The 57,393-nt window shown below is 66.6% G+C and carries 47 protein-coding genes and 1 tRNA gene (2 of these 48 cut by a window edge); 27 read left to right on the top strand and 21 right to left on the bottom strand.

All coding sequences use genetic code 11. The features are described 5' to 3' along the window. The 6 genes from holA to ACZK1G_RS16240 all read left to right on the top strand — a co-directional run. Positions 1-866, top strand: partial view of a DNA polymerase III subunit delta gene (gene holA / locus ACZK1G_RS16265; protein ID WP_049447154.1) — the 3' portion only. It extends 172 nt beyond the left edge of the window; 866 of the gene's 1,038 nt are visible here — the last part of the coding sequence; its start codon lies beyond the left edge, outside the window; the stop codon is at positions 864-866. A gap of 3 nt (positions 867-869) precedes the next feature. Then, positions 870-1,535, top strand: coding sequence for a nicotinate-nucleotide adenylyltransferase (gene nadD / locus ACZK1G_RS16260; RefSeq protein WP_014647945.1), 666 nt, complete (start codon positions 870-872; stop codon positions 1,533-1,535). A gap of 58 nt (positions 1,536-1,593) precedes the next feature. Continuing rightward, complete coding sequence (rsfS, locus tag ACZK1G_RS16255) at positions 1,594-2,004, top strand: ribosome silencing factor (protein WP_005418109.1); 411 nt, start codon at positions 1,594-1,596, stop codon at positions 2,002-2,004. 66 nt (positions 2,005-2,070) lie between these two features. Beyond that, entirely contained in the window at positions 2,071-2,541 is a 471-nt protein-coding gene (gene rlmH / locus ACZK1G_RS16250; protein WP_014038029.1) for a 23S rRNA (pseudouridine(1915)-N(3))-methyltransferase RlmH, read from the top strand. Positions 2,542-2,563: 22 nt separating this feature from the next. Next, positions 2,564-2,640: transfer RNA gene (locus tag ACZK1G_RS16245), tRNA-Asn, on the top strand. Positions 2,641-2,806: 166 nt separating this feature from the next. Further along, a complete protein-coding gene (locus tag ACZK1G_RS16240; protein ID WP_152682165.1) occupies positions 2,807-3,484 on the top strand; it encodes a hypothetical protein in 678 nt (225 codons plus the stop codon). 94 nt (positions 3,485-3,578) lie between these two features. Here ACZK1G_RS16240 and arcD read toward each other — a convergent pair whose 3' ends face one another. The 4 genes from arcD to ACZK1G_RS16220 all read right to left on the bottom strand — a co-directional run bounded on the left by arcD (position 3,579) and on the right by ACZK1G_RS16220 (position 9,748). Beyond that, the gene (gene arcD / locus ACZK1G_RS16235) at positions 3,579-5,000 is read right to left on the bottom strand and encodes an arginine-ornithine antiporter (RefSeq protein ID WP_049447156.1); all 1,422 of its coding nucleotides are present in this window, start codon (positions 4,998-5,000) and stop codon (positions 3,579-3,581) included. A gap of 150 nt (positions 5,001-5,150) precedes the next feature. Then, positions 5,151-7,946 carry a TonB-dependent receptor gene (locus ACZK1G_RS16230; protein WP_014038027.1) on the bottom strand — a complete coding sequence of 932 codons (2,796 nt, stop codon included), beginning with the start codon at positions 7,944-7,946 and terminating at the stop codon, positions 5,151-5,153. A gap of 197 nt (positions 7,947-8,143) precedes the next feature. After that, entirely contained in the window at positions 8,144-8,794 is a 651-nt protein-coding gene (locus tag ACZK1G_RS16225) for an energy transducer TonB (protein ID WP_101765887.1), read from the bottom strand. A 216-nt stretch (positions 8,795-9,010) separates the two neighbouring features. Further along, the gene (locus tag ACZK1G_RS16220; protein ID WP_101765886.1) at positions 9,011-9,748 is read right to left on the bottom strand and encodes an SIMPL domain-containing protein; all 738 of its coding nucleotides are present in this window, start codon (positions 9,746-9,748) and stop codon (positions 9,011-9,013) included. Between the two features lie 130 nt (positions 9,749-9,878). Between ACZK1G_RS16220 and ACZK1G_RS16215 the strand changes: the two genes are divergently transcribed. From ACZK1G_RS16215 to tldD, 4 genes are read left to right on the top strand one after another with little or no spacing between them, the layout of a single operon-like run. Then, positions 9,879-10,487, top strand: a complete 609-nt coding sequence (locus ACZK1G_RS16215) for a Maf family nucleotide pyrophosphatase (RefSeq protein ID WP_101765885.1) — start codon at positions 9,879-9,881, stop codon at positions 10,485-10,487. Beyond that, positions 10,480-11,967 carry a ribonuclease G gene (gene rng, locus ACZK1G_RS16210; RefSeq protein WP_005418079.1) on the top strand — a complete coding sequence of 496 codons (1,488 nt, stop codon included), beginning with the start codon at positions 10,480-10,482 and terminating at the stop codon, positions 11,965-11,967. The genes ACZK1G_RS16215 and rng overlap by 8 nt, the downstream gene beginning before the upstream one ends. Positions 11,968-11,997: 30 nt before the next feature. Continuing rightward, positions 11,998-15,855 carry a YhdP family protein gene (locus tag ACZK1G_RS16205; protein ID WP_101765884.1) on the top strand — a complete coding sequence of 1,286 codons (3,858 nt, stop codon included), beginning with the start codon at positions 11,998-12,000 and terminating at the stop codon, positions 15,853-15,855. A 58-nt stretch (positions 15,856-15,913) separates the two neighbouring features. Beyond that, entirely contained in the window at positions 15,914-17,359 is a 1,446-nt protein-coding gene (tldD, locus tag ACZK1G_RS16200) for a metalloprotease TldD (protein WP_049447167.1), read from the top strand. Between the two features lie 41 nt (positions 17,360-17,400). Here tldD and yjgA read toward each other — a convergent pair whose 3' ends face one another. Next, entirely contained in the window at positions 17,401-17,988 is a 588-nt protein-coding gene (yjgA, locus tag ACZK1G_RS16195) for a ribosome biogenesis factor YjgA (protein ID WP_014038020.1), read from the bottom strand. A 68-nt stretch (positions 17,989-18,056) separates the two neighbouring features. Between yjgA and pmbA the strand changes: the two genes are divergently transcribed. Next, a complete protein-coding gene (gene pmbA / locus ACZK1G_RS16190; RefSeq protein WP_049447169.1) occupies positions 18,057-19,424 on the top strand; it encodes a metalloprotease PmbA in 1,368 nt (455 codons plus the stop codon). Positions 19,425-19,511: 87 nt separating this feature from the next. Continuing rightward, the gene (locus tag ACZK1G_RS16185) at positions 19,512-19,883 is read left to right on the top strand and encodes a DUF4870 domain-containing protein (RefSeq protein ID WP_014038018.1); all 372 of its coding nucleotides are present in this window, start codon (positions 19,512-19,514) and stop codon (positions 19,881-19,883) included. A gap of 87 nt (positions 19,884-19,970) precedes the next feature. On the opposite strand, the gene ACZK1G_RS16180 is transcribed toward ACZK1G_RS16185, so the two are convergent. The 5 genes from ACZK1G_RS16180 to ACZK1G_RS16160 form a co-directional block, all read right to left on the bottom strand. Next, positions 19,971-20,849, bottom strand: coding sequence for a polyprenyl synthetase family protein (locus tag ACZK1G_RS16180; protein ID WP_049447171.1), 879 nt, complete (start codon positions 20,847-20,849; stop codon positions 19,971-19,973). Next, entirely contained in the window at positions 20,839-21,099 is a 261-nt protein-coding gene (locus ACZK1G_RS16175) for an exodeoxyribonuclease VII small subunit (protein ID WP_101765882.1), read from the bottom strand. Before ACZK1G_RS16175 ends, ACZK1G_RS16180 begins: the two co-directional genes overlap by 11 nt. 36 nt (positions 21,100-21,135) lie before the next feature. After that, a complete protein-coding gene (gene tilS / locus ACZK1G_RS16170; protein ID WP_197622172.1) occupies positions 21,136-22,422 on the bottom strand; it encodes a tRNA lysidine(34) synthetase TilS in 1,287 nt (428 codons plus the stop codon). Between the two features lie 524 nt (positions 22,423-22,946). Continuing rightward, a complete protein-coding gene (locus tag ACZK1G_RS16165) occupies positions 22,947-23,492 on the bottom strand; it encodes a WG repeat-containing protein (RefSeq protein WP_101765878.1) in 546 nt (181 codons plus the stop codon). After that, the gene (locus tag ACZK1G_RS16160; RefSeq protein WP_101765877.1) at positions 23,489-25,195 is read right to left on the bottom strand and encodes an alkaline phosphatase; all 1,707 of its coding nucleotides are present in this window, start codon (positions 25,193-25,195) and stop codon (positions 23,489-23,491) included. The genes ACZK1G_RS16165 and ACZK1G_RS16160 overlap by 4 nt, the downstream gene beginning before the upstream one ends. A gap of 154 nt (positions 25,196-25,349) precedes the next feature. Here ACZK1G_RS16160 and ACZK1G_RS16155 point away from each other — a divergent pair, with 154 nt between their 5' ends. After that, positions 25,350-26,684, top strand: a complete 1,335-nt coding sequence (locus ACZK1G_RS16155) for a dicarboxylate/amino acid:cation symporter (RefSeq protein ID WP_101765876.1) — start codon at positions 25,350-25,352, stop codon at positions 26,682-26,684. A gap of 289 nt (positions 26,685-26,973) precedes the next feature. Here the strand turns inward: ACZK1G_RS16155 and ACZK1G_RS16150 are convergent, their stop codons facing one another. Continuing rightward, positions 26,974-27,747, bottom strand: a complete 774-nt coding sequence (locus tag ACZK1G_RS16150) for a C40 family peptidase (RefSeq protein WP_005414115.1) — start codon at positions 27,745-27,747, stop codon at positions 26,974-26,976. Positions 27,748-27,878: 131 nt separating this feature from the next. Next, on the bottom strand, positions 27,879-28,418 hold the full coding sequence (locus tag ACZK1G_RS16145; protein WP_049445709.1) for a C40 family peptidase: 540 nt from the start codon (positions 28,416-28,418) through the stop codon (positions 27,879-27,881). A 111-nt stretch (positions 28,419-28,529) separates the two neighbouring features. On the opposite strand from ACZK1G_RS16145, the gene ACZK1G_RS16140 reads away from it, so the two are divergent. From ACZK1G_RS16140 to ACZK1G_RS16110, 7 genes are all read left to right on the top strand, one after another. Next, positions 28,530-29,012, top strand: coding sequence for an FKBP-type peptidyl-prolyl cis-trans isomerase (locus ACZK1G_RS16140; protein ID WP_014647924.1), 483 nt, complete (start codon positions 28,530-28,532; stop codon positions 29,010-29,012). Between the two features lie 99 nt (positions 29,013-29,111). Continuing rightward, on the top strand, positions 29,112-30,356 hold the full coding sequence (locus ACZK1G_RS16135) for a DUF418 domain-containing protein (RefSeq protein WP_101765875.1): 1,245 nt from the start codon (positions 29,112-29,114) through the stop codon (positions 30,354-30,356). A gap of 3 nt (positions 30,357-30,359) precedes the next feature. Continuing rightward, positions 30,360-31,610: an NAD(P)/FAD-dependent oxidoreductase gene (locus ACZK1G_RS16130; RefSeq protein ID WP_049445618.1), complete on the top strand. Its 1,251-nt coding sequence runs from the start codon at positions 30,360-30,362 to the stop codon at positions 31,608-31,610. Next, complete coding sequence (gene gorA / locus ACZK1G_RS16125; RefSeq protein WP_075677046.1) at positions 31,607-32,965, top strand: glutathione-disulfide reductase; 1,359 nt, start codon at positions 31,607-31,609, stop codon at positions 32,963-32,965. Before ACZK1G_RS16130 ends, gorA begins: the two co-directional genes overlap by 4 nt. Positions 32,966-33,149: 184 nt before the next feature. Then, positions 33,150-34,070 (top strand): DMT family transporter, encoded by a 921-nt coding sequence (locus ACZK1G_RS16120; protein ID WP_075677048.1) that lies wholly within the window; start codon positions 33,150-33,152, stop codon positions 34,068-34,070. Continuing rightward, a complete protein-coding gene (locus ACZK1G_RS16115) occupies positions 33,977-34,405 on the top strand; it encodes an MGMT family protein (RefSeq protein ID WP_424143700.1) in 429 nt (142 codons plus the stop codon). The genes ACZK1G_RS16120 and ACZK1G_RS16115 overlap by 94 nt, the downstream gene beginning before the upstream one ends. A 93-nt stretch (positions 34,406-34,498) precedes the next feature. Then, the gene (locus ACZK1G_RS16110; RefSeq protein ID WP_005410509.1) at positions 34,499-35,173 is read left to right on the top strand and encodes a rhomboid family intramembrane serine protease; all 675 of its coding nucleotides are present in this window, start codon (positions 34,499-34,501) and stop codon (positions 35,171-35,173) included. Positions 35,174-35,222: 49 nt separating this feature from the next. On the opposite strand, the gene ACZK1G_RS16105 is transcribed toward ACZK1G_RS16110, so the two are convergent. The 4 genes from ACZK1G_RS16105 to ACZK1G_RS16090 all read right to left on the bottom strand — a co-directional run bounded on the left by ACZK1G_RS16105 (position 35,223) and on the right by ACZK1G_RS16090 (position 41,835). Further along, positions 35,223-36,806: a phytoene desaturase family protein gene (locus ACZK1G_RS16105; protein WP_101766432.1), complete on the bottom strand. Its 1,584-nt coding sequence runs from the start codon at positions 36,804-36,806 to the stop codon at positions 35,223-35,225. A gap of 75 nt (positions 36,807-36,881) precedes the next feature. After that, positions 36,882-37,376 carry a VOC family protein gene (locus ACZK1G_RS16100; protein WP_101765874.1) on the bottom strand — a complete coding sequence of 165 codons (495 nt, stop codon included), beginning with the start codon at positions 37,374-37,376 and terminating at the stop codon, positions 36,882-36,884. Positions 37,377-37,500: 124 nt separating this feature from the next. Further along, positions 37,501-39,510 (bottom strand): M13 family metallopeptidase, encoded by a 2,010-nt coding sequence (locus ACZK1G_RS16095; protein WP_101765873.1) that lies wholly within the window; start codon positions 39,508-39,510, stop codon positions 37,501-37,503. Positions 39,511-39,732: 222 nt separating this feature from the next. Further along, positions 39,733-41,835: a M13 family metallopeptidase gene (locus tag ACZK1G_RS16090; RefSeq protein WP_049445607.1), complete on the bottom strand. Its 2,103-nt coding sequence runs from the start codon at positions 41,833-41,835 to the stop codon at positions 39,733-39,735. 560 nt (positions 41,836-42,395) lie between these two features. Here ACZK1G_RS16090 and ACZK1G_RS16085 point away from each other — a divergent pair. Beyond that, positions 42,396-45,512, top strand: a complete 3,117-nt coding sequence (locus ACZK1G_RS16085) for a TonB-dependent receptor domain-containing protein (RefSeq protein ID WP_049445606.1) — start codon at positions 42,396-42,398, stop codon at positions 45,510-45,512. 118 nt (positions 45,513-45,630) lie between these two features. Here the strand turns inward: ACZK1G_RS16085 and ACZK1G_RS16080 are convergent, their stop codons facing one another. Both ACZK1G_RS16080 and ACZK1G_RS16075 read right to left on the bottom strand, forming a co-directional pair. Further along, a complete protein-coding gene (locus ACZK1G_RS16080) occupies positions 45,631-48,438 on the bottom strand; it encodes a TonB-dependent receptor domain-containing protein (protein WP_049445604.1) in 2,808 nt (935 codons plus the stop codon). Between the two features lie 411 nt (positions 48,439-48,849). Further along, the gene (locus ACZK1G_RS16075) at positions 48,850-51,639 is read right to left on the bottom strand and encodes a TonB-dependent receptor plug domain-containing protein (RefSeq protein WP_049445602.1); all 2,790 of its coding nucleotides are present in this window, start codon (positions 51,637-51,639) and stop codon (positions 48,850-48,852) included. A gap of 213 nt (positions 51,640-51,852) precedes the next feature. Between ACZK1G_RS16075 and apbC the strand changes: the two genes are divergently transcribed. Next, on the top strand, positions 51,853-52,707 hold the full coding sequence (gene apbC, locus ACZK1G_RS16070; RefSeq protein WP_042359268.1) for an iron-sulfur cluster carrier protein ApbC: 855 nt from the start codon (positions 51,853-51,855) through the stop codon (positions 52,705-52,707). Between the two features lie 78 nt (positions 52,708-52,785). After that, positions 52,786-53,358 (top strand): dCTP deaminase, encoded by a 573-nt coding sequence (gene dcd / locus ACZK1G_RS16065; protein WP_014037995.1) that lies wholly within the window; start codon positions 52,786-52,788, stop codon positions 53,356-53,358. A gap of 65 nt (positions 53,359-53,423) precedes the next feature. On the opposite strand, the gene ACZK1G_RS16060 is transcribed toward dcd, so the two are convergent. From ACZK1G_RS16060 to ACZK1G_RS16050, 3 genes are read right to left on the bottom strand one after another with little or no spacing between them, the layout of a single operon-like run. Beyond that, positions 53,424-53,591: a LiaI-LiaF-like domain-containing protein gene (locus ACZK1G_RS16060; protein WP_005418011.1), complete on the bottom strand. Its 168-nt coding sequence runs from the start codon at positions 53,589-53,591 to the stop codon at positions 53,424-53,426. A 15-nt stretch (positions 53,592-53,606) separates the two neighbouring features. Next, positions 53,607-54,029 (bottom strand): HIT domain-containing protein, encoded by a 423-nt coding sequence (locus ACZK1G_RS16055; protein WP_014037994.1) that lies wholly within the window; start codon positions 54,027-54,029, stop codon positions 53,607-53,609. After that, on the bottom strand, positions 54,026-54,697 hold the full coding sequence (locus tag ACZK1G_RS16050; protein ID WP_049445708.1) for a dienelactone hydrolase family protein: 672 nt from the start codon (positions 54,695-54,697) through the stop codon (positions 54,026-54,028). The genes ACZK1G_RS16055 and ACZK1G_RS16050 overlap by 4 nt, the downstream gene beginning before the upstream one ends. Before the next feature lie 365 nt (positions 54,698-55,062). Here ACZK1G_RS16050 and ACZK1G_RS16045 point away from each other — a divergent pair, with 365 nt between their 5' ends. The 4 genes from ACZK1G_RS16045 to ACZK1G_RS16030 form a co-directional block, all read left to right on the top strand. Next, the gene (locus tag ACZK1G_RS16045) at positions 55,063-55,521 is read left to right on the top strand and encodes a hypothetical protein (protein ID WP_014037992.1); all 459 of its coding nucleotides are present in this window, start codon (positions 55,063-55,065) and stop codon (positions 55,519-55,521) included. Beyond that, the gene (locus ACZK1G_RS16040; RefSeq protein ID WP_014037991.1) at positions 55,521-55,865 is read left to right on the top strand and encodes a hypothetical protein; all 345 of its coding nucleotides are present in this window, start codon (positions 55,521-55,523) and stop codon (positions 55,863-55,865) included. Before ACZK1G_RS16045 ends, ACZK1G_RS16040 begins: the two co-directional genes overlap by 1 nt. Positions 55,866-55,945: 80 nt before the next feature. After that, a complete protein-coding gene (locus tag ACZK1G_RS16035) occupies positions 55,946-56,188 on the top strand; it encodes a phage tail assembly protein T (protein ID WP_233490795.1) in 243 nt (80 codons plus the stop codon). Between the two features lie 34 nt (positions 56,189-56,222). Next, on the top strand, positions 56,223-57,393 hold the start of the coding sequence (locus ACZK1G_RS16030) for a phage tail tape measure protein (RefSeq protein WP_233490794.1). Its footprint extends 1,205 nt past the window's final position; the window shows 1,171 of its 2,376 coding nt (coding positions 1-1,171); its start codon is at positions 56,223-56,225; its stop codon lies off the right edge, out of view.

Here is a 57,393-nt window from a genome sequence, read left to right as displayed (position 1 = left end):
GAGATTTCGACTGGAACCAGCTCGACGCCAGCTTCAATGCGCCCAGCCTGTTCAGCGCCCGCCGCCTGGTCGAGGTGCGCCTGCCCAGCGGCAAGCCCGGCAAGGACGGCGCCGAGGTGATCAGCCAGTTCTGCGCCAATCCGGCGCCGGACGTGGTGCTGATGATCACCGCCAATGAATGGAGCAAGGCCCATCAGGGCAAGTGGGCCGAGGCGGTCAGCCGCATCGGCGTGCTGTCGGTGGCCTGGGCGATCAAGCCGCACGAACTGCCGGACTGGATCGAGCGCCGCCTGCGCGGCAAGGGCCTGCGTGCCGACCCGGCCGCCGTGCAGCGCCTGGCCGAGCGGGTGGAGGGCAACCTGCTGGCCGCCGCCCAGGAAATCGACAAGCTGGCGCTGTTGGCCGATGGCCAGCCGCTGGATGTGGAGCGGATGGAATCGCTGGTGGCTGATGCTGCCCGCTACGACGTGTTCCGGCTGGTGGAGGCGACGTTCTCCGGCCAGCCGCCAGCCGTGCTGCGCATGCTGGCTGGCCTGCGCGGTGAAGGCGAGGCAGTGGCCGCACTGATGCCGATCGTGATCCGTGAACTGCTGGCCGGTGCCGGCCTGGCCCGGGTGCAGGCCCGTGGCGGCAACCTGGCCGCCGAAATGAAATCGCGTGGTATCTGGGAATCGCGGCAGGCGCCCTACAAGCGCGCGCTGCAGCGGCACCCGGAAGGCAAGCGCTGGGAACGCTTCGTGGCCGAAGCCGGTCTGGTCGACCGCATCGCCAAGGGGCGGGCCGACGGCGATGCTTGGCTGGCGCTGGAGCGCCTGCTGGTGGCCGTGGCCGAACCGCGTGCCGTGCGCCTGCTGGCGCGGGCCTGAGCGATGAGCCTGCGGATCTATTACGGGGGCACCTTCGATCCGGTGCACCTGGGGCACCTGGCAATCGCGCGGGCCGCCCGGGACGAACTGCAGGTGGCCGTGCGCATGTTGCCGGCAGGCGATCCGCCGCACCGTGCGGTGCCCGGCGCCACCGCCGAGCAGCGCTGCACCATGTTGTCGCTGGCCATCGGCGACGAGCCGGGCCTGCTGCTGGACCGCCGTGAACTGGACCGTGCCACGCGCTATCCCGGTCGTCCGTCCTACACCGTCGATACCCTGCGCGAGCTGCGTGGCGAGCTGGGCCCGAGCCGGCCGCTGGCCTGGCTGGTGGGCGCCGACAGCCTGCTGGGCCTGTCCGGCTGGCACGAATGGGAGGCCCTGTTCGGGCTGGCCCACTTCGTGGTGGCCGAACGGCCGGGCAGTCCGCTGCAGGCGTCGATCGACGGCGAACTGGGGCGTGCCCTGCAGGGGCGCTGGGCCGACAATGAGCAGGCCCTGTTCGCCAGCCCAGCCGGGCGCATCCTGCGCCTGCACCACCCGCTGCGCGAGGAGTCGGCCAGCGCCGTGCGCTCGCAGATCGCCGCCGGTGGCCCCTGGCGCGCCCTGCTGCCGCCGGCCGTCGCGGACTACGTCGCTGCACACGGGCTGTACCGCCCGGCCACAGCGTGAATGGCGCGGCCGCGCCATCCCCGTATAATCGCCCCCACGTTTATCGAGTCGATCCACTTTGAGCAACCAGACCCAGCCCCAGACCATCAAGGTCGATCTGCCCAGCCCGCCGCCGTCCGTGCCGGAACTGCTGGCCAGCGTCCGCCAAGCCACCGAAGACCTGAAGGCCAAGGACCTGGTCGAGATCGACGTGCGCGGCCGGTCCAGCGTTGCCGACTACATGATCGTCGTTTCGGGCACCTCGACCCGCCACGTCAAGTCGATCGCCGATGAAGTCGTGCGCTTCGCCAAGAACATCGACGTGATGCCGCTGGGTGTTGAAGGCGAGCGCGAAGCCGAGTGGGTGCTGGTCGACCTGGGCGACGTGATCGTTCACGTGATGCTGCCGCGCGTGCGTGAGTTCTACGCCCTCGAGCGCCTGTGGACCGTTGGCGACCAGCCGCCGTCCAGCGACGACGAAGTGGCCTGAGCCGCACGTTGATGCATCCCTTCGACGGCGCCGATGGCGCCGTCGACGTTTTGGAGGACCGTGTAGATGAAAGCCCGCCTGATCGCCACCGGTGAACGCGCACCCAGCTGGGTCGCGCAGGGCTTCGCCGAGTACCAGAAGCGGCTGTCGCACTGGCTGCCGTTCGAGCTGGTGGAAATCGAGCCCGGCCTGCGCGGCAAGGGGCGTGATCCGCGCCGCGCCACTGAAGATGAAGGCAGGCGGGTCATCTCTGCGCTGCCGAAGAACGCCTATGTGGTGGCACTGGATGTGCCGGGGCGGCAGCTGAGTTCCGAACAGCTGGCACAGCGGCTGGAGCATTGGCGCGGGCAGGGCCGCGACCTGGCGTTCCTGATTGGTGGCCCGGAAGGGCATTCGCCGGAGGTGTCCGCGCTGGCCGATGAGAAGTGGTCGATCGGACCGCTGACGCTGCCGCACATGCTGGTGCGCCTGGTGGTGGCCGAGCAGTTGTATCGGGCCGCCGCAATGATTGCCAATCACCCCTACCATCGCGCGTGAAGAGTGGTTATACTAGTCGTCTGCCCGAATAGCTCAGCCGGTTAGAGCACTTGACTGTTAATCAGGGGGTCGTTGGTTCGAGTCCAACTTCGGGCGCCACCTTGAAGAGACCTGCATCGCAAGATGCAGGTCTTTTTTTTGCGTTGCGCATCGTCAGCGCGTAATGGCGTCTGCGGGGCCAGCGGACCACGCTCCCCGACCGTTGAATGTTCAAAGGGCGCCTTGAATGATGGGAAGATGAGGTCTGGTCGCAAAGAGGCGCTGAATGAGTACCGTCCGCGAAGACTTTGAAAGAAGCTTTTGGATGCTTGTCGAAGACAGTCTGCTTTTGATTGAAGCCTCAGAGCTGAACCCGGGTACGGAGCTTGCAAATTCGCTTGCACGCGCAGCTCTTTTGAATACTTTGGTACTCCCAGAGGTGGTCGCCAATTGCTGTATAGACGACCTCCGTCTGGAGAGCTCCGTATACAAGGAGGTTGATCGTCTGTCGGTCATCGCCAAGTTCGATTTCTACCTGAGAACGAAGTTTCGGAACAAGTCCATCTCTCGTGGCGATAGGCACGTGCAGTCTATTGGCGAATTGAAGAAGCTAAGAGATGACTACGTGCATCCAAAATCAAGACGAGTGCGGTGGATCGGAGATCCTGATGGCGAGCAAACAGCTGAGCGTCCACTAACACCGATTCTGGGTATCGCGAAGAATCCTAGAGACTGGTGGCATGAGGACGCGGTACTCGCAATGCGTGCCACCCACGGTTTCCTTGCCCACTTCTTTAAGGAGCGCTGCCGTTACAGCCGAGTTGCGGTGGCAAGCATTGTTGCTTGTGAGTGTGAGTCTCCAGTGAGGGGGGACTACTACGTGCCCTACTTGCCTCGCCGATTGAAATCAAACCTTGAACATTGGGAAATCAATCTGGATTACGTAAAACACGGCTGGCTCTAGCGACCAAGATGAAAAAGCACTGATGTGTGGGCTTGCCTAGCCTTCAGCTCTACATGGCCAGACGCCAGGGTGATGAGTCGAGCACGGCTCGGCTCTACAGTGCCAGCTCACCTCTGCAGAACGCCACCAGCGTGGCGATCGCCACCGCCAGGATCGCGCCGAACAGGACCCACTCCCAGCGCGTGAACACCTGCTCGCCGCGCTGGCGCCGGGTCAATGCGAACAACACCACGCCGGGCACGTACAGCAGTACCGACAGCAGCAGGTTGTCCAGGCCGCCGGCATACACCAGCCACAGCGCATAGGCGCTGGCCAGCAGTGCGACCACGAAATCGCGCCAGCGCACGCCTGGTTCCCCGGCATAGGCCTGCCCACGCCAGGCCAGTTGCACGCCGAACGCGGTGGACAGGAAGTAGGGCACCAGGCTCATCGACGCGGCCAGCAACACCAACCCGGTGTAGCTGCCCGAATTGACCAGCACCAGCAGCAGGAACAGCTGGATCAGGCCGTTGCTCAGCCAGAGCGCATTGGCCGGCACGCCGCGCGCATTCTCGCGGCCGAGGAAGGCCGGCATGGTGCCGTCGCCGGCCGCGGCGTACAGCACTTCGGCGCACAGCAGCACCCACGCCAGCAGTGCACCGAGTACTGAAATGATCGAACCGATGATGATCACCGTTGCGCCCCATTCGCCGACGATGGCGCGCAGCACATAGGCCATCGACGGATTGGGCAGCCCGGCCAGTTCGGCCTGCGACAGCACGCCCATCGACAGCAGGCTGACCAGTACCAGCAGCAGCCAGACCCCCAGGAAACCGATCACCGTGGCACGGCCGACGTCGGCACGGCGCGCGGCACGCCGCGAATAGATGCTTGCGCCTTCAATGCCGATGAACACCCACACGGTCACCAGCATCATGCCGCGCAGCTGCTGGCCGAGGTCGCCGAGTGCGGGCCTGCCGAGGAAATCGGCACGGAACACGTCCATGCGGAACGCGCCTGCCGCCAGGATCAGGAACAGCGCGATCGGCAGCAGCTTGGCCACGGTCACCAGGCCGTTGACGATGGCGGCCGTGCGCAGGCCGCGCAGCACCAGCAGGTGCACGGTCCACAGCAGCAGTGATGAAGCGGCCACGGCGGCGGGTGTATTGCCTTCACCGAAGACCGGCATGAAGTGGCCGAGGCCACTGAAGATCAGCACGAAGAAGCTGGCGTTGCCGAGCACCGACGCCACCCAGTAGCCCCACGCCGCAGAGAAGCCGATGTAGTTGCCGAAGCCTTCGCGCGCATAGGCGTAGATGCCGGTATCGAGGTCGGGGCGACGATTGGCCAGGGCCTGGAACACGAAGGCCAGCATCAGCATGCCGGCGCCACTGACCGCCCAGCCGATCAACGCGGCGGCCGGGCCGGCGCTGCGCGCGACGTTCTGCGGCAGTGAAAAGATGCCGGCGCCGACCATCGAGCCGACTACCAGTGCAGTCAACGCGGGCAGGCCCAGCCGTTGCGATGTCGCGGCCATGGAGTTCCCCTGCGGCGCGGATGCCGCGAGCACACGGTAGCCATGTACTCGTGAACATGTCCGCAAGAGGCGTGCAGGAACCGGCCCGCATGAAAACGACGAAGGCCCGGGCAACGGCCCGGGCCTTCGAGGGTGACGCTGCAACCGGTATTACTTGAACGTGTACTTGAAGCCGACGGTGTAGTAACGACCCAGCGCACCGGAGAAGTGCATCGGGTTGTAGTTCACCGCACCGTAGGTGGTCGGGTCGAGCGGGGCGATGCGGTCGAACACGTTGGCCACCGAGGCATTGAGTTCGAACGAATCGTTGATGCTCCAGCGACCGGACAGGTCCATCGTGGTGAACGAGGAGATCTTCGTCACCGGCGTGCCGTCAGCGTAGAAGGCCAGGTAGCTGCCACCACGGCTGTCGATGTTGTCCATCTTGCTGATGTAGTTGACGATGCCGCTGACGCTCCACGGGCCCTGCTTCCAGGTGGTGCCGAAGTTGACCTTGTCCTTCGGCGTACCGATGCAGTTGGTGACGTCGCAGTTGCCGTGGGTACCCACGTAATCAACCGTGTCGCCGCCTTCGGTGCGCTCGAACTTCAGGATGTGGCTCCACTGCAGGTCCAGTTCCAGCTGGCCCGGGCCGATCTCGAAGGTCTGGCGGATATCGGTATCGATACCACGGACGCGCGAGGAGCTGGCATTCACGTAGCCGGTGTTGACCGCGAGGATGGTGCCGCTGTTGGCCACGCCATTGAGATTGTTGCTGTCGCGCAGCACGTTGCCGGCGAGGATCGCCGCCGCCGTGCTGCCCTGCACGATCTCGTTGGTGCGCTTGATCTGCCAGGCATCGACGGTCATCGAGGTGGTCGAAGTCGGCTGCAGCACGATGCCGACCGAGTAGCTCTTGGACTCTTCCGGCTTCAGCAGCTTGTTCGGCTTGGTGATGATCGCCACCGAATTGGCGCCACATTCGCTGGCCGCGCCGCCGCTGATCTGGCAACGCACCGGGTCGACCGCAGTGGAGAAGGCGGCCAGGCCACCGTCACCGTTCTCGGCCGGGTTCGGCGCGCGGAAACCTTCGGCGTAGCTGGCGCGCAGGGCGATCCAGTCGGCCGGGGTCCACTTCACGCCCAGCTTCGGCGTGGCCTTGCCTTCACCGCTTTCGTACTTGTCATAGCGCACAGCGCCGGACAGTTCCAGCTGTTCCAGCACCGGTGCCGACAGTTCGACGTAGCCGGCATACACGTTCTGGGTGCCGTCATAGGCCGAGTAGCCCAGGCCGATGATGTCGCCCTGGTCGGTGTAGGTCTGCGGGGTCAGGCTGTTGCTGGTCTTGCGCCACTCGGTACCGATCGCCAGGCCCAGCGGGCCACCCTTCAGGTCCGCCAGGCTGCGCGAGACGGTGAAGTCGAACATGTCAAGGCTGGACTTGGCGCGGGCACTGATCGTGGGCGAGATGTAGTCGTACAGGGCCTGCGAGTTCTTGCCCGCATCGTCACCGATGCGCCACACGCCACCGGCGCAGTTGGCATTGCCCAGCGCACAGCGAACGGCGCTGTAGCGCAGGAAGCCTGTGCGCTTGTTGGTCAGGTCGGTGCCCGAGTGCAGGTAGGCGGTGTCGTAGGTCCAGTCACCCCAGTTGCCCTTGACGCCGACCAGGAAGCGGTTGAACTCATTGGTGTTGTCGGTGACGCGCGGGCCGACATCCCAGGCGGAGTAGCGCACGCGGCGCGCGGTGCCGGGGGTCGGGTTGTCCGGGTGGTTCGGGCCGAGCACGGTCGCGCCGTCGCCGCTGTTGGCGTTGACCGGGCCGCCCGGGTAGCCCCAGCCGCCCGACACGCCGGACGGGGTGTTGCTGAAGATGGTTTCCTTCTTCGAGTAGCCGATCTCGGTGTAGATCTCGCCGCCTTCGCCGAAGGCGAAGCTGGCGCGGCCGAACACGTTGACGTACTTCTCTTCCGGAATCAGGTCGCGGTACTGCTGCGCCGGATCGAACAGGCAGCCGTCAGCGGCAATGCTGGCCGGGGTCTGTCCACCGATGGTGGTCAGGCCGGCACAACCCGGCAGCGGAACCAGGTGCCCGGTGGCGTCGAGGTAGGAGCCGTTCGGGCCAGAGCCGCCGGAGGTGCCGCCACGGGTGTAGGCACCGCCGAGGAACTGGGCGGTCTTGTCGTAGCCCCACGGGCGGGTGTCACCGGTTCCGATCCACTTGCGGTTCTTGCGGTCGCTGATCTTGATCGCGTCGGTCTTGCCGACGTCCAGGCTGAAGAACGCGTTCCAGCCATCGGTGGCCAGGTCGCCGGTACCGGCGGTCAGGGTCGCCTTCCTGGCGTCGCCATCGCTGTCACCGGACAGGCCGTAGGAGCCACGCAGGATGGCGCCCTGGAAGTCGCTGCGCAGGATGATGTTGACCACGCCGGCGATGGCATCGGAGCCGTAGATCGCCGAGGCGCCGTCCTTCAGCACTTCCACGCGCTCGACGGCATCGAGCGGAATGGTGCTGAGGTCGGTGAAGACCTTCTGGCCGTCATCGGCCAGGCCGTAGGTGGCCATGCGGCGGCCGTTCAACAGCACCAGCGTCGAGCCGGCGCCCAGGCCGCGCAGCGAGATGCCGGCGCCACCGCCGGCGAAACCGTTGCCGAAGGTCTTGGGAATCGAGCCAGCGCCATCGGCGGTGATGGTCTGCAGGTACTCGGCCAGCGAGGTCTTGCCGGTGCGGTCGATTTCCTGGCGGGTCACCACCTGCACCGGCGACGGTGTCTCGGTGTTGGTGCGCGGGATGTTGGAGCCGGTGACCGTGATGCGGTCGAGGTTGGTGGCCTTTTCCTGCGCGAAGGCGGAGGAGGAAGCGACGGCGCCGGCCAGCAGCAGGGCGCCGCCGGTGAGGATGTGGGTGATGGACGATGCCAGGGTGCTGCGGCGGCGGCTGGCGGGCCGTTGGATCGGGTGTTTCACAGCTTCTCTCCTAACTGGAAAACCGTAGCGTTGAGGGCTGTCGCCGGATCGATACCGGGACGCGCCAATCTAGGTTTCCAGCAGGTGACGAAGTCGTGAATTTTTGCTTAATCGGTAACGCTTGGTCCTCGACTGTCCGCATTCCCTACGGCTGAGGCAGGGGCCGGCCCGGCGCAAGGCCGGGCCGGTGGGGTCGCTCAGTCCGGCAGCGAGAACTGCACCGGCACCATGCCGATGGCCGGAACCGCCACGCCGTCACGCTGGGCAGGCTCGAAGCGCCAGTGCTTGAGCACCTGCTGGCGGGCGGCCTGGTCCAGGTTGCGCGAGCCGCTGCTGCGCTCGACGCTGACGGCGACCGGCTGGCCACGGGTGTCCACTTCCACCCGCAACAGCACCGTGCCCTGTTCGTGGTTGCGCAGGGACTGGATCGGGTAGGTCGGCGGCGGGGCGCTGCGGTACTGCAGCTGGGCGCCAGCCAATGGGGTGGAGGTGTCGATGCTGGGCGCCAGCTGCGGCGGGGCCGGTTCGGCGGCCGGCAACGCGATGCCCTGCGTCTCTTCCACGGTCGCGGTGGGGGCGGGCAGTGGCGGTACCACCGGCTGCGTCCGCGGTTTAGGCACCACCTGGACGATCTCTTTCGGCGGGACCGGAACCGGCGGTGTCGGCGGCGGCGGGATCTTCTCGATCAGCCGGATCGGGGTCTTGTCACGCGGGGCCTGCACGGCCTGGTAGGTCGCAGGGATGAGCAACAACAGGAAGGCCAGCAGATGCAGGGCGATCGCCGCACTCCAGGCGGCTACGCGGGCGGGGTCGAAGTGCGGGGATGCAACGGGATACGTACGAACCATGATCCACCTCCATGCCAGTGACGAAGTCCTCAACGCACCAGGGCCCGTGGCGGGGTTGCCGCACGCGGCTGGCAGTCCATCAGTAGCGCGGCATGGCGGCCACTGCCTAGAGGCAGGGGCATGATCGTTGGGCTGGCCTTCAGCCAGCGCCGGCACCGCGCATGAAAAAGGCGGGCCCCCTGCGGGACCCGCCTGTGCCGGCCGTGGTGGACGCGATCAGCGGCCCAGTTCGAACACCACGTCCAGGTTGACCGAGACGGTCGATTCACCCGGTGCGACCGGGGTGGCCTTGTCCATCGCCGCACCGGCGGCCATGGTGCGCATCATCGGCATCGGGCGGAAACCGCCGTTGCTGTTCTCGGAAATGCTGACGATGCGGCGCACCTGCAGGCCCAGCGACTTGGCATAGGTCTGGGCACGGGCCTGGGCCTTCTTCAGGGCAGCCAGGCGGGCTTCGTCATAGACCGGTTCCGGCTGGTCGATCTCGAAGCTGGGGCCGTTGATCTGGTTGGCGCCCTGCGCGGCCAGCGCATCGAGTACCTTGCCGAGCTTGGCGATGTCGCGGACCTTCAGGCTGACCGTATTGCTGGCCTGGTAGCCGGTGATCTTCGGTGCTTCATTGTCGGCATAGCGGTACTGCGGGTTGAGGCTGACGCCACTGGTCTGCACGTCGCGTTCGGCGATGCCGGCGGCCTTGATCGCGGCCAGCACCTTGTCCATCTGCTGGGCGTTCTGGCGCATGGCGCTGTTGCCGTCGGCGGCCTGGGTGACCACGCCGGCCGACAGGGTGGCGACGTCCGGCACGCGGGTCGCCTCGGCGTTGGCCGAAATGTTCAGCAGGGTGCCTTCGGCCGCGGCGGCGATCGACGGCGACGACGGAGCGGCATGGGCGGTCATCGAGGTTCCAAGGGCAAGGGACAGGGCAAGCAGCAGCGGGGTGGCGGTCAGGCGCATGGGATCTCCTTGTTGTGGCAGTGAGGGTGGTGTCGTAGCGATGAACGCGCTGTGAGCCTGTTCGGGGTTGTACGCGTTCCGTAACGGGTTGCCGACGATTCAGGTGGCGGCCTCAGGTTATGCTGTGCCGATGCTCTATCTTGCTTCCCGCTCCCCCCGACGCAACCAGCTGCTGGCCCGACTCGGACGCCCCTTCCAGGCCCTTGACCTGGAGGTCGTCGAGCAGCGCGCGGCGACTGAAAGTGCCGAGCAGTACGTGTGCCGGGTCGCCGCCGACAAGGCGCGCGCCGGCCTGGCCCAGGTGCTGGCCGACGACCCGCAGGCACGCGTGCTCGGGTCGGACACCGAGGTGGTGCTGGAGGGCGAGGTCTTCGGCAAGCCGGCCGATGCCGCCGACGCGCGGGCGATGCTGGCGCGACTGGCCGGGCGCACCCACCAGGTGATGACCGCGGTGGTGGTGGTCGATGCCACCGGCCTGGACAGCGAGCTGGTCATATCCGAGGTGACCTTCGCCCCGATCGACGCCACCGACATCGCTGCCTATGTCGCCACCGGCGAGCCGCTGGACAAGGCCGGTGCCTACGCCATCCAGGGCGGGGCCGAACGCTGGATCGAACACCTTTCCGGCAGCTACTCCGGCGTCATGGGGTTGCCGCTGCTGCACACCGATCGTCTGCTGGCGCGCTGCGGCGTGCCGGCCCCCACTGCCGATGCCGCCAGGGAGGCTGCCGATGTCTGAGGAAATCCTGGTCAATGTGACCCCGCGCGAGACCCGGGTTGCGGTGATCGAAAATGGCATGCTGCAGGAACTGCACATCGAGCGCGGTTGGCGCCGTGGCGTGGTCGGCAACATCTACAAGGGCAAGGTACAGCGGGTCATGCCCGGCATGCAGGCCGCCTTCGTCGAAGTCGGCCTGGAGCGCGCCGCATTCCTGCACGCCAACGACGTGGTGCGCCCGGCACCGGTGGCCAGCGCCGACACCGAGAACACCACCCTGCCGCCGCCGGCCAGCGTGCCGATCGTCGAGCTGCTGCGTGACGGCCAGGACATCGTGGTGCAGGTGGTGAAGGACCCGATCGGCACCAAGGGCGCACGCCTGACCACGCAGATCAGCATTCCCTCGCGCTACATGGTGCTGCTGCCGCAGTCGAAGGTGGTGGGCGTGTCGGCGCGCATCGAGGACGAAACCGAGCGCGCCCGCCTGAAGGCGCTGGTGACTGAATTGTCGGCGCAGCATGGTGGCTACGGTTACATCGTGCGCACCAACGCCGAAGGCCAGCCGGCCGAGGCCATCGCCGAGGACATCGCCTACCTGTCGCGCGTATGGAACGTGGTCGAACGCCGCGGCCGCGAAGCGCCGTCGTGCAGCATCATCTATGAAGACCTGAGCCTGCCGCTGCGGTCGGTGCGCGACCTGATCCGCAAGGACGTGGACAAGGTGAAGGTGGACTCGAAGGAGACCTTCGGCCAGCTGCAGGCCTTCGTCGCCAAGTACATGCCGGTGCTGGCCGAGAAGCTGGAGCTGTATTCCGGTGACCGCCCGATCTTCGACATGTTCGGCGTGGAGGACGAGATCGGCCGCGCGCTGGACAAGCAGGTGCCGCTGAAATCCGGTGGCTACCTGGTGATCGACCAGACCGAGGCGATGACCACCATCGACGTCAACACCGGTTCGTTCCTCGGCCAGCGCAACCTGGAAGAAACGGTGTTCCGCACCAACCTGGAAGCGGCGCAGGCGGTGGCGCGGCAGCTGCGGCTGCGCAACCTGGGCGGCATCATCATCATCGACTTCATCGACATGGATGATGCAGAGCATCGCCGCCAGGTGCTGCGCACGCTGGAGAAGGCGCTGGCCCGCGACCATGCCAAGACCACGGTCTATGATTTTTCGCCGCTGGGCCTGGTGGAGATGACCCGCAAGCGCACGGTGGAAAGCCTGGAACGCCAGCTGTCGGAGACCTGCCCGCAGTGCAGCGGCCGCGGCAGCATCAAGACCACCGAGACGGTGACCTACGAGATCTTCCGCGAGATCACCCGTGCCGTGCGCCAGTTCGATGCCGCGCGCCTGCTGGTGATCGCATCGACCAAGGTGGTCGCGCGCATCACCGATGAGGAATCCTCGGCGGTGGCCGAGCTGGAAGAGTTCCTCGGCAAGAGCATCCGCTTCCAGGCGGACGAGCAGTACCTGCAGGAGCAATTCGATGTCGTTCTGCTCTGATCCTCGCCGGCTGCAGGCCGGCGGTGGCCGATGAGCGCGCCGCCGCGCCTGCGACTGCGAAGGATCCGCCGTCATTTCATTGCCGCCTGTGCGGTGGGCCTGGTCGGGCTTGCACTGTTGGTGGGCACGCTCAGCCAGCTGCTGCCGCTGGCTGAGCGACATCCCGACAGGATTGCCGCCTGGCTGAGTGAGCGTGCCGGCCAACCGGTGCGTTTCGACCAGCTGCAGACAGCCTGGACCCGTCGTGGCCCGCTGCTGCAGCTGAAGGGCCTGCGCATCGGCACCGGGCAGGGCCTGGCGATCGGCGAGGCCGAGGTGCTGGTATCGATGTACAGCGGGCTGCTGCCCGGGCGCTCGCTGACCGAGCTGCGCCTGCGTGGCCTGGCGCTGGACCTGCAGCAGGGCGAGGACGGACGCTGGACGGTGCGGGGGCTACCGCAGTCCGACAACGGCGGTGATCCGCTGGATGCATTGCGCCGGCTGGGCGAGCTGCAGGTGATCGGGGGCCGCCTGGGCGTGCACGCGCCAGCGCTGGGCATCGACACCACGCTGCCGCGCATCGACCTGCGCATGCGGGTCAATGGCGATCGCCTGCGCGTGGGTGTACGCGCCTGGGCGCAGGCCGAAGCGCTGCCGCTGACCGCGGTACTGGACGTGGACCGCATGCGCGGCAACGGCCAGGCCTGGCTGGGTGCCGACCCGGTCGATTTCCATGCCTGGTCGCCCTTGCTGGCGGCCGGCGGTGTGCGCCTGCGCGAGGGCAAGGGCGAGCTCAACCTGTGGCTGACCCTGCGTGATTTCGCGCCGGTGGCGTTGACCACCGATTCGGACCTGCGGGACGTGCGTATCGACGGCGCCCCGATGCCCGGCGTGGCGGCACCCCAGCTGCAGCTGCAACGGTTGCAGGCCCGCCTGCGCTGGCAGCGCCAGGCCGATGGCTGGGCGCTGCTGGTGCCGCGCCTGCGCCTGAAGACCGAAGACGGCGAACAGCAGCTCGATGGCCTGCAGCTCCAGGTCGGCCAGCAGCTGCGGGTGAACGCCGGTGCGGTGCAGGCCGGAACCGCGCTGCGCGGACTGGCCCTGAGCAGTCTCCTTGAGCCGGGGCTGCGGCACTGGCTGTTCCTGTCCAAGCCACAGTTGGACATTCGCGAGCTGCAGCTGGCAGGCAAACGCGATGGCCCGTTGTGGGCACAGGGCGAGCTGCAGTCGCTGGGCTTTGCCAGCGTCGGCGATTCCCCGGGCCTGCGCGGCCTGGGCGGGCGTTTCGAAGGCGATGCCGATGGCTTCAGCCTGCAGCTGCTGCCGCAACGCCAGCTGCAGTTCGATTGGCCGACCGGCTTCGGCGTGCGCCATGACCTGCACCTGGCCGGACAGATCGTGGGCTGGCGCGACGAGGGTGGCGGTTGGCGGATCGGAACGCCGGCCATGCGCGTGGAAGGCACCGACTACGCGGCCGACGTGCGTGGCGGGGTCTGGTTCCAGGGCGATGGCACGCGGCCGTGGCTGCAGCTGGCCGCGAAGCTGGACGACGTGCCGATGACGGCGGCCAAGCGCTTCTGGATCCACTCCAAGATGAGCAAGGGCGCCACCGACTGGCTGGACATGGCGCTGGCCGGCGGCCAGGTACGCGGCGGCGTCGGCCTGGTCACCGGTGACCTGGACGACTGGCCGTTCGACAACAACGATGGCCGCTTCGAGGCGACCGGCCACATCACCAATGGCGACATCCGGTTCCAGCACGACTGGCCGCTGATGAGCCAGGTCGATGCCGATATCGCCTTCATCGGCCCTGGCTTCGACATGCGTGGACGGGGCGACCTGGCGGGCGTGGCGGTGCAGAAGTTCGAAGCCGGCATTCCGGACTTCGGCCACCAGCCGCTGTACGTGCGCGCCGATGCGCTGAGCGAGGCCGGCAAGCTGCTGGCGATGCTGCGCCAGAGCCCGTTGCACAAGGACTACGGCGACACCCTGGACAACCTGGTCGCCAGCGGTCCGGCGCATGTGACCTTCGACCTGCTGCAGCCGCTGCACCTGGATGAAGGCGAGGGCCACCTGCAGGGCACGGTCGACCTGGCCGGCGTGAAGCTGGTCGACAAGCGCTTCCAGCTGACCTTCGACAACATGCATGGGCAGGCGCGCTACAGCAACGGCGGCTTCGGCGCCGAGGACCTGGCGGTGCGCCACCTCGGCCAGGACGGCCGCCTGAGCCTGCGTGCCGGCGGCTACGTGCACGACAGCACGCGGGCCTTCGAGTCGCAGCTGACGGCCCATCTTGATGCCGGCGTACTGATCGACCGTGCACCGGAAATGGCCTGGCTCAAGCCTTACATCTCCGGCAATTCGGCGTGGACCATCGCGGTCAACCTGCCCAAGGTGGCCCCCGGCGCGCCGGCGCCGCCGAGCGAGCTGCGATTGAGTTCGGACCTGGTCGGCACCCGGCTGGACCTGCCGGCGCCGCTGGACAAGCCGGCCTCCGAGCCGCTGGCGACCACGGTGGCCGCGCAGCTGCCGATGGGGGCCGGCCGCATCGATGTGGCCTTCGGCCAGCGCCTGGCCCTGGCCGCACGCAGCCACAACAACCAGACCGGTGTGCAGGTCACCCTGGGCAGCGATCATGTCGACCGTGAGCCGCCACCGAACGGACTGTCGGTCAATGGCCGCAGCCCGACCCTGGATGCGCTGGAGTGGATCAGCCTGGCGCGCGGCGGCGGTGACGACGATGCCATGCCGCTGCGTGCGGTGGATGTGCAGGTCGGCCAGCTGAAGCTGATCGGCGGGGTGTTCGAGCAGACCCGGCTGCAGCTGCATCCGGGCCCGCAGGCACTGGATGTGCGCCTGGACGGCCCGTCGCTGGCCGGGCGCCTGACCGTCCCCAATGCCGAGGGTGGCACGATCAGTGGCCAGCTTGACCGCGTGCACTGGCAGTCACTGCCGGCGGCACCGGGTGCGCCGGCCGCACCGGCGCGGGTGCAGGCCGGTGCCAATGACATGGATCCGGCCAAGCTGCCGCCGTTCGCGCTGGACATTGCCGACCTGAAGTTCGGCAAGGTGGTGCTGGGCCAGGCGGTACTGCGCACGCGACCGCTGGCCAATGGCCTGAACGTGGACGAGCTGCGTTTCCGTGCGCCGGACCAGGAGATCGACATCAGCGGCCGCTGGCTGGGCCGTACCGGTGGTGCCCGTACCGAGCTGACCGCGCGGGTGCGCAGCGAAGACCTGGGCGGGTTGATGCAGAACCTCGATTACGGTGGCCAGCTGCGTGGCGGTTCCGGCCAGGCGCAGCTGCAGGCCTCGTGGAGCGGTGGTCCGTCGGACTTCCAGCTGGGCAACCTGCAGGGCAGCCTCGACCTGCACGCGCGCAATGGCCAGCTGCTGGAGCTGGATCCGGGCGCCGGCCGCGTGCTGGGCCTGCTCAGCGTCGCGCAGCTGCCGCGGCGGCTGATGTTCGACTTCCGCGACTTCTTCTCCAAGGGCTTCGCGTTCAACCAGATCGACGGCAGCATGCAGTTCGGCCAGGGCATGGCGCGCACCGACAAGGTGCTGATCGAAGGCCCCGCGGCCAACATCACCATCCGTGGCCAGGCCGACCTGCGCAACCAGCAGTTCGACCAGACCATCGACGTCAACCCGCGCGCGGGCAACCTGCTGACCGTGGTCGGTGCGGTGGCCGGTGGCCCGGTGGGCGCCGCGCTGGGTGCGGCCACCAATGCGGTATTGTCCAAGCCGCTGGGCGAGATCGGCGCCCGTACCTACAAGGTGACCGGTCCATGGAAGGAGCCGAAGGTGGAAGTGATCGAGCGCAGCCGCGACAAGACCCCATCACCGCCCGTGCCGGCACCTGCACCGGCCATTCCGCCGACCGTCACCGACCTGCCGCGCTCGCGCTGAGCGCGTTTCCCTGTTAACGGGGCTTGCCTGAGCGCCCCCGCACCCCCAGATCGAGACCATGACTGATATCGCCCTGACGCTTGCCCAAGATCGCCTGCTGCGCCCCGGCGGCCTGGATACCGCTGGTCTGGAGCGCACCTTCGGCCAGCTGCTCGGCCCCGGTGTCGACTTCGGCGACCTTTATTTCCAGCACGCCCGCCGCGAGAGCTGGAGCGTGGAAGACGGCATCGTCAAGGACGGCGCCCATTCCATTGAGCAAGGCGTGGGCGTGCGGGCGATCTCCGGCGAGAAGACCGGCTTCGCCTACTCCGATGACATCCATGCCGACGCGCTGCTGGCGGCGGCGCAGTCGGCGCGCGCGATCTCGCGCGAGGGCGGCGCCCAGTCCGGGCGATCGCTGCTGCGCGGCAATGCGCGCGCGCTGTACCCGGCGCTGGACCCGATCGACGGCATCGGCAACGAGGCCAAGGTCGAGGTGCTCAAGCGCCTGGATGGCTACCTGCGTGCCGCCGATCCCCGCGTGAAGCAGGTGATGGTCAGCCTGTCCGGCGGCGTCGACACGGTGTTGATCGCCCGCAGCGACGGCGTGCTGGTGGCCGACGTGCGCCCGTTGGTGCGCCTGAACGTGCAGGTGATCGTCGAGCACAACGGCCGTCGCGAGTCCGGCTATGCCGGTGGCGGTGGCCGCTATGGCTACGAAGACCTGTTTGCCAGCGGCCGCCCCGAAGCGCTCGCCCAGGAAGCGCTGCGCCAAGCGCTGGTGAACCTGGAAGCGGTGCCGGCGCCGGCCGGCATGATGCCGGTGGTGCTTGGTCCGGGCTGGCCCGGCGTGCTGCTGCATGAAGCGGTCGGCCATGGCCTGGAAGGCGACTTCAACCGCAAGGGCACCAGCGTCTACGCGGGCCGCATCGGCGAGCGCGTTGCCGCCCCGGGCGTGACCATCGTCGATGACGGCACGCTGGACGGACGCCGTGGTTCGTTGAACATCGACGACGAAGGCCACCCGAGCCAGTGCACCACGCTGATCGAGGACGGCATCCTGGTCGGCTACATGCAGGACAGCCTCAATGCGCGGCTGATGGGCATGGCGCCGACCGGCAACGGGCGCCGCGAATCCTTCGCGCACCTGACCATGCCGCGCATGACCAATACCTACATGCGCGCCGGCCAGCATGACCCGCAGGAGATGATCCGCTCGGTGAAGAAGGGCCTGTACGCGGTCAACTTCGGCGGCGGCCAGGTCGACATCACCAGCGGCAAGTACGTGTTCTCGGCCACCGAGGCCTACCTGATCGAGGATGGCCGCATCACCACGCCGGTGAAGGGCGCGACCCTGATCGGCAACGGCCCGGAAACCATGCAGAAGGTGCGCATGGTCGGCAACGACCTGGCCCTGGACGAGGGCGTGGGCATCTGCGGCAAGGACGGGCAGAGTGTGCCCGTGGGTGTCGGCCAGCCCTCGCTGTTGATCGAGGGCATCACCGTCGGCGGTACCCAGGCCTGAGCATGGCGATGGCCGCGGCCACCGCCCTGGCCGGCGCGGACTCAGTCCTCGTCGGCCTCGTCGACCGGATCGCCGGCGTGTTCGTCGCCCGCCGTCTTCAGGCCCAGCGCCGCCGGCAGCATCAGCGTACGCAGCACCTGGAAGATCTCGCGGTAGGCGCGCGGCGGCTTGTTCTTCGCCTTCTCGGTCTGCGCGTTGCGCAGCAGGGTGCGCAGCTGCTGGCGGTCGGCCTGCGGGTAGTCGTCGAGCAGGGCGGCCAGCGCCTTGTCACCCTCGGCCAGCAGGCGGTCGCGCCAGTCTTCCACGCGGTGCATCATCGCCACTTCGCGGCGGCCGGTTTCGCTGTTGGCGTCCAGCGCATCGCGGATCGCGTCCAGCGTGGCGTCTTCCTCGCGGCGCATGTGCTTGGCCAGGAACGCCAGCTGGCGCTTGTGGGCGATATGGGCGGTGATGCGCTTGCACTCGGCGATGTGCGGCAGCAGGTCTTCCGGAATCGGCAGGCGCGCCAGCTGGGCCGGGGTCAGCGACACCAGCTTCTCGCCCAGGGCCAGCACGTCGAGTGCGTCGCGCCGGTTCTGGCTGCGGCTCTTGTCGTGGAATTCACCGGTTTCTTCGTCGCGTCCGCGCATCGTCCCTACCTGATCTCAAAAAAAGTCGCCCGGCGTGATGCCGGGCCCAACCCGTACAGGATAAAGCATTGAACGTGATCGCCCCTGAAGTGGCCGTCGGCGACGACAGCCCGGCCCGGCTGGAACGGCTGGCCGACCTCTCCCAGCAGCTGCTCGACCGCGCCCGCGCGCTGGGCGCCAGCCAGGCCGAGGTCAGCTGCAGCGAGGACCGCGGCCTGGAGGTCAATGTCCGCCTCGGCGAGGTCGAGACCGTGCAGTCCACGCGTGACCGCGGCATCGCCGTGACCGTCTATTTCGGCCAGCGCAAGGGCAGTGCCAGCACCGGTGACCTGAACGAGGCGAGCCTGACCGCTACGGTCGAGCAGGCCTGCGCGATTGCCCGGCATACCGAGGATGACCCGGCTGCCGGCCTGGCCGAGGCCGCACTGATGGCCACCGACTTCCCGGAGCTGGACGGTTGGCACCCGTGGGCGCTGCAGGCCGATGAGGCAGTGGACCTGGCCCTGGCGTGCGAGGTCGCCGGCCGCGAGGCCGATGCGCAGATCCGCAATTCCGATGGCGCTTCTGTGTCGAGCATGCAGAGCCTGTCGGTGTACGCCAATTCGCACGGCTTCTTCGGCCGTGAGCGCGGCACCCACCATTCGGTCGGCTGCGCGCTGATCGCCGGGCAGGGCGATGGCATGCAGCGCGATGGCTGGTACACCAGCGCGCTGGCCCGGGAGGACCTGGAAGACGTGGGCCTGGTCGGCCGTCGCGCCGCCGAGCGCACCGTGGCCCGCCTGCAGCCGCGTTCGCTGGCCACCGGCAGCATGCCGGTGCTGTTCGCCCCGGAAGTGGCACGCAGCCTGGTCGGCCACCTGCTGTCGGCGGTGTCCGGCGGCGCCTTGTACCGCCAGGCCAGCTTCCTGCTGGACAGCGTCGGCCAGCGCCTGTTCCCGGAATGGATGCAGATCGACGAACTGCCGCACCTGCGTCGCGGCCTGCGCTCGGCCGCGTTCGACGGCGATGGCGTGGCCACCCGTGCTTCGGCGCTGGTCCGTGACGGCGTGCTGCAGCGCTACGTGCTGGGCAGCTATTCGGCGCGCAAGCTGGGCCTGCAGACCACCGCCAATGCCGGCGGCGTGCACAACCTGCAGCTGGCGGCCAATGCCGGCCCGCTGGAGGAGATCGCCCGGCAGATGGGCGATGGCCTGCTGGTGACCGAGCTGATGGGGCAGGGCGTGAACGGGGTGACCGGCGATTACTCGCGGGGCGCGGGCGGCTTCCGTGTCGAGAACGGCGAGATCCTGTACCCGGTGGATGGCATCACCATCGCCGGCAACCTGCGCGAGATGTTCAGCAGCATCGAGGCGGTCGGCAGCGACGTCGACCCGCGCTCGCACATCCGGACCGGTTCGATCCTGCTGGGGCGGATGACCATCGCCGGTAATGATTGATGGCATTGATGGCGTAAGCTATGCGCGCCTGACGCAACCAGCTTGGTGCTGGTGGGTCAAGACCACCCAATGAAAAGGAGTTTTGTCGTGAGTGAATTCGATAACGTCCCGCCGCCGCCGGCCACCACCGAGGCTCCGGCCGACCAGCGCACCATGGCGCTGGCTGCGCACCTGCTGGGCATCTTCACCTGGTTCATCGGTCCGCTGATCATCTGGCTGATCAACAAGGATGACGCCAGCAAGGCTTTCGTGACCGACCAGGCCAAGGAAGCGCTGAACTTCCAGATCACCATCACCATCGCGATGCTGATCTGCATCGTGCTGACCATCGTGATCATCGGCGGCATCCTGGCCCCGATCGTCGGCATCCTGAACCTGGTGTTCTGCATCATTGCCGCAGTCAAGGCCAACAACGGCGAAGCCTACCGCTACCCGTTCGCGCTGCGCCTGGTCAAGTAAGACCGGCCACATGCGGATACGAAAACGCCCGGCAGTGCCGGGCGTTTTTGTTGGATGGCAGGGCCGGGCCCTGTCCGGCGGGTGGATTCAATGATCGCGTTCCACCGCCAGCGTCGCCAGTGCGCGCAGCGCATCGGCCTCTTCGCCATAGCCGGCCAACGTGGCCTGCATGCGTGCCGCCAGTTCGCGCAGCTGCGCCTTCGCACCGTCCATGCCGAGCAGCGCGGGGAAGGTGCTCTTGTCCTGCGCCTGGTCCTTGCCGGCGGTCTTGCCCAGCTGTTCGGAACTGGCTTCGACATCGAGGATGTCGTCGCGCACCTGGAAGGCCAGGCCGAGCGCGTCGGCGAAGCCGTCCAGCTGGGCCAGCTGCGGTTCGTGGGCCTGGCCACACAGCGCCCCCATGCGCACCGCTGCACGGATCAGCGCGCCGGTCTTCAGTGCATGCATGCGGGTCAGTGCCGCCAGGGTCTGCTGCTGGCCGGTGGCATCGATGTCCAGCGCCTGGCCGCCACACATGCCGGAGGCACCGGACGCGTGGGCCAGGGTCTGCAGGCAGGCCACGCGCAGCGTGGCCGGCAGCGGCGCATCGGCCAGCAGGCCGAAGGCACGGGTCTGCAGGGCGTCGCCGGCCAGGATCGCGGTGGCTTCGTCGAAGGCGATGTGGGTGGTCGGCTTGCCGCGTCGGAGGGCGTCATCGTCCATCGCCGGCAGGTCGTCATGCACCAGCGAATAGGCGTGGATGAGCTCGACAGCCATCGCCGCCGCATCCAGGTTTTCAGGCAGTGCGCCGAACAGGTGGCCACTGGCGTACACCAGCAGCGGGCGCATGCGCTTGCCGCCACCCAGCACGGAATAGCGCATGGCCTGGTGCAGGCCCTGCGGGGCTTCGGCAGGCGAGGGCAGGGCAGCGTCGAGCTGGCTTTCGATACGGTCGCGCCAGCGCGCGAACAGAACCTCAGCCGTCATGGCTGGGCGGATCGAAAGGCTCGGCCGTTTCCGGCTGGGCCGGATCGCTGAGCAGGCGGACACGCAGTGCTGCCTGCTCCAGCGCCTGCTGGCACTGGCGGTACAGACCGACGCCACGTTCGTAAGCACTGAGCGACGCTTCCAGGCTCAGCTCGCCGGTTTCCATCTGCTCCACCAGCTGCTCCAGCGATTCGAGCGACTGCTCGAACTGGGCGACCGGGGAGGCGTTTTCGGGGGACTTCTTGGCCATGCGGCAAGTGTGGACGGGCTGCGCGCGGGGGTCAATTCACCAGCCGCCCGGACGCCACTGCAGCTGCGCGTCGTGGGCCTGCAACCAGGCCTGCAGGGGAGCTGCGATGACCACGTCGGCGGCGGCGAGCAGCTGTGGTCCATCGAAGACCAGCGGTAGCTGGGCGCGTCGCCAGGGCGCGAGGTGTTCGCGTTGCAGGCAGTCCTTCAGCGCATGCGAATGCTGGCGACCGGGCAGCAGGATGCGTTCGCCGCCCACGCGTGCACGGACCTGGAGCGGCCGTTCGAAGGCCGCGGCGCCCAGCAGGCGCAGCTGACCGCCATCGGGCAGCGCCAATGGCGCGCATCCATCCCATCCGGCCAGCCAATCATGGGGAAGCGCCGGCAGCTGCGCGGGCAGGAGATAGGCATGATCGCGCCATTGCTGGATCGCATGATCGTGCCAGCGTACCCGCGCCTGGCGATCGTTGCCGGCCGACAGCAGCTCGTCCAGTGCCTGCTGCAGCACGGTGGCCGGCAGTGGCGCGGCCCCATGGCCGATCGCCCAGGCACGGAGCACGCGCGCCGCGCGGCCCGGTGATACCTGGCGCAGCAGCTGCAGCGACAACACACGTGGCGCCACCTCCAGGTGCGCGATCAGCTCTGCGTCTTCCTCGTCCAGCAGCTCGCGGGTCTGCCGGTAATGCAGGGCGCTGCCCGCCAATGCCGCGGCGGCATGCGGCCAGCGCTGGCGCAGCAACGGCAGCACCTGCAGACGCAGGAAGTTGCGATCGGCGTGATCGTCGGCGTTGCTGGGGTCTTCGATCCAGCGCAGCGCGTGCTGGTGTGCGTAGTCGAGCAGTGCACTGCGTGGCACCGCCAGCAGCGGCCGCCATAGAGGCTGTTCGCCAAGGCAGCTGTGCGCGGACATCGCGGCAAGGCCATCGACGCCGGATCCGCGCAGGGCCCGCAGCAGGAAGGTCTCGGCCTGGTCGTCCAGGTGCTGCGCCAGCGCCAGCGTTTCGCCGTCGCGCAGTTCGGCGGCGAACGCGGCGCGTCGCGCCTGCCGTGCCGCACCTTCAGGGCCAAGGCCCGCGCTGTTGTCGACATGCACGCGATGCACGGCCAGTTCGATGCCCCGTGCTGCGCATTGCTGCTGGCAATGCAGCACCCAGCCGTCCGCATCGGGTTGCAGGCCATGGTGTATATGCACCGCACGCAGCGCGGTGCCGGAAGCCTGGGCGCAGCGCCACAGCCAGTGCAGCAGCACGGTCGAGTCGACACCGCCGCTGTAGCCCACCAGCAGTGGCGCATCCAGCGGGACGAGGGCAGGGAAGGCAGTCACGGCGGCAAGTATAGGGTTGCTCGGCAGGGCTGCGCCCTGCACCCGCTACAAGCAACAGCAACAGCAGAAGCTGGTTTCCTGAGGGTTGGCGGGGTGGGTCCGGTTGCGGGAGACGCCGTAAACCCGTCCATGGGGGCTTGGCCGCGGCATCCATGCCGCGGACACTCCCGCAACCGGACCCACCCCGCCTTCGACAGATATTCGCGATCTGTCGGAAATGCTCTTGGGGTCAGATCCGTTTTCCGCAGGAAAACGGATCTGACCCCGGATTCAATTCGATATCTGACAGATTTCATCCACGCATGGCGTGGATCTACTGGCCGCCGACCAACGGTCGAAGGTGGGGCGCTGTGGGTTTGCGGGGTGTGAGCCGCATGGATGCGGCGACCAAGCCCCCATGGACGGGTTTACGGCGTCCCCGCAAACCCACAGTGCCCCGCCATCCCACGGAATTCCGCTCTGGCTTTGGCTGTTGCTGTTGCTCTGGCTTGTAGCAGGTGCAGGGCGCAGCCCTGCCGAAAAACCTACTTCACCCGACGGCCCGAGCGGTCGATCCGGAACCGCTCTCCGCCTTCCATCGGCGTGTGGCCATCGGCATCCGGCGTGCCGCGCCGGCAGCCGTTGCAGACCTCGGCCACGCCATCCTGGAACGGCCAGCCGAAATCGAAGGTGCCGGGCACCACCTGGCGGAACTTCAGGTCGAAGTAGCCGACGCGGTTGCCGACGCGAGCACGCAGCAGGCCTTCCTGCGGCGTTTCCGGGCCGTTGTCCCAGGTCAGCACCGGCAGGCTGCGGCCCTTGCGGTCGACGTAGTGGAAGCCCTGGTCGGCATACACCACGGCCAGGCCGTGGTCGTCGTAGTTCAGGTCCTTCAGCGTATCGGCGCTGATCTTCGGCCGGTGATCGACCACCTCGCAGTTGGGCAGCGGCCACAACCCGTGTTCGTCGGTCAGCAGCTTGCAGGCCGGTGCCTGCGCCAGCGCGCTGGAACTGGCCAGCGCGCCGAGCAGGACCAGCGACCGTGTGAAACGGCCGCGGGCGGGGGCAGGGCGGGCCTGCCGCACGATCACTTGGCCTCGGCCTTGCGTTCGAAAGCCGTCGGTGCCGGCAGCTGCACCGGCACGCCCTTGTCATCGCAGGTGCCGGCCTGGCACAGGCGCTCGCGCAGCGCCGGGGTGGCCTGCACGATCATGTGGTAGATCGCGTTCTGTTCCAGCGTGCCGCGGATCGCCTTGCTGCCCGGGCCGCGCGCCCAGATGCCGACGTCTTCACCGCCGTGCGATTCGGCCTTCATCGGCACCAGCGCTTCCTGCATGTAGTCCGGATGCTCGGTGTCGACCTCGCGCAGGTTCGGGCGGCCGTTGGCAGGCTCGAAGCTGCTCGGGTTGTGCGGGTAGCGCTTGGCGCCGGCCGGTTGCTGGTTGCTGGCGCCGGTATGTCCCGGGCCATTGGCGTAGGTCAGGGTGGTGTACGGCTGGCCGCTGCCGTCCAGCGCGTAGTCCAGCTTGCCGGCGCCGTCTTCGCCACCCTTGTCCTTCACCTTGCCCAGGATCGGGTTGCCGCGTGCCGGGTAGCCGACGAAGTTCAGCGTGTGCGAGTGGTCGGCGGTGACGATGATCAGGGTGTCGTCGGCCGAGGTCAGCTCGTTGGCCACGCGCACCGCGTCGGACAGCGCCACGGTCTCGGTCAGGGCACGGTAGGCGTTGCCGCTGTGGTTGGCGTGGTCGATGCGCGCGCCTTCGATCATCAGCACGTAGCCTTCCTGGTGCTTGGCCAGATTCTTGATGGCTGCCGCCGTCAGTTCGGCCAGGCTCGGCTCACCGCCCGGATCCTGCGGGCGCTCGTACTCGTAGCGCATGTGGTCCGGTTCGAACAGGCCAAGGATGGCCGGCGCGTTGGCGGCGGCGGCCAGCTGCTTGCTGTTCCACACGTAGGCACCCTGCGGGTGCGCCTGCTGCCATTCCTGCACCAGGCTGCGGCCATCCAGGCGCTGGCCGACCTTGTCGTCGTATTCCGGATCGCGTTCTTCCACGGTGGTGAATTCACCGCGACCGCCGCCGAGGGCGACCAGCGGGCCACGGCCATAGCGCGAGGTCGACAGCAGCTGCTGGGCGATGTCCTTGCAGCCGGCCGCCTTGGCGGCTTCAGTCAGGTCCGTGTCGTTTTCCCAGTTGCGCTCGGGCGAGTGCGCGTAGGTGGCGGCCGGGGTGGCATGGGTCAGGCGCGCGGTGGACACCACGCCGGTGGCCAGGCCGGCGCTGTCGGCCAGCTGCAGCCAGGTCAGTAGGCCCTTGGACAGGCTGTCGGCGCAGTCGGTGCGGCTGCCGGCGCTGACGCCGATCGCGCCCATGTGGGTCTTCACGCCGGTGGTGATGGCGGTCATGGTGCCGGCCGAATCCGGGGTCTGCGAATCGGTGTTGTAGGTCTTGCTGAACGCCGTGGCCGGGAAGCGCTCCCAGGACAGCAGGTTCTCCTCGCCCGAGCCACCCTTCTGCTGGCCTTCGTAGATGCGCGAGGCCGCCACGGTGGTCAGGCTCATGCCGTCGCCGAGGAACAGGATGACGTTCTTGGCCTTGCCGGACATCGCACCGTTGGCGGCGGCCTGGGCGGCGCCGCTGCGGTACCACCACTGCGGGGTCTCGCCGGCCGGATGGGCGACGGGATCGACGGTGACCTTCAGGCCGGCCGGGGCGGACGCGGGGGCGGTGCTGGCGCAGGCGCCCAGCAGCAGGGTGGTGGCGCAGGCGGCCAACAGGGAGACGGAACGGCGCATGGACGCTGGGATCTCACAAACTGTAACGGGACGTTCATTATGCCCGCCCCTGCAAGGCACGCCGATGACACACTGATTTGCCGGCCGGGCGGTCGTTCTGCGGGCCGCCTTGGGCTATCGTGCCAGCATCCCTTCCTTCCCCTCTGGATTGCCTATGAAGCTGGTCTCTGCCTGGCTGCGGATTCCATTCTGGCAGCGCGTGGTCGGCGGCTTCGTGCTCGGCGCGCTGGCCGGCTGGGCGCTTGGCCCGGCCGCGGAAACGTGGTTCGGCCCGCTCGGTGAACTGTACGTCACCCTGATCAAGATGATTGCGGTGCCGCTGGTGTTCTTCGCGGTCATCAACGCGATCTCGTCGCTGCACGGACAGAAGTCGGTCGCTGCGCTCAGTGGCCGCACCTTCCTGTGGTTCGTGATCACCGCTGCGTTGGCGGTGTGCGTGGGCCTGGGCGTGGGCACCGTGCTGCAGCCCGGCGCCGGTGGCCTGCAGCTGTCGATGGCCAGCAACTACGTGCCGCGTGAAGTGCCCAGCGTGGTGCAGGTGCTGCTGGACGTGGTGCCGGCCAATGTCTTCTATGCGCTGTCCGGCATCGGCACCAAGGTCAATGCGGCCGGTGAAACCGTGCTGGCTGCCGGTCGCGGCTCGATCCTGCCGGTGATCTTCTTCGCCGGCCTGGTGGGCTTTGCCATCGTCAAGCTGGGCGAGAAGGTGACCGAGGCGCGCAAGCTGGTCGGCCAGATGAGCGACATCATGATCCAGGTGACCCGCTTCGTGCTGGAAGTCACCCCGATCGGTACCTTCGGCCTGATCGCCGGCCTGGTCGGCAGCTACGGGTTCGAGAAGCTGCTGCCGCTGGGGCATTTCGTGCTGGCGCTGTACGTGGCCTGCGCCCTGCACATCGTGTTGGTCTACAGCGCACTGCTGCTGGCGCACGGACTGAACCCGCTGAAGTTCTTCCGTGGCGCGGCGCCGGGCATGCAGGTCGCCTTCGTCAGCTCGTCCAGCTTCGCCGCGATGCCGGTGGCGCTGCGTTCGATCACCCACAACCTGGGCGTGAACAAGGACTACGGTTCGTTCGCGGTGCCGCTGGGCGCCAGCATCAAGATGGACGGCTGCGGTGCGATCTATCCGGCGCTGTGCGCAGTGTTCATCGCGCAGTACAGCGGTGTGCCGCTGACCCCGGAGCAGTACGTGGTGGTGCTGATCGCGTCGGTGCTGGGCAGCTTCGGTACGGCCGGCGTGCCGGGTACCGCGGTGATCATGGCCACGGTGGTGCTGAGCGCAGCCAACCTGCCGCTGGAGACCATCGGCTACCTGTATGCCATCGACCGCATCCTGGACATGATGCGCACGATGACCAATGTGACCGGCCAGATGCTGGTGCCGGTGATCGTGGCCAAGGAAACCGGGCTGCTCGACCAGGCGGTGTATGACAACCCGTCCAGCAATGTGGGTGTGGACGATCCTGACCCGACACCGCCACGCGGCTGAGGTTGCGTGGAGACGAAAGGCCCGCCCTGACCGGCGGGCCTTTTGTTTGGGAGATGGCCGACGCGGTACCGGCCGAGGCGGGCACCTGGTGGATCCACGCCATGCGTGGATGGCGGCAGTGCCGACCAACGGTCGGCACCCACCAGAGGTCAGTAGATCCACGCCATGCGTGGATGGCACCCACCGGGGCCGACCGGCGCCCATCCGTCATTGTGGGCCCAACAAAAAAGCCGCTGCAAGGCAGCGGCTTTTCTCGTGTCAGGCGGCGCGGTAGCGCCAGCCGGTCAGATCAGAGGTCGACCCGGCGGGCCTGCATGAACTTGTTGCCCCAGTAGCCGCTGAGCAGGGTGTCCACGCGGACGTCCTTGCCCGAGCTCGGCGCGTGCAGGAAGCGGCCGTCGCCGACATAGATGCCGACGTGGTCAACACGGCCCTTGCGGCCGAAGAACACCAGGTCACCGGCAGCCAGCGCGGTGCGGTCGTTGATCAGTTCTGCGTTGTCATCGTGGGCCATCTCGCGCGAGACGCGCGGCAGCTCGATGCCCAGGGCCGAACGGAACACATAACCGACCAGGCCGCTGCAGTCGAAACCGCTGTCCGGGTTGCTGCCACCCCAACGGTACGGGGTGCCCAGCAGGGTCATCGCGCGGCGCAGCAGCGACTGCACCTTGCCGTTGTCGGCGGCGGTACCGACAACGCTGCCATTGGCGGCGCTGCTGGTGTCGTAGTTGGCGAGCAGGCGGCTGAGGTCGCCGGCCACCACGGCCGAGCGGTCCATCAGCGGAATGGTGTCGTTGGCGGCCAGGTGCGGCAGCAGGGCGGCCAGCGTGGCGCTGGCGGCGGCATCGACGCGGCTGCGCTGCGGAGCGGCAGCCTCGGCCTTGGCGGCCGGTCGGGCGGTGCTCTCGGCCACCGGGGCCGGGGTCACATCGGAACGGTTCGGAGCAGTCTGCGACCAGGCCGGAAGGCTGGTCAGACACAGTGCCAGGCCAAGCAACAGCGGGCGGGCACTACGTGAAGATACGGAAGTCTGGCCTTCGCTTTTCAGGTCGTCAGTCGTCACGCGTCGGTCACAGGAAAAAAACGATGGGGCATCATGCCCTGTAAAAGCGGCAATAAGTTAAAAATTCCGTTAGTAAACCGTTAGTTTCAGGGTGATGTGCGTCACAGTTTTGAACATATCGCCTGTTCATTTTAGCGAAGGACACGTTTCGCGCCGGTGTAGTGGTCCTTCCAGTAGGGGCCGCTGAGCGAGTCCAGGCGCACGGTGCCGCCGGTGCTCGGCGCATGCACGAAACGCCCTTCACCTACATAGATGCCGACATGGGTGACGCTGCCGCGGCTGCCGAAGAACACCAGGTCGCCGGTGGCCAGGCGCTGCGGGTCGATCTTCGGGCCCTGTACCGCCGCCAGGTCGCGCGAGGTGCGCGGCAGCCGCAGGTCCAGCATCTCGCGATAGACATAGGCGACCAGGCCGCTGCAGTCGAAGCCCGAATCCGGGGTGTTGCCGCCGTAGCGGTAGGGCGTGCCGACCAGGCTGATGGCGCGCATCAGCACCGAGTTGGCAGCCTCGGGGTTGTCCGGCACGGTCTTTGGCCAGTTCGCCGTGGGCGGGGGCGGCGCCGGGCGGGTGGCCTTGCCACCGCCACAGGCGGTCATCAACAGGGGCAGGGCCAGCAGCAGGGCCGGGGCGAGGAACCGGCGCAGGCCGGACGAAACTGGCGTGATGTGCATGATCTCCGGATAATGCGCCACCTTGGATTGGCCGTCATGATGGCGGCGTCCCCGTCGGGCGACAACCCGCCCCAACCCGCCTGCCTCCGGCAGATCCAGACAGAGTTGCGCATGAAGATCGAAAAAGACCGCGTTGTCCGCTTCCACTACACCGTTTCCGAAGTCGGCCAGGAGCCGATCGAATCGTCCAAGGACCGCGGCGAGCCGCTGGCGATCCTGATCGGTCACGGCAACATCATCCCGGGCCTGGAAAACGCCATGATGGACAAGGAAGCCGGCGCGACCTTCAACGTCGACGTCAAGGCGGCCGATGCCTACGGCGAGCGTCGTGAAGGCCTGTCCCAGCGCGTGCCGAAGAAGCACTTCGGCAACACCAAGCTGGCTCCGGGCCAGCAGGTCGTGCTGCAGACCAACTTCGGCCCGCGTGCGGTGACCGTGCAGAAGGTCGGCATGAGCGTCGTCGACGTTGACCTGAACCATCCGATGGCCGGCAAGGACCTGCACTTCGACGTCGAAATCGTCGACGTGCGCGAAGCCGGCAAGGAAGAGCTGGACCACGGCCACGTCCACGGTGACGGCGGCCACCAGCACTGATCGCAGTGCGATCGTGATGGCAGCAACGGCCCGCTTCGGCGGGCCGTTGCGTATGTGGAACACGGCGCGGCCATCCATGGTGCACGGGCCGGCGGCATAATGGCGGACCTGTCCGACGGACCCCCCGTGAACGCCGCTTCTCCTTCCCTGCAGCCGGTGGCTTCCGGCGAACGCATCGCCGTGCTGGACGTGCTGCGCGGTGCCGCGTTGCTGGGCATCCTGCTGATGAACATCGAGGCCTTCAGTGGCCCGCTGGATCTGGCCTTCACCGGCATCGACGTGCACTGGCGGGGCATCGACTACTGGGCCGACGCCTTCGTCTACGTGTTCGTGCAGGGGAAGTTCTTCACCCTGTTCTCGCTGCTGTTCGGCGCCGGCTTTGCGGTGATGGCGCAACGCGCCGAGGTGGCCGGGCGCGACTTCACCCCGTTCTACCTGCGCCGCAGCGCCGGCCTGCTGCTGATCGGCCTGTGCCATGCACTGCTGGTCTGGTCCGGCGACATCCTGGTGATGTATGCACTGATCTCGCTGCCGCTGCTGGCCTGCCGCGAGGCGCCGCGCAGCTGGCTGCCGTGGATGGGCGTGATCGTCTATCTCGGCGGTGTAGCGATGATGCTGCTGGTGGGCGCGATGGTGTCGATGGCTTCGGCCGAAGAGGTGCGGGGCATGCTGGCCGAGGCGCAGCAGAGCATCGACCTGCAGCGGCAGGTGTACGGGCAGGGCAGCTGGGCGCAGGCCAATGTGCAGCGCCTGAGCGAGTTCGGCACCTCGATGGGCGCGCTGCTGATCACCGGCCCGGAAGTGCTGGGCATGTTCCTGATCGGCAGCTGGTTCGCCGGCAGTGGTGCGCTGGCGACGCCGGAGCGCTTCCCGCGGCTGTACGCGTCGCTGCGCTGGATCGCACTGCCGCTGGGCCTGCTGGTCACGTTGCTGGGGGTTGCCTGGAAACCCTACCTGGCACCCGGTGCGTACAACCTGCCGGTGACGGCGGCGATGGCCCTGGTCACGGTTGGCGGGCTGCCGATGTGCCTGGGCTACCTGGCGTGGATCGTGCACTGGCGCACGCGGCTGGCGTGGCTGGCGCCGGTGGGGCGCATGGCGTTGACCCACTATCTTGGCCAGTCGCTGCTGTGTACCTGGACCTTCTACCACTATGGCCTGGGCAGGTTCGAGATGATGCCGCGCAGCGTGCAGCTGCTGTTCGCGCTGCTGCTGTTTGCCGCCCAGGTGGTGATTTCGCACCTGTGGCTGCGCCGTTTCCGCTTCGGCCCGATCGAGTGGGTATGGCGTGCGATGACCTATCGGCAATGGCCACCGATGCGGCGTGGGGCCGCGCAGGGCTGATCGATGCAGGGCGCACACGAGGACGTGATCGTGGTCGGCGCCGGTGCCATTGGACTGGCCGCCGCGCTCGCGCTGCGTGCGCAGGGGCGGCAGGTGCGGGTGATCGACCGTGGGCGCGTCGGCGGTGCGACGTCGCATGGCAACTGCGGCACCGTCACGCCCAGCCATGCGCCACCGCTGGCGGCCCCCGGCGTGCCGTTGCGTGCGCTGCGCTGGATGCTCGATCCGCGTGCGCCGTTGTACGTGCGTACGCGGCTGGATCCGACGCTGTGGCGTTGGTTGCTGCAGTTCGGGGCGCGCTGCAATGCGCGCGACTGGCTGCACTCCACACGGGCACGCGGCGCGTTGTTGAATGATTCACGGCTGCGCCTGGCCCATTGGGTGCAGACGCATGCGCTGGACTGCGAATTCGCTGCGCGCGGGCTGGACTATGTGTTCGGTGACGCCCGCAACTTCGACCATCATGCGGCCGAGTGCGAGGCGCTGAACGCGCAGGGCATTGTCACGGCCTGCATCGATGGCGGCGACTATGCGCGCGACAATCCCGCGTTCCATGATCGCCTCGCCGGTGCGATCCACTTTCCCGGCGATGCGCAGCTGCGTCCGGACCGCTACACCGCTGAGCTGGCGCGCGTGCTGCGCGCGCAGGGCGTAGTGATCGACGAACAGGTGGACGTGCAGGGATTCAGTGACGATGCGCAGGGCGTACGCGTGCAGGCCGGCCAGCAGACCGTGCGGGCGCGTGAGCTGGTGCTGGCCACCGGCCCGTGGTCGCGCGACTGGGCACGGCAGCTGGACCTGCGCGTGCCGATCCAGCCCGGCAAGGGCTATTCGCTGACCTGGTCGCGACCGGAGCAGGTGCCGCAGCGTCCGGTCGTGCTGAAGGATCATTCCGTGTTCGTGATTGCCTGGCGCGACGCGCTGCGCCTGGGCGGCACCATGGAGTTCGCCGGCGCCGACCCGCAGCTGCGCACGCGTCGCCTGCAGGCCCTGCAGCAGGCCGCCGACCACTACCTGCGCGCGCCGCGCGGTGCGCAGCTGCAGGAGCAGTGGTGCGGGTGGCGCCCCATGAGCGTGGACGACGTGCCGCTGATCGGCCGCGCGCCCGCGCATCCTCACGTCTGGCTTGCAGCGGGGCATGGCATGCTCGGCATCAGCATGAGCGCCGGCACCGGCCAGCTGATCGCCGATCTCGTCTGCGGCCGCACGCCAGCGATCGATCCTGCCCCTTACCGACCCGAGCGATTCCGATGAGCACTGCATCCTATGATTACGACCTGATCGTCCTTGGTGGCGGCTCCGCCGGCCTGGCCGGTGCGATCCGCGCCGCGCAGCACGGCAAGCGCGTGGCAATGCTGGAACCCGGTGAGCTGGGCGGGACCTGCGTCAATGTTGGCTGCGTGCCGAAGAAGGCGATGTGGCTGGCGGCTGACCTGCATGAGCGCATCGGCCTGGCCAGCGCGATGGGGTTCGATGTTCAAGCGCGCCCGGCGCTGTCGTGGAAGGAACTGGTGATCCATCGCCAGGCCTACATCAGCAACATCCATACCAGCTACCACAAGCGCCTGGACGAAACCGGCGTGGTGCGCATTCCGGCACGTGGTCATCTGCTTGATGCGCACACCGTGGCCTGCAGTGACGGCGTGCGCTACAGCGCCGAGCACATCCTGATCGCCACCGGCGCGCATCCGCTGCGCCCGGACATTCCCGGCGCGGAGCTGGGCCTGGTCTCCGACGATTTCTTCGACCTGCGTGCGGCGCCGGCCGAGGTGGCGATCATCGGCGGTGGCTACATCGCGGTGGAACTGGCTGGCCTGCTGCAGGCGCTCGGCAGCCGCGTGAGCCTGCTGGTGCGCGGCAAGCGGCTGCTGGAGCGCTTCGACTACGAGCTGACCGATCAGTTGGCCGAGAACCTGAAGCAGCAGGGCGTGCGCATCCATTTCGACTACCGCCTGCGCGAGCTGCAGCGCGATGGCGAACGCGTGCGTGCGTTCGGTCATGACGGCCCGCTCGACAATGTGTTCGACGCAGTGTTCTTCGCGACCGGTCGCCGCGGCAACAGTCGTGACCTTGGCCTGGAAGCGCTCGGCATCGGCATCGGCGAACACCAGCAGGTGCAGGTGGACGAATGGCAGACCACGAGCGTGCCGAGCGTGCATGCGGTGGGTGACATCGCCGGCAAGGTCGGGTTGACGCCGGTGGCCGTGGCCGCATCGCGGCGGTTGATGGATCGGCTGTTCGGGGGGCGCCCGCAGTCGAAGATGGATTACGGGAACGTGGCGAGCGTGGTGTTCTCGCATCCGCCGCTGGGCGCGGTGGGCATGAGCGAAGAGGAAGCGCGCGCGCGCTTCGACCAGGTGAGCGTCTACCACAGCCGTTTCCGCCCGATGCTGCAGGCGCTGGCCAACGGCACCCAGCGCAGCCTGTTCAAGATGGTCTGCGCCGGCCCGGACGAACGGGTAGTGGGCATCCACCTGCTGGGTGAAGCGGCCGACGAGATCCTGCAGGGCTTCGCGGTGGCGGTGAAGATGGGCGCGACCAAGGCCCAGTTCGACGACACCGTGGCGATCCACCCGACCTCGGCCGAGGAAGTGGTGCTGATGCGCTGACCTGCGGTTGTAGAGTCGAGCCATGCTCGACTGCCGTGCGAAAGCAGTCGAGCATGGCTCGACTCTACAGAAGGCGGCATTCGGGCACGCTCAGCGCTACCGGGGCGGGCACCGGACGCCCCCATGCGACAATGGCCGCCCCCACGCTTTCCCCAGCCGCTCCACGCGGCCCGCCGTCGTCCTGATGTCCAACACCGCTTCCCGTATCGCTACCGCCTCCCCTCGCATCGCGCTGGGGGGGATCGGCCTGGCCGCGATCGGCGCCATCGCTGCTTCCGGCAAGGCGATCATCGTCAAGCTCGGTCTGCGCCATGGCGTGGATGCCACCACTTTGCTCGCCCTGCGCATGCTGATGGCGCTGCCCCTGTTCGCACTGATGGCCGTGTGGGCCGCGCGGCGGGCCGAGCCGCTGTCCTGGGCTGACCGCGCCCGCGTGCTGTGGCTGGGGTTCACCGGCTACTACCTGTCCAGCCTGCTCGACTTCCAGGGGCTGCAGTACATCAGCGTGACCCTGGAACGGCTGATCCTGTACTTGAACCCGACCCTGGTACTGCTGATCAACGTGCTGCTGGCGCGCCAGCGACCGGGCCGCTGGCAGATCGGCGCGCTGGTGCTGAGCTACCTGGGCGTGCTGCTGGCCTTCGGCCATGACCTGCAGCGCGAGGGTGGGCAGATCATCGTCGGCAGCCTGCTGGTGCTGGGCAGCGCGCTCAGCTATGCGCTGTACCTGTTCGGCAGTGGGCAGGTGGTCGCGCGCATTGGTGCGGTGCGGCTGACCGCCTACGCCAGCTGCGTGGCCAGCGTGCTGGTGCTGCTGCATTTCGCGGTGACCCATCCGCTGCCGCTGCTGTGGCAGGCGCCGGCGCCGGTGCAGTGGTTGTCGCTGGTCAATGCCACCGTGTGCACGGTGCTGCCGGTGCTGGCGATCATGCTGGCAGTGCAGCGCGTGGGTTCGTCGCTGGCCGCGCAGGTCGGTATGCTGGGCCCTGTTTCCACGATCGTGATGAGCCTATGGCTGCTCGACGAACCGATGGGGCCGGCGCAGATCGCCGGCACCGTGCTGGTGCTGATCGGCGTTCTGCTGGTGACCCGCCTGCGGCGCTGACGCCGGAGCAGGCTCGTGCGCGCATCCTGGCGGTGATCCGCGCGATCCCGGCGGGGCAGGTGATGGGCTACGGCCAGGTGGCGATGCGTGCGGGCCTGCCCGGGCGCGCACGCCTGACCGCGCGCATCCTTGGCCAGAACGACGACCCGGACCTGCCTTGGCACCGCGTGCTGCGCTCGGATGGGCGCATTGCCATGGAAGAAGGGTCGGCCGGCTGGCGCGAGCAGTCACAGCGGTTGCGCGCCGAGGGCGTGCGGGTGGAGAACGGCCGGGTGCGGATGCCGGTGACCGATCCGGCGGCGGCGCTGGACGCGGCCGTGTGGGGCCCGGGCTGAGCATCGCTGGCGACTGAACAGGCCGGACCTGCGGGTCGCCAACAAGACACGATGCTGCGGCTATGATGGAGGCCGTTCCATGCCGGTGCTCCCATGTTCCCGCGACTGCCAACTGTCACCAAGGCCCTGCTGATCGCCAACGCGATCCTGTTCCTGCTGCAGCAGCCGTTCCTGCTCGGCATGCAGACCTTCGAGCCCTTCATGCTGCAACCGTTGCAGCAGGGCTTCGACGCATTCTCGCCGGGCGGCAACTTCCAGCCCTGGCAGCTGCTGACCTACGGCTTCCTGCATGGCAGCTTCGGCCATCTGTTCTTCAACATGCTGGCGGTCTTCATGTTTGGCGCGCCGCTGGAGCAGACCTGGGGCGAGAAGCGCTTCCTGCTGTACTACCTGGTGTGCGTGGCCGGTGCCGGTGTCTGCCAGCTGCTGGTGGGGACGCTGCTGGAAAACCCGGCCACGGTGCTGGGCGCTTCCGGCGGCGTGTTCGGCCTGCTGCTGGCCTACGGCATGCTGTTCCCCAACCAGCGGGTGATGCTGCTGTTCCCGCCGATCCCGATGAAGGCACGGACCTTTGTGATCCTGTTCGGCGTGGGTGAGCTGGTGCTGGGCATGACCGGCTGGCAGCCCGGCGTGGCCCACTTCGCGCACCTCGGCGGCATGCTGTTCGGGTGGTTGCTGATCCGCTACTGGCGGGGGCAGCCGCCGTTCAACAAGCGCCGCCCGCCCGGCCCACCGAAGCGCCCGAACCATCTGCGCAGCGTCAAATGATCCGAAGGATCATTTGACGCGGTAGGTGCCAACCTTGGTCGGCACACCTCTACAGATCCTGCAACACCACCTGCGCGGCATTGTGCCCGGGCGCACCGGTGACGCCACCACCGGGATGGGTGCCCGAACCGCACAGGTACAGCCCGGGCAGGGCGCCGCGATAGCCGGCCTGGCCGACCATCGGCCGCGCCGAGAACAACTGGTTGGCACTCAGCGCGCCGTGGAAGATGTCACCGCCGACCAGGCCGAAGGTGCGTTCCAGATCCAGCGGCGACAGCACCTGCCGACCGAGCACGCTGGCGGTGAAGCCGGGCGCATGCCGTTCGACGGTGGCGATCATCAGGTCGGCCACGGTCTCCCGGTGATCATCCCAATGGCGGCCTTCAGGCAACACCGGCGCCACGTGTTGGCAGAACAGGCTGGCCACATGCTGCCCGGGCGGCGCCAGCGAATCGTCCAGCGTGCTGGGGATCAGCATCTCCACGATCGGTTCGCGCGACCAGCCGTCGCGGCGCGCGTCCAGCCAGGCGCGGTCCATGTAGTCCAGGCTGGGTGCCATGATGATGCCGGCGCTGAGGTGATCGCCGGGGCCGGGCAGGGCGCTGAAATCCGGCAGCCGCGACAGCGCCACGTTCATCCGGAACGTGCCCGAACCGCAGCGCCAGTTCGCCATGCGTTCGCGCGTTGCGTTGGGTACCTGTGCCGGTTCCAGCAATTGTTCGTACAGCAGCTTCGGATTGACGTTGGCGACCACCGCGCGTGCGCGCAGGATCTCGCCGTTGGCCAGTTCCACACCCACCGCGCGGCCCTGTTCAATCCGCACGCGCTGCACCCCGGCCTCCACGCGCAGTTCCGCACCGGCCTCGCGTGCCGAGGCCGCAATCGCCTGGCTGATTGCGCCCATGCCGCCGATCGCGTGGCCCCATGCACCTTTCACGCCATTGCACTGGCCGAATACGTGGTGCAGCAGTACGTAGGCACTGCCCGGTGTATACGGGCTTGCGTAGTTGCCGACGATGCCATCGAAGCCGAACAGCGCCTTGATCGGCTCGCTCTCGAACCAGCGGTCCAGGTACTCGGCGGCCGACAGCGTGAACAGGTCCAGCAGTTCCTGCCGCAGCGAGACATCCAGCGTCGCCAGTTCACGACCGAGACGGCCCATCTGCCACAGCGCAGGCAGCGCGCGCCAACCACCGGCAACGCCGACATCCGGTGGCGCGCGCAGAGCCCACGCGCGTAGCACGTCGGCGAAGATCTTCAGGCGCGCTTCGTATTCGGGTAGCCGCTGCGCATCCCGCTCGGAGAACTTCGCGACCTCGGCCTGGGTGCGGCCCGGGGCCGACAGCAGGTAACGACCATCCTCCAGCGGCAGGAAGTTGTTGGCCGGACGATTGACGATGCGCAGCCCATGCGCATGCAGCTGCAGGTCGTCGATCACCTTTGGCTGCAGCAATGACACCGTGTACGACGCCACCGAGTTGCGGAAGCCGGGATGGAACTCCTCGGTGACTGCGGCACCGCCGAGAACGCCACGACGTTCCAGCACCAGCACCTTCTTTCCAGCGCGCGCCAGATAGGCCGCGCAGACCAGGCCGTTGTGGCCACCACCAACGACGATCGCATCCCAGGTCATCAGCACCTCGCAAAAAGGGGACGGAGGGGATTAAGTCGCAATCTGCATCTGCGCACAGGGATGGGGAGAAACGACTTAATCCCCTCCGTCCCCTTTTTTGATTGCCGCTTCGATGGTGGCGATGTCGATCTTCTTCATCGGCATCATCGCGTTGAAGGCGCGCTTGGCCAATGCCTTGTCCTTGCTGGTCACCGCTTCGATCAGCATGCGCGGGCTGATCTGCCAGGAGATGCCCCAGCGGTCCTTGCACCAGCCGCATTGGCTCTCCTGGCCACCGTTGCCGACGATCGCATCCCACAGGCGGTCGGTCTCGGCCTGGTCCTCGGTCTGGATCTGGAAGGAGAAGGCTTCGCTGTGCTTGAACGCGGTGCCGCCGTTGAGGCCGACGCAGGGAATGCCGCAGACCGTGAATTCGACTGTCAGCACGTTGCCTTCCCTGCCGTCCGGAAAGTCACCGGGGGCGTGATGCACGGCGGTCACCGCGCTGTCGGGCAGGATGCTGGCGTAGAAGGTGGCGGCCTCGAGCGCGCCGTTGTCGTACCAGACACAGATCGTGTTCTTGTGTGCCATGTCGGGGCTCCGCGATGGACGAAGCCGCAGCGATAGCATGCGCGGTGTTAACCCGGGATCGTGCTGCACCCGCAAAAAAAGGGCGCCCGAAGGCGCCCTCTGTATTACGGGTACGGCGGTTGGCTCAGCGCCAGACCTTGATCTGGTCGGCTTCGCTGCGCTGCATCGGCTGGCCGGCCTTGCAGCTGAAGGTGGCACCGAAGGCCGGCAGATTGGCCAGCGTGCCATTGCTGCGCCACAGGCCCGGCGCGCGGATGTCGGCGGTCAGGCGGCGCACCGCTTCGTTCGGCGACAGCTGCTGTGCCCACAGGGTCGACCAGGCGCGGAAGAAGCCCTGCTGCTGCGCCTGCTTGGCCTTCGGCTCCTGCGCGGTATAGGCCGCCCAGGCCAGCTCCAGGCCGGCGATGTCGGCCAGGTTCTCTTCCTGGGTGAGCGTGCCGTTGACCTTGGCACCCTTCACGCCCGGGAAGTCGTAGGCGCTGTACTGCGCGGCCACGCGGTTGCCGAGCAGGGTCCAGGCGGTCTTGTCGGCCGGGGTCCACCAGCTGCGCAGTTCGCCCTTGGCGTCGACCAGCGCGCCCTTGGCGTCGATCGCACGGGTCAGCTCATGGCCGACCAGACCACCGAAGCTGCCGAACTTGTCGGCGGCGTCGGCCTTGGCGTTGAACACCGGGCCCTGCAGGATCGCGGCGGTGACGATCAGGCGGTTCTGTGCCAGGTCGTAGGCCAGCGACGGCTGCTGCGGCAGCACATCCCAACGGCGGTCGGCGTTGCCCTTGCCGATGCGCTTCATTTCCTCGCGGTGGCGCCAGGTCGAAGCGATCAGCATGTTGCCGCCGAACGAGCCGCGGCCCATCGGCTGCACGCTGTAGTCGAGGTCGCGCAGCGGGGTGCCGATCTCGATCTTCAGCGCGGCCAGCTTGGCCTGCGCTTCGGTCTTGGCTTCGGCGCTCATCCAGCTGTTGTTCTTGACCGCCTCGATCTGCACTTCGCGCAGCTTGTCGACGATCCACGCCGCCTGGCGACGGTCTTCGGCCGACAGGTAACGGGCCGCATACTCGCGGCCGACCATCGGGCCGGCGGCCACGTTGATCGCGTCCAGCACGTCTTCCCAGCGCTGCGGCGGCAGGGTTTCGCCACGCAGCACGCGGCCACGGAACTCAAACTCTGCGTCGCGGTAGGCCTTGGACAGGTACGGCGCCATCGAGTCGCCCACGCGCCAGCGCAGGTAGGCCTTCCACTGGTCCGGCTTGAGCTTGGTGACCATGCCATCGAGCTGATTGAACAGGCCCGGGTCGGCCAGCGAGACCAGGTCGTCGTCCACGCCCTGTGCCTTCAGGAACGCGTCCAGCTGCAGGTTGCGGTAACGGCTGTTGAGCTCCTTGGTGGAGATCGGCGCGTAGTTGTTGAACGGGTTGTTGATGCCGGCCAGCGACTGCGCATTGCGCGCCAGCTCGGTCTCCAGCGCGATGACCGACTGCGATTCGGCATCCAGCTTGGCCGCCGGGGTGCCGGTCAGCGCCAGGATCTGCTTGACGTAGTTGCGGTAGCGGCCCATCAGCGCCACGGTGTCGGCGTCGGTGCGGGTATAGAACGCCGGATCCGGCAGGCCCATGCCGCCCTGCATGAAGTAACCGATGTGGCGGTCCAGTGCCTTCAGGTCGACGTCCGGGCCGAAGTTGAAGGCGACCGGGATGCCGACCTGGTGCAGCGCGGCGATCGAGGCCGGCACATCCTTGGCCTTCTTGATGGCGTTGATGCGGGTCAGCAGCGGCGCGATCGGGTTGGAACCGTCCGCTTCCACGGCGGCTTCGTCCAGGCCGCTGGCCCAGAAGTCGCCCAGCAGCTTCTGCACGTTGCCCTGCGGCGACTTCATTGCGGCGTCGAGCAGTTCACGCTGCTGCTGGCGGCTGCGGTCGACCAGCTGGCCGAGCGCGGTGGTGGCACCGGTCTGCGGCACCGGGTTGGCCTTCAGCCAGCCTGCATTGGTGGCGTCGTAGAAGTCGCTGCACTGGGCGCTGACGGCCGGGGCGCGCGCGGCCTTCTTCTTGGCGGCGGCGAACGCATCGTGGGTCGGGACCAGGGTCGCCAGGCTGATGCCCAGGGCGATGGCAAGCGGACGGAAATTGGGCATGTGGAACGAATCCGTGATGGATTGAGGGCGCGCGCACTATAGCAAGCCGGGCATGGGCGCGGCATGCACGCATCACGCTGCTTTCGCCGACCAAGGTCGGCCGCTACCGGGGAGTGCCGAGATCAGTAGATCCACGCCATGCGTGGATGAAAAACACCCCGGAAAAACAAAGGCCCGGGAATTCCCGGGCCTTTGCAGGTCTGCCGCAGCGTCAGCCGTGGCTTACCAGATCACCACCTGCTGCTCGCCGGTGCGGGCCATCGGCGAACCGGCCTTGCACTGGAACGCGGCAGCGAAGGTCGGCAGGTTCGACGGCGCACCCATGGCGCGGAACTGCGCCGGGGCGTGCGGGTCGGTGGCCAGGCGGACCTTGGCGTTTTCCGGGGTGTACTTGGTGCGCCACACGGTGGCCCAGTTGAAGAAGAAGCGCTGGTCGCGGGTGAAGCCGTCGACCTTCGCATCTTCCTTGCCGGCGGTGGCCTTCTGCAGGGCGTCGTAGGCGGTGGCCAGGCCGCCCAGGTCGGCGATGTTCTCGCCCAGGGTCAGGTGGCCGTTCACTGCCTGGCCGTCGACCTTGTACTGGTCGAACTGCTTGACCAGCTTGCCGGTGAGGCCTTCGAAGTTCTTCTTGTCGGCTGGGGTCCACCAGTCTTCCATGTTGCCGGTCGGCCCGAAGCGTGCGCCCTGGTCGTCGTAACCGTGGGTCATTTCATGGCCGATCACCGCACCGATGCCGCCGTAGTTCAGCGCGTCGTCGGCCTTCGGGTCGAAGAACGGCGGCTGCAGGATGGCGGCCGGGAACACGATCTCGTTCTGCAGCGGGTTGTAGTAGGCGTTGACGGTCTGCGGGGTCATGCCCCACTCGGTCTTGTCCACCGGCTTGCCGATCTTGGACAGGTTGAACTTGTAGTTGAACTCGTTGGCCGCGCGCACGTTGCCCAGGAAGCTGTCGCGCTGGGTCTGCAGGCCCGCCCAGTCACGCCACTTGTCCGGGTAACCGATCTTCGGGGTGAAGGTTTCCCACTTGGCGATGGCCTTGGCCTTGGTTTCTTCGCTCATCCAGCTCAGGCCCTGGATGCGGTCCTTCAGCGAGGCGGCGAGGTTCTTCACCAGTTCTTCCATCTTCGCCTTGGCTTCCGGCGAGAAGGCAACCTTCACGTACAGCTGGCCGAAGGCTTCACCGGCATCATTCTCGATGGTGCCCAGCACGCGCTTCCAGCGCGGCTTCTGTTCCTTCTGGCCGTTGAGGGTCTTGCCGTAGAACTCGTAGTTCTCCTGCACGAAGGCATCGGCCAGGTACGGCGAGGCGCTGTCCACGGTGTGGAAGCGCAGGTAGGCGCGCCACACCGACGGATCGGTGTCGGCCAGCGACTTGCTCACTTCCTCATGGAAGGCCGGCATGGCCAGCGAGAACTTCTCCGGCGCGGCCACGCCCTGCGACTTGAAGAACTCGGTCCAGCTGAAGTTCGGGGTCAGCTTGTCGGCGTCGGCCAGGGTGACCGGGTTGTAGTACAGCTCGACGTTGCGCGACAGCTCCACGCGCGACTTGGAGGCCTTGGCCAGGCGGGTTTCGAACTTGACCACGTCCTCGGCCTGCTTGGCCGCATCGGCCGCGGCCACGCCGGACAGCTCCAGCACCTTGGCGACGTGCGCCTGGTAGGCCTTCAGCTTGTCGGCGTTCTTGGCATCGGTGTAGTAGGTGGTATCCGGCAGGCCCAGGCCGCCCTGGCTGGCATAGGCCATGTTCATGGCGGAGTTCTTGAAGTCCGCTTCGGCGCCGAAGCCGAACAGGATGTTGTCACCCTTGGCGGCGCTGGTGCGCAGGTAGTTGGCGATGGCCGCCTTGTCCTGCAGGCCGTCGATCGCAGCCAGGTCGGCCTTCAGCGGCTCGATGCCCTGGGCATTGATCTTTGCCTCGTCCATGCCGGTGGCCCACAGGTCACCGACGATCTTCTCGATGTGGTTCGGATTCTTGACCTGCGCGACCTGTTCGGCCAGCTGGTGCTGCACGGCCACCGAGCGCTCGTCGAGGATGGTGAACGCGCCCCAGCTGGTGCGGTCGCCCGGGATTTCGTTGGCGGCCAGCCACTTGCTGTTGACGTAGTCGCCGAAGGCGGTGCAGGCGTCCTTGGTGGTGTCCAGGTCGCTCGGCTGGAAGGCGTTGTAGGCCGGCAGCTTGCTGTCGTCCAAGGTGTAGTTGGTGGCTTCGGCGGTGGCCGGGGCGGAGGCGGCGGCGTCCTTGGCCGGGGTTTCAGTCTTGCCGCAGCCAACCAGCGCGGCCGAAACGGCCAGGGTCAGCAGCACGATCTTGGGAGTACGGGTCACTTGAATGGCCTCCAGGCCGAGTGAGTCAGGGAGTGGCCGCAGGTGCGACCGTGGGCCGAACGATACGCCGCCGGGCAGACCTGCAAGGGTGTCGAAGGTCATGCCCCTGCGCAAGGGGCGCACAGACGCCAGAAGGGCGGCGCAGAAGGGCACCCCAGGCTCCGCCGAAGCGCCGAACGAAGGCCGGCCCTCTCCAGTTGCATTGGGTGAATTGATTATGAACCCGTGTTCGCAGTTGCCGAGGATGCAGGCGCTGGATGGCTGCCGGGACAGGACGTGTCCGGAACCCTGTCCAGGGCGTGCGATGGTTGCCGCGGGTTCTGGTGGTGTCGACTCAAGGTGCTGATTGGAAAGGATTATTGGAGAAATCCTCGGGCCAGCTCACGCCCTCATGCTCTATTCCACGGTGTGTCATATGAAATTGAACTTTTGCTGAATGTTGCCGTTTCGTGTCGATCTGTGTATGAATTCCGTTATCGGCACGTGAACAGTTGCTGACTACTTTTCCTCTGTCTTGCCGATGCAGAGCTTTTTATGCCTTCACTTTCAGAGAGAGAGACATGGAGAAGACTCGCCCACTACCCCGTAATCCGTTGAGTCTCGCGCTCACCTCGGCCATCCTGCTTGCCGTCGCCCTGCCTGCCTTCGCGCAGGAGGGAGAGGCTGCCAAGGAGACTGCCGAGAGCGCGAAGAAGGCTTCCAATGAAGCCGCGGCCACCCAGCTGGACCGCATCACGGTAACGGGCTCGCACATCTACCGCGCCGGCTATGACACCCTGGAACCGGCCGCCGTGGTGTCCCGCCAGGACATCGAGGCGTACGGGCACACCAACCTGATCGATGCGCTGACCAAGATTCCCGGTGTTTCTGCCGGCGTCTCCTCGCGCGGTGATCAGGCCGGCTTCGGCGCAGGCGTGAACTTCGCCAGCCGCTTCGGTCTCGGCAGCAACCGCCTGCTGACCCTGGTCAACGGTCGCCGCTTCGTGACCTCCGCACCGCCAACCGTGTTCGGTGCGGGCGGTGGCTCGGGCATCCAGGTCGACATGAACTCGATCCCGACCGTGATGGTCGAGCGTGTGGAAAGTCTGAGCATCGGTGGCGCCCCCACGTATGGTTCCGACGCCATCTCCGGCGTGAACAACATCATCCTGCGTGACAAGTTTGAAGGCGCTGAAGTTGAGATCGGCTTTGGCAGGACCACCAAGAACGACAATGACCGTTACTCGTGGTCCGCCATTTTCGGCAGCGGTTTCGCCGATGGTCGTGGCCACTTCACCATCGCTGCCGAACTGGACAACAGCGAAGGCGTGAACGCGCTCCAGCGCGACTTCTACCGCAACGGCTACAGCCTGCAGACCAATCCGACGGCAGCGAACGTGGCGCGCTTCCAACCATGGCGTACCCCGGGCAATGACGGCCGCATCGATCCCAGCATCCCGTTCAATACCGGGCCGGCTGACGGCATCGCCGACCAGGTCTGGATCCGCAACCGGCGCATCTCCAGCATGACCTTCGGTGGCTTGATCATGCCATCGGACATCCAGGTGCGGCGCAGCTACCAGCGTAATGCCACGGGTGAGTTGAACGGCTTCGGCCCGAACAACAAGCTCTGGCACTTCAACAACAAGGGCGACCTGGTTGCCTTCGATCCGGGCATCTCCTATCCCAGCGGCAATGCGTCCGGTGGCGATGGCCTCAACCTCAATGAGACCGTCCCGCTGATCGCTGACCTCGAACGCCGTACGGTCTATTCGACCGGCAGCTTCGACTTCAACGACAACGTGCGTGGCTTCTTCGAACTGTCGCACTACAGCGCGACCGCGCGCGAGACGTTGGACCAGAACGTCTACAACGCCGCCGGCTTTGGTGCCGCAAACCCCGATGGCAGTGGTGACCAGAGCGGCGCGATGCTGTTCAGCGCGAACAATCCGTTCCTCAGTGCCGAGTCGCGCCGCATCCTGGCCGAGAACGGCATCACCTCGTTCCGCCTGTCGCGCTCCTCGCGCGACCTGAGCATGAACAACGCCAGCACCGATACGCGCCTGAGCCGCATCGTGCTCGGCCTGGACGGCTTCTTCGATATCGGCGAGCGCCGCTTCAACTGGGAAACCAGTGTGACCCACGGTCGAGGCGACTTCGACTACAAGGGAACCGGCCTGATCCAGCAGAACTTCATCAATGCGCTCAACGTGAAGCGCGATGCCAGCGGCAACATCGTCTGTGATGCATCCGCCCCGGGCACCACTGCCGATCCGAACTGCCGCCCGCTGAACCTGTTCGGCGAGAACCAGGCATCGCCTGAAGCACTGGCCTATGTGTCGACGCCGACCCTGGCCAAGGCACGGACGCGCCAGACTGTGTTCAACGCGTCGGTGACCGGTGGCCTGTTCGACCTGCCGGGCGGCGAGTTCTCCTTCGCCGCAGGCGTGGAGCATCGTCGCGAAGAAGGTTCATTTACTCCGAGCGAGTACCAGCGGCTGGGGCAGGGGCGTTCGGTGCCGATCCAGGGCGCCAAGGGCGACTATCACACCAATGAAATCTTCGCCGAGTTCCTTGCACCGCTGTTCAATCCCGACTGGGATCTGCCGGGCCTGCACCGCCTGGACGTGACCCTGAAGGGCCGCCGTGTGGTCAACTCGGTGGCCGGTGGCTTCAATGCGTACACCTATGGCATCCAGTACGAGCCGTTCGCGGGAATCCAGCTGCGCGGCAGCAAGACCCAGTCGCTGCGTGCACCTTCGATTGCCGAGCTCTACACCTCGCTGCAGCCTGCGTACTACAACATCCCGGAAGTGTGCTCGGTGTCGGCCATCAACGGCGGCACCAATCCCGCGATTCGCCGCCGCAACTGCGAAGCCTTCTTCCAGGCCTACCCGGGTGCGGACCCGGCAACGTTCCAGGCGTCGCCGACCAACACCCTCGGCTCGGTCAACGGCTATACCGGCCTGAAGAACGAGAAGGCAAAGTCCTGGACAGCGGGCATCGTGTTCGCACCGGACTGGGCGAAGGGCCTGCGGGTCGCGGCCGACTGGTATGACATCAAGATCACCGATGTGATCACCAGCCTCAGCCCGACCGACATCATCACCGGCTGCTTCGACAACCCGGACTTCAATGCCTCCGACGTGCCCAACGCCAACCGCTTCTGCAGCCTGGTGACGCGTAATCCGCTGAGTGGTGCGGCCACCGATATCCGTACCGAGTACGGCAATGGCCCGGTGCTGATGTTCCGCGGCTGGACGGCCGAAGTGGACTACAACTGGGACATGGGCCGATTCGGCCAGGTGGCACTGGGCTTCTACGGCTACATGCCGAAGAACCGTGGCCAGGCCGCCAACGCGGATGTGCCGTTCGTGGAGCGCGTGGGTACGTTCGACGAGCCCAAGCGCCAGTTCCGCTGGACGGCGCAGCATGCCATCGGCAAGTGGAGCTATGGCGTGACGTCCAACTACACCAGCGGCTCGCAGTTCAGCCTGACTGCAACCCCGGAAAGCCGGCAGTACTTCAAGCGTGACAGCTGGACGACCTGGGATGCCAATGTCAGCTACCGCCTGACCGACAACGCACGCGTGAACCTGTCGGTGCTGAACCTGTCCGACGACATCGGTCCGTTCCCGTACGTGCTGGACGCGCTGGGCCGTCGCTACATGGCCAGCCTGCGCTACAGCTTCCGCTGAGCGGAAGGGCCGGAAATCGGCAGGCCCTGGTGTACCAGGGCCTGTTCTTCCGAACGGTCATGCTGGACACGAAAAAGCCCCGCCATGGCGGGGCTTTTCCGTTGCTACGGTTGCTGGATTACTTCACGCCGAACGCGTACTTGGCCTGCACGTAGATCGCGCGCCCGTAGGCGTTGTACAGGTAGTTGTTGTACGGCTGGCCGCTGGTGCCGGCGTAGCTGTAGCGCTGGTTGTCCGGCATCTTGTTGAACACGTTGTTGACCATCAGCGACAGGGTCAGGTTCTCCATCGCGCGGTAGTTCACGCTCAGGTTGTAGGTGGTGTAGGAGCCCCACTTGCCAGCCTTGTAGCCGGAGCTGTGGACGTAGTCATAACCATTGCCCACGTAAGCCATGTAGTTCGGCGTCTTGCCGATGTAGTTGGCGTACAGGGTGGTGGTCCAGTTGTCCTTGGCCCAGCCGATCGAGCCGTCCGCGCGCACCTTGGCGTACGAGTCGTACACCCACATCGCGTATGGGTCGTGCAGCAGGTCCAGGTACTCGTCACCCGGCTGCGGCTGCAGCTTGCGCTTGAGCATGTCGGTGTAGTTGGCCGAGAACTGCAGCGAGCCGAAGCGACCGATGTCCTGCACGTACTTGAAGCTGGCGGTCAGCGCTTCCAGGTTCTGGCGGGCGACGTTCATCTTCGGCGTGTAGATCTCATCGAGCACGCCCGATGCATCACGGGTGATCCAGTCACTGACGTTCTGGCAGCTGGCCGAGGTGTTGTTGGACTGGCCGTTGCGGCAGTAGTACTCGGCCAGCAGCAGCTGGTCGGAGCTGAGCGTGTCGACCTCGTTCTTGATCTTCCAGTTGTAGTAGTCGACCGACAGCGACAGGTTGTTGATCGGTGCCCAGACCACGCCTGCGTTCCAGACATCGGCGGTGATCGGCTCCAGGTCCGGGTTGCCCGAGCGGGTGCCGAACACCGAGACGCTGTCGTACGGGCAGCCGGTGGTGTTGGCCGGGTCGTAGCCCAGCTGGCCGCAGCGGTAGTAGTCGGTGGAGCCGTTGGCGTAGTAACCACTGCGACCCTGGAAGGCATCGGAGAGGGTCGGTGCGCGGAAGGCGGTGCCGTACTTGCCGCGGAACAACAGGCTTTCGATCGGACGGAACTCGATGCCGACGCTGTAGGTGGCCTTGTCGACGGTGTTGCTGCCGATCTTGAAGGCGTCATAGCGGCCGGAACCGGTGACGGTCAGCGTTTCCAGCAGCGGCATGCGCAGTTCGGTGGTCACCGCGTAGTTGCTGCGATGGCCGGCACCGGACACGGCGGTGGTGCCCCACACGCTGCCGTCCATCAGGCCCGGGTCGGGCGTGTAATCCCAGCCTTCGCTGCCACCTTCGACAACCACGGCGAAGCCGGCATCGCCACCGGGCAGCTTGAACAGCGAGCCATTGGTGACCTGGGCACGGGCCAGGTTCTGCCAGGTGCGGCTCTCGCTGTAGCTGTAGCCGGTGAAGCTCTGGAAGTCGCCGGCGGGCAGCGGCGCATAGAACGCTTCCCAGTTCGGGCTGTAGATGTCATAGCCGGTGCTGGTGGTGCCCAGTACCGGGCCCAGCACGCGCTGCTCGAAGTAATCGTTGATCGGGTCGTTCCAGCGCACGAAATTGCGCTCGGTCAGCTTGTACTCGCCACGGGTGAAGCTGAGGCTGTAGTCCCAGTTGCCTGCGGTCCCGCGGCCGCCGAGGGTGACCTGGTAGGCCTTGTTGCGGTCGGTGTTCATGATGTCGCGGTAACCACCGCCACCGATGTCCTCTGGCGCGAACACGCGCTGCAGGTTCATGTACTGGCCGCTGGCCTGGTCATAGAAGCGGCCCCACCCCGAGGAGGTGCCCCACCAGGTGTAGCCGGAACCGGTTGCGTACTTGACCTCTTCCAGGCTGTACAGCGCATCGCCGAACAGCTGGAAATTGTCGTTCACGTCGAAGGTGGCCGAGCTGTAGATCTGCCCGCTTTCCTTGCCGTTCTTGATGGTCTTGTAACCCGTACCATAGACCGAGCCGCAGGCCTGGCCGGTCGGCCGGGTGCCGAGCACGGTGGTGCCGTCGAACTGGCCCGCCACGTTGGCGCACAGGTTCGGGTCCATCATCGCGTAGCGGTTGTTGGCGGCCGGCAGCAGAACCAGGAAATCATTGGAGACGTACTGCGGGCTGTAGCCGTCGGGGTTGTTGACCTTGGTCAGGTCACGCTGGTAACCCCAGATCGGGCTGGTCTTTTCATACTGCACGTTGACCAGTGCATGGAAGCGGTCGTCCTTCGAATTGAAGCCGCGTGCACCGCTGAGGCGGAAACTGTTGCCGCCGCCTTCGCTGTAGGCGCCACCACGCACATTGAGCACGCCGCCATCCATGCGCTCCTTGAGGATGATGTTGACCACGCCGGCGATCGCGTCCGAACCGTACAGCGAGGACTGGCCGCCCGGCAGGATCTCGATGCGCTCGACGATGTCGATCGGGATGCCGCTGATGTTGTTGAAGGTATCGCCGCCGTTGTACAGCGCCGGATACGAGAGCATCGGGCGGCCGTTGATCAGGTACTTGGTGTAGCCCGGGCTGAGGCCGAACATGCCGGCCGCTTCGGCGCCCTGGGTGAAGGATGCGGAGGTCTGGCCGCCCTGCAGGCCGCCGGTGGACAGCGAGGACTGCTGCAGGACATCGGCGACGCTGGTGAAACCGCGGGTCTGGATATCCTCGGCGGTGACGGTCAGGACCGGCGTGTGGTTCTCGATCTCGGTCTGCGGAATCAGCGATCCGGTGACGGTCACACGGTCAAGCTGGGTCGGCGCATTGCCGTCCTGGGCCAGGGCGGTACCAGAGGCCAGGAGGGTGCCGAGCAGGGCGAGGGTCAGAGGGTGGCGCGACAGCGTGGAACGTTGGCGAGACATGGTGGATCCCCGTAGTGAGCAATGTCTTGGCGGCGCACTCCCTGCGCATTAATGATTCGTTCAGTGTGATTCCATTCAGGTCGACCGTAACACGTCGTTAACGTTGCCAACACGGGCCTGTCACATCCACGTGCGTCCGTAGAGCGGAAAAAAGCTTCTGAATCAATGGGTAAGGTGATTTGTTTTGGCATGTTTCAAAAGATGGCGACGTGCAAGGGAGCATGTCGACGTTGCGAATGTCCCTTCAGAATCAATGCGTTGTGATCCACCGGCGTTCCCTTGAACGCAGATGTTTGTGCGGTGTCGATCACGCTTTTTGCTGCAGGCCGGTCGAGGCGTTCAGCGCTCCAAAAAAAAGGCCCCGCCGAAGCGGGGCCTGGTCCAGACACGGAGTCCGGAATACGACGGGGATTAGAAGTCGTACTTGACCTGGGCCGAGATCTGACGGCCGTAGACGCTGTAGAAGCCGTCGTTGAACGGGGTCGATTCGTTGCCCGGGTAGTTGTAGCGCTGGCCTTCCGGCAGCTTGTTGAACACGTTGTTGACCATCAGCGACAGGGTCAGATCGTCCTGCGCCTGGTAGTTCAGGCTCATGTTGTACGTGGTGTACGAGCCCCACTTGCCGGCCTTGGCGCCGGAGGAGTGGACATAGTCATAGCTGCGGCCGGTGTAGGCCAGGTAGTTCGGGGTGCTGCCGACGTAGTTGGCGTACACGGTGGTGGTGAACTTGGAGATGGCCCAGCCCACCGACACGTCGCCACGGACCTTGGCGAAGTTGTCGTAGTACCACATGTTGTACGGATCGCTCAGCAGGTCCAGCTTCTGCGCACCCGGCAGGGCCACCACTTCACGCTTCAGCATGTTGGTGTAGTTGCCGGAGAACATCAGCGAACCGAAGCGGCCCAGATCCTGCTGGTACTTGGCACCGACGGTCACCGCTTCCAGGTTCTGGCTGGCCACGTTGAGCTTCGGGGTGTACACGCGGGTCAGGTTGCCACCGGCGTCGCGGGTCACCCAGTCGGTCACGTTCTGGCAGCTGGCCGAGGTGTTGTTCGGCAGGCCGTTGTGGCACTGGTACTCGGCCAGCAGCAGCTGGTCGGTGCTCAGCGTCTTGACCTCGTTCTTGATCTTCCAGTTGTAGTAGTCGACCGACAGCGAGAAGTTGCTCACCGGGGCCCACACCACGCCTGCGCTCCACACGTCGGCGGTGATCGGCTTCAGGTCCGGGTTGCCGGACTTTTCGCTGTACACCGAGGTGGTCTTGTAGAACGAGCAGGCTTCGTCACGCAGGGCGTAACCCATCTGGCTGCAGCGGTAGTAATCGTTCTGGCCGGAGGCGAACGAGCCGCTCATGCCCTGGAAGGCATCGGACAGGGTCGGCGCGCGGAACGCGGTGCCGTACTTGCCGCGCAGCAGCAGGCTTTCAACCGGGCGGTATTCCAGGCCGATGCTGTAGGTGGCCTTGTCGACGGTCTTGTCGGCGATCTTGAAGGCGTCATAGCGGCCCGAGGCGCTGATGGTCAGCGACTCGAACACCGGCATGCGCAGTTCGCTGGTCACCGCGTAGTTGCTGCGGTGGCCGGCACCGGCCACGGCGCTGGCGCCCCAGGCGTTGCCATCGATGAAGGCCTGGTCGGGCGAGTAGTCCCAACCTTCGCTGCCGCCTTCCAGCACGACGGCCAGGCCGGCGTCGCCGCCCGGCAGGGAGAACAGCGAACCGTTGGTCACCTGCACGCGACCCAGGTTCTGCCAGGTCTTGCTGCGGTGGGTGCCATAGCCGGTGAAACTGGCGAACTGGTCCGGGGTGATCGGCGAATAGAACGCGGCGTAGTTCGGGTTGTAGATACCGAAACCATCGGCGGTGGTGCCCAGGCGCGGGCCCAGCACGGTGTCGCCGAAGAAGCCTTCGATCTTGTCCTTCCAGCGCGCGAAGCGGTTCTGGTCCAGGCGGTATTCGCCGCGGGTGAAGCTGGCGCTGTAGTCCCAGTCGCCGACCATGCCCTTGCCGCCCAGGGTGACCTGGTAGGAACGGCTCTCATCGGAGTTCAGGATGTTGTTGTAGTGGCCCGGGCCGATTTCTTCCGGTGCGAACGCGCGCTGCAGGTTCACGACCTTGCCCAGGCCCTGGTCGTAGAAGCCGCCCATCACCGACTTGGTGCCCCACCACAGGGCGCTGGAGCCAGAGGTGAACTCGGTCTTTTCCTTGCTGTACAGCACGTCGGCGAACAGCTGGAAGTTGTCGTTCACGTCGAAGGTCATCGACGAGTAGAACTGGCCGCTGTTCTTGCCGTTCTTCAGGGTCTTGTAGCCGGCGCTGTACACCGAGCCGCACGATTCGCCCGATGCACGCTTGCCGACGGTGGTGGTGCCGTCGTACAGGCCTGCCACGTTGGCGCAGCGGGTCGGGTCCATCATGTACAGCTTGTTGTCGGCGTTGCCGATGACGGCAAAGTCGTTCGACGGCAGCTGCGCGGTGTAACCGACCGGGTTGTTCTGCTTGGTGATGTCACGCTGGTAGCCCCAGATCGGGCTGCCGTTTTCGATCTGCACGTTGACCAGCGCGTGGAAGCGGTCGTCGAACGCGTTGAAGCCCTTGGCGGCGCTGAAGCGGATGTTGCTGCCACCACCTTCGGTGTAGGTGCCGCCACGGATCGACATCGTGCCGCCGTCCATGCGTTCCTTCAGGATGATGTTGACCACGCCGGCGATCGCGTCCGAACCGTACAGCGACGACTGGCCGCCCGGCAGGACTTCGATGCGCTCGACGATGTCGATCGGGATGCCGCTGATGTTGTTGAACGACTCGCTGCCGTTGTACAGCGCCGGATACGAGAGCATCGGGCGGCCGTTGATCAGGTACTTGGTGTAGCCCGGGTTCAGGCCGAACATGCCGGCGGCTTCGGCGCCCTGGGTGAACGCACCCGAGGTCTGGCCACCCTGCAGGCCGCCGGTGGTCAGCGACGACTGCTGCAGCACTTCAGCAACGCTGCTGAAGCCGCGGGTCTGGATGTCTTCGGCGGTGATGGACATCACCGGGGTCTGGGTTTCAACCTGGGTCTGCGGGATCAGCGAACCGGTGACGGTGATCTTGTCCAGGTTGGTCGCCTTGTCCTGAGCCATTGCCGGGGCGGCGGCCATCAGAGCGGAAATCAGGGCGACGGTGAGCGTGTTGCGACGTGCGGTATTGCTGACGTGTTTCATGTAGTTCCATTGGAGAGCAAAAACAAAAACGGCACTGCGCATGCGCCATCGCGCGGGCCGGAACAACCGGCTCCACAGCTCAAAACAGTGCTTATCGAACGTAACATGAACTTAACAATCTGTGCACGAATCTGTCGCAATCCTGAATTTCAGTCAGGTTACGTCCAGCTTGTATGATGTCGGGTTATCCCCCTGACCCCGCCGGTGCTCGTTGTGAACAGTTCTCCCCGCCGTCCCCATGTCAGCCAGGTCCAGAAGGGACTTACGCCGCATGCCCGCATCCGCAACGTGATCGCGGTCGGTTCGGGCAAGGGCGGCGTCGGCAAGTCCACCACCTCGGTGAACCTGGCCGTGGCGCTGCAGCAGCTTGGCGCGCGCGTGGGCGTGCTCGACGCCGACATCTATGGCCCCAGCGTGCCGGCCATGCTGGGCCTGTCCGGCCGCCCGGAAAGCCCGGACAACAAGAGCATCGAGCCGCTGCGTGCGTTCGGCGTGGACACCATGTCGATCGGCTACCTGATCGAAGAGGACACGCCGATGATCTGGCGTGGCCCGATGGCCACCTCGGCGATGACGCAGCTGTTCAACGATACCCTGTGGGACGACCTGGATTTCCTGCTGATCGACCTGCCGCCGGGCACCGGTGACATCCAGCTGACCCTGACCCAGAAGATTCCGCTGGCCGGTGCAGTGATCGTCACCACGCCGCAGGACATCGCCACGCTGGATGCGAAGAAGGCGTTGAAGATGTTCGAGAAGGTCGAGGTGCCGGTGCTGGGCATCGTGGAGAACATGGCGGTGCACACCTGCAGCAGCTGCGGGCACATCGAGCACCTGTTCGGCGAGGGCGGTGGCGAGCGCATGGCCGCGCAGTACGGCGTGCCGCTGCTGGGTTCGCTGCCGCTGCAGATCGGCATCCGTGAACAGGGCGATGCAGGCACCCCGATCACCGTCGCCCAGCCGGATTCGGCGCCGGCCCAGGCCTACCGCCATGCCGCACAGCGCCTGATCGAGGAAGTCGGCAAGCGCCCACGGGCCTCGATCCCGATCCTGTCGTCGCTGCTGTAAGTGCGGGTGCAGGGGCCGCCGGCCGAGGCCGGGCCCCTGCTAGAATCCTCGCGCCCCCTCGTACCCCCAGGACAAAGCATGAGCATCAAGAGTGACCGTTGGATCCGCCGCATGTCCGAGCAGCACGGCATGATCGAGCCGTTCGAGGCCGGGCAGGTGAAGCAGGCCAACGGCCAGCGCATCGTCAGCTATGGCACGTCCAGCTATGGCTACGACGTGCGCTGCTCGCGCGAGTTCAAGGTGTTCACCAACATCAACTCGACGATTGTCGACCCCAAGCACTTCGACTCGGGCAGCTTCGTCGACATCACCGCCGACGAGTGCATCATCCCGCCGAACAGCTTCGCGCTGGCGCGTACCGTCGAGTACTTCCGCATTCCGCGCGATACGCTGGTGGTGTGCCTGGGCAAGAGCACCTACGCGCGCTGCGGCATCATCGTCAACGTGACGCCGCTGGAGCCGGAATGGGAAGGCCACGTGACCCTGGAATTCAGCAACACCACGCCGCTGCCGGCGCGCATCTATGCCAACGAAGGCGTGGCGCAGATGCTGTTCTTCCAGGCGGCCGCCGATGACGTCTGCGAGACGTCGTACCGCGATCGCGGCGGCAAGTACCAGGGCCAGACCGGCGTGACCCTGCCGCGGACCTGAGTTGTTCTGGAGCCGAGCAAGGCTCGGCTCTGCATGGGCGAAGGCGGCGCTTGCGCCGCCTTTGCTTATTTGCCGCGACCGAACAGCATCGCGATGCCGACACCCACCAGGGCCACCGGCCACCAGGTCAGCAGCAGCTTGGACAGGTTCAGGTGCGTCCAGCCGAGATTGCTGGCGAGCATGAACAGGCCGATCAGGATCAGCAGGACGGCGGCAACGAGGTTGAATCGCATCGGGTCGGCGAAGGCTCAGGACTGGGCCGGATATCCTAGCCGTTCCTTCCAGTAGGCGACATGCTGGTCCAGCGCCGCCGGCTCGTAACGGTGCGCCGGGCCGCTGCCCCAGACCGGGCCCGGCCAGGCCGGATCACCGTCATGGCGGCCGATCACATGGAAGTGCAGCTGGCGCACGATGTTGCCCAGCGCCCCGATGTTGATCTTTTCCACCCCGTCGGAGCCCTTCAGGGCCTTGCAGGCGCGGTTGAGCTCGGTGCGCAGCTTGTCCTGCTGCTCGCCGTCCAGCTCGATCCACTCGGTCACCCCGGCCAGGCGCGGTACCAGTACCAGCCAGGGGAATCGTTCGTCGTTCATCAGCCGCACTTGCGACAACGGTCCTTCCGCCACCAGCACGCTATCGGTGGCCAGGCGTGAATCGAGTTCGAATTCGCTCATCCAAGATGCTCCGAGAAGAAGTCCAGGGTGCGTTGCAGCGCCAGGGCGGCGCTGTCTGGATCATACGCATGTCCGACCTCCCGGTTGAAGGCGTGATCGGCCGGATAGACATAGGTGGCCATCTGCGGCAGCTTCTCACGGTGGGCCTGGACCGCTTCCGGCGGGATGCTGCGGTCCTGGGCACCGAAGTGGAAGATCACCGGGGCCTTGGGCGTTTCGTCGAGGAACTGCACGTTGCGCGCACCGTAGTAGCTGACCGACGGCAGCCCCAGGCGCACTGCGGACAGCATCGCCACCGTGCCACCCCAGCAGTAGCCGACGGTGCCGACCTTGCCCTGCGGTGCCAGCCGGGTTGCCGCGGCCCGCACCACCTCCAGCGCCCGTTCCATGCCCAGCGCGCCAACCCGTTCCAGGCCCTGTTTCACGCCTTCGGCGTCGTAGGGCAACGCGTCCGGATCGGCGTCGGGGCCGTCGAGCAGGTCGAAGAACGAGGGCGCCAGCACCGCATAGCCTTCAGCCGCGAAGCGCTCGGCCACGCTGCGGATGTGCGGATTGGCGCCGAAAATTTCCTGCACCACCACCAGGCCGCCGCGCGCGGTGCCTTCCGGCAGGGCCTGCCAGGCCCGTACCGGGCCGTGATGCGTATCCAGGGTGATCCACTCGGCCATCGTCATCTTCCTCGTTGCTGGGAACAGAGCTGCATTGTCGGTGCTGCGCCGGTTAGCGCGGCGTCAGCGGCTGTGCCGGATCGGGCGGCTGCGGGCGTGCGGCAGTGCGTTCCCAAGGCGGTGCAGAGGGCTGTTTCTGCATTGACCGGTGCACACCCGCAGCCTAAGCTTTCAGCCACGATGACATACAAGCCTCCGGCGCGAGCCGGGGGCTTTTTTGTTGTCCGCGTGTTGCCGATCGCAACACGCAACCGGTGGCTGTGACGGGCCAGCCACGATGACCCACTGCAGGCAGCCCCGAGCCTGATCACCCCGAACCCCAGCCGCCGCAAGGCGGCTTTTTCATTTCCAGGAGATTCAACACCATGTCCATCAATCAAGCCATTTCCGCCCAGGACTCCGCGCTGTACGTGAAGGCCGGCACCGCCCCGACCGCGCCGAACAATCCGGCCGGCTATACCGAAATCGACGGCCTGACTGCCTTCCCGTTCGGCCGCGGCCAGGCCAACACCCTCGATGCCACCAACCTGCGTTCGAAGCAGATGGAGAACATCGCGGGCCTGTCCGGCGGCCAGGCCGTGCAGGTGTCCGGCCACCGCTGGCCGGTCGGCAGCTCGGCAGGCCAGGAGATCCTGCGCGACGCCGATCCGGATGCCGACCTGCATTTCCTGATGGTGCTGCCCACCGGCGATGCGGCCACCTTCGTCGCCAAGGTCGCCGCCTTCAACGTGGCCCCGGGTACCAACCAGGTGCTGACCTTCACTGCGGACCTGCTGCCGCGTGAGTTCGCGCTGGTCACCGTGGCCGCTGGCGGCACCCCGTGATGCTGTTGGGCAAGCAGCAGATCCTGGACGCACAGGATCGCCGGCACGAGGACGTCGCCGTACCCGAATGGGGCGGCAACGTGCGCGTGGCGATGATGTCGGCCCGCGACCGTGATCGCTGGGAGCAGGAGACCTATGGCGGCGACACGCCCAAGGTGGATGACTTCCGTGCGCGATTCGTCGGCCTGTGCCTGGTCGATGAAATGGGCGAGCGCCTGTTCTCCGACCATGAGGTGGCCCAGCTGGGCACCAAATCGGCCGCGGCGCTGGATCGCGTGTTCCGTGTCGCACAGACGCTCAATGCGCTCGGCGATGCGGCCGTGGGAGAGCTGGAAAAAAACTGATCCGCCGGCCTGAGCGCCGGCTTCAGTTCCGGATCGCGTGGAGGCTGGGCCTCCCGCATCCGGACCACCTGCTGGCGGGAGTGACTTCCCGCCAGCTCTCGGAGATGTACGCGTTCGCACGCCTGGAGCCGTTGGACCAGCCCCTGCAGGGGATGCTCGCCCAGCTGACCAGCGTGCTGGCGCAGGTGCACGGCAATACGACCACTGCCGAAGACTTCCTGCTGGTGCGTCCCCGCACTTCGCCGGAGAAGGCGGCAAAGGAGCGCTCGCAGCAGCTGCTTGAACTGTTCGGCAGCGCATCGCGACGCAACGCTGCGGCGTGATTCCGGGCGGGGCAGGGCAGTGCTTCTCCGATGTGTGGCATGCAATCGAACCTGGGGCCCTGCGGGGCCCCTCATCATTCTTGGAGGAACGCGTATGGCGTCCACTAACCAGAATCTAGACGTAGTACTGCGGGTCAATACGACGGGCTTCCGTACCGCAATGGCGGAGGCCAGTCGCCTGGCGACGCAGAATCTCAAGACACTGCGCGCGGAGGCCGAGCGGACGGCCGCCGCGCTGGCGCGCGTGCATGCGGCACCGGAGGGCGCAACGGGCAAGGCCGGGACAAAGGCAAAGGCCAACGTCGGCGGCGATGTGCTCGGCAGCGGCTTGAAGGAGCTGGGCAGCGGCCTGCTGACGGCCGCCGGTGGCCCATGGGGCATCGCCATCGCGTCGGTGCAGAAGCTGGGCGAAGCGTACGTGGACATGGTCAAGGCGTCCGAACGTGCGCGCGCCGAGTACAAGGAGCAGATGCAGTCGCTGCAGCAGATGTCGTTCTCGATGGACCAGGCCGGCCTCGGCATGGGGGCGGGCACGCTGCCCCTGGAGCAGGCGGTCGCCACGCTGCATGAGCAGGCCAAGGCGCTGCGCGAGCTGGAGGCGCGCGAGAAGGCGTTGCAGGGCTCGGTCGTCCATTGGGAAGGTCGAGTGAGTAATGGCCAGCGATCGGGACGCGAAGGTGCGGGCCTGAGTGCGGCCTCGGATTACGCTGAGCTGGAGAAGGCCAGGGCGAACCTGGAAGCGTTCCAGGCGGAGGTCGCGCCGGTCCAGGAGAAGTTCCGGGGCCTGAAAGAAACGATCCGGGGCTCCCTTGACGAGAAGTTGTTCAATGCGATTGCCACGGCCATCCAGAACGTGGACAACCAGACGCTTGACCAGCTCATCGCGTCTCTGGGTGCGACGGAATGGAACGCATTGAAGGCAACCGATGCCTTCAACGGCATGCTGGGCGCCATGCGCGGAGAAGCGTGGCGGGACGAAGTCGAGTGGATCCGGCTGACCCGTGGCGAATATGCCGCCTGGATGGCCGAACGCGGCGCGGAGATCAACGCCAGAGGTGGCCCGGACAAGATGGACCCGGCCCAGCGTGCCGAGTTCAACAGGGACGCCGCGCGCAAGAAGGCCGACATCGAACGCAAGGCCCAGTTCCGCGAACAGCAGCAGGCCGCCCAGCAGTCGGTCAGGGGCCTGAACGAGCAGGCTGATG

This window comes from Stenotrophomonas sp. 109824_Sma, from assembly GCF_056480025.1.
Note: the sequence above shows the minus strand (reverse complement) of the source record. Positions and strands in the feature narration are given on the sequence as shown.

Excerpts from the sequence above, each read along its gene's own strand:
- ACZK1G_RS16110 (WP_005410509.1), top strand. The coding sequence starts at position 34,499 with ATGTTCCCGCGACTGCCAACTGTCACCAAGGCCCTGCTGATCGCCAAC.
- ACZK1G_RS16120 (WP_075677048.1), top strand. The coding sequence starts at position 33,150 with ATGTCCAACACCGCTTCCCGTATCGCTACCGCCTCCCCTCGCATCGCG.
- ACZK1G_RS16080 (WP_049445604.1), bottom strand. The coding sequence starts at position 48,438 with ATGTCTCGCCAACGTTCCACGCTGTCGCGCCACCCTCTGACCCTCGCC.
- ACZK1G_RS16115 (WP_424143700.1), top strand. The coding sequence starts at position 33,977 with ATGGCTGCTCGACGAACCGATGGGGCCGGCGCAGATCGCCGGCACCGT.
- ACZK1G_RS16215 (WP_101765885.1), top strand. The coding sequence starts at position 9,879 with ATGCTCTATCTTGCTTCCCGCTCCCCCCGACGCAACCAGCTGCTGGCC.
- ACZK1G_RS16045 (WP_014037992.1), top strand. The coding sequence starts at position 55,063 with ATGTCCATCAATCAAGCCATTTCCGCCCAGGACTCCGCGCTGTACGTG.
- gorA (WP_075677046.1), top strand. The coding sequence starts at position 31,607 with ATGAGCACTGCATCCTATGATTACGACCTGATCGTCCTTGGTGGCGGC.
- ACZK1G_RS16060 (WP_005418011.1), bottom strand. The coding sequence starts at position 53,591 with ATGCGATTCAACCTCGTTGCCGCCGTCCTGCTGATCCTGATCGGCCTG.
- ACZK1G_RS16055 (WP_014037994.1), bottom strand. The coding sequence starts at position 54,029 with ATGAGCGAATTCGAACTCGATTCACGCCTGGCCACCGATAGCGTGCTG.
- ACZK1G_RS16175 (WP_101765882.1), bottom strand. The coding sequence starts at position 21,099 with ATGGCCAAGAAGTCCCCCGAAAACGCCTCCCCGGTCGCCCAGTTCGAG.
- ACZK1G_RS16040 (WP_014037991.1), top strand. The coding sequence starts at position 55,521 with ATGCTGTTGGGCAAGCAGCAGATCCTGGACGCACAGGATCGCCGGCAC.
- ACZK1G_RS16155 (WP_101765876.1), top strand. The coding sequence starts at position 25,350 with ATGAAGCTGGTCTCTGCCTGGCTGCGGATTCCATTCTGGCAGCGCGTG.
- dcd (WP_014037995.1), top strand. The coding sequence starts at position 52,786 with ATGAGCATCAAGAGTGACCGTTGGATCCGCCGCATGTCCGAGCAGCAC.
- ACZK1G_RS16085 (WP_049445606.1), top strand. The coding sequence starts at position 42,396 with ATGGAGAAGACTCGCCCACTACCCCGTAATCCGTTGAGTCTCGCGCTC.
- nadD (WP_014647945.1), top strand. The coding sequence starts at position 870 with ATGAGCCTGCGGATCTATTACGGGGGCACCTTCGATCCGGTGCACCTG.
- ACZK1G_RS16050 (WP_049445708.1), bottom strand. The coding sequence starts at position 54,697 with ATGGCCGAGTGGATCACCCTGGATACGCATCACGGCCCGGTACGGGCC.
- ACZK1G_RS16135 (WP_101765875.1), top strand. The coding sequence starts at position 29,112 with ATGGCGGACCTGTCCGACGGACCCCCCGTGAACGCCGCTTCTCCTTCC.
- tldD (WP_049447167.1), top strand. The coding sequence starts at position 15,914 with ATGACTGATATCGCCCTGACGCTTGCCCAAGATCGCCTGCTGCGCCCC.
- ACZK1G_RS16220 (WP_101765886.1), bottom strand. The coding sequence starts at position 9,748 with ATGCGCCTGACCGCCACCCCGCTGCTGCTTGCCCTGTCCCTTGCCCTT.
- ACZK1G_RS16095 (WP_101765873.1), bottom strand. The coding sequence starts at position 39,510 with ATGCCCAATTTCCGTCCGCTTGCCATCGCCCTGGGCATCAGCCTGGCG.
- ACZK1G_RS16130 (WP_049445618.1), top strand. The coding sequence starts at position 30,360 with ATGCAGGGCGCACACGAGGACGTGATCGTGGTCGGCGCCGGTGCCATT.
- ACZK1G_RS16145 (WP_049445709.1), bottom strand. The coding sequence starts at position 28,418 with ATGCACATCACGCCAGTTTCGTCCGGCCTGCGCCGGTTCCTCGCCCCG.
- ACZK1G_RS16205 (WP_101765884.1), top strand. The coding sequence starts at position 11,998 with ATGAGCGCGCCGCCGCGCCTGCGACTGCGAAGGATCCGCCGTCATTTC.
- ACZK1G_RS16160 (WP_101765877.1), bottom strand. The coding sequence starts at position 25,195 with ATGCGCCGTTCCGTCTCCCTGTTGGCCGCCTGCGCCACCACCCTGCTG.
- rng (WP_005418079.1), top strand. The coding sequence starts at position 10,480 with ATGTCTGAGGAAATCCTGGTCAATGTGACCCCGCGCGAGACCCGGGTT.
- rlmH (WP_014038029.1), top strand. The coding sequence starts at position 2,071 with ATGAAAGCCCGCCTGATCGCCACCGGTGAACGCGCACCCAGCTGGGTC.
- yjgA (WP_014038020.1), bottom strand. The coding sequence starts at position 17,988 with ATGCGCGGACGCGACGAAGAAACCGGTGAATTCCACGACAAGAGCCGC.
- ACZK1G_RS16105 (WP_101766432.1), bottom strand. The coding sequence starts at position 36,806 with ATGACCTGGGATGCGATCGTCGTTGGTGGTGGCCACAACGGCCTGGTC.
- ACZK1G_RS16140 (WP_014647924.1), top strand. The coding sequence starts at position 28,530 with ATGAAGATCGAAAAAGACCGCGTTGTCCGCTTCCACTACACCGTTTCC.
- ACZK1G_RS16180 (WP_049447171.1), bottom strand. The coding sequence starts at position 20,849 with ATGACGGCTGAGGTTCTGTTCGCGCGCTGGCGCGACCGTATCGAAAGC.
- ACZK1G_RS16100 (WP_101765874.1), bottom strand. The coding sequence starts at position 37,376 with ATGGCACACAAGAACACGATCTGTGTCTGGTACGACAACGGCGCGCTC.
- ACZK1G_RS16240 (WP_152682165.1), top strand. The coding sequence starts at position 2,807 with ATGAGTACCGTCCGCGAAGACTTTGAAAGAAGCTTTTGGATGCTTGTC.
- arcD (WP_049447156.1), bottom strand. The coding sequence starts at position 5,000 with ATGGCCGCGACATCGCAACGGCTGGGCCTGCCCGCGTTGACTGCACTG.
- ACZK1G_RS16225 (WP_101765887.1), bottom strand. The coding sequence starts at position 8,794 with ATGGTTCGTACGTATCCCGTTGCATCCCCGCACTTCGACCCCGCCCGC.
- ACZK1G_RS16075 (WP_049445602.1), bottom strand. The coding sequence starts at position 51,639 with ATGAAACACGTCAGCAATACCGCACGTCGCAACACGCTCACCGTCGCC.